The sequence below is a fragment of the Stutzerimonas sp. VN223-3 genome (assembly GCF_045999685.1).
Taxonomy (GTDB): domain Bacteria; phylum Pseudomonadota; class Gammaproteobacteria; order Pseudomonadales; family Pseudomonadaceae; genus Stutzerimonas; species Stutzerimonas stutzeri_AR.
Map to the genome: position 1 here is coordinate 1 of NZ_RBEC01000002.1, position 56,863 is coordinate 56,863.

General features: G+C 59.3%; 57 protein-coding genes and 1 tRNA gene (1 of these 58 cut by a window edge). 39 read left to right on the forward strand and 19 right to left on the reverse strand.

The annotated features are described in order from the left end of the window. Positions 1-111 precede the first annotated feature (111 nt). Entirely contained in the window at positions 112-1,311 is a 1,200-nt protein-coding gene (gene tyrS, locus D7241_RS08810) for a tyrosine--tRNA ligase (RefSeq protein WP_408101218.1), read from the reverse strand. A gap of 173 nt (positions 1,312-1,484) precedes the next feature. On the opposite strand from tyrS, the gene D7241_RS08815 reads away from it, so the two are divergent. Together D7241_RS08815 and D7241_RS08820 are read left to right on the forward strand one after the other, a co-directional pair. Further along, positions 1,485-2,876, forward strand: coding sequence for a peptidoglycan DD-metalloendopeptidase family protein (locus D7241_RS08815; protein ID WP_408101219.1), 1,392 nt, complete (start codon positions 1,485-1,487; stop codon positions 2,874-2,876). A 2-nt stretch (positions 2,877-2,878) separates the two neighbouring features. Then, on the forward strand, positions 2,879-3,970 hold the full coding sequence (locus tag D7241_RS08820; protein WP_408101220.1) for an anhydro-N-acetylmuramic acid kinase: 1,092 nt from the start codon (positions 2,879-2,881) through the stop codon (positions 3,968-3,970). A gap of 73 nt (positions 3,971-4,043) precedes the next feature. Here the strand turns inward: D7241_RS08820 and erpA are convergent, their stop codons facing one another. Together erpA and argC are read right to left on the reverse strand one after the other, a co-directional pair. Then, positions 4,044-4,394, reverse strand: a complete 351-nt coding sequence (erpA, locus tag D7241_RS08825) for an iron-sulfur cluster insertion protein ErpA (RefSeq protein ID WP_014851496.1) — start codon at positions 4,392-4,394, stop codon at positions 4,044-4,046. A gap of 147 nt (positions 4,395-4,541) precedes the next feature. Next, positions 4,542-5,576: an N-acetyl-gamma-glutamyl-phosphate reductase gene (gene argC / locus D7241_RS08830; RefSeq protein ID WP_408101221.1), complete on the reverse strand. Its 1,035-nt coding sequence runs from the start codon at positions 5,574-5,576 to the stop codon at positions 4,542-4,544. A 133-nt stretch (positions 5,577-5,709) separates the two neighbouring features. Between argC and hemJ the strand changes: the two genes are divergently transcribed. The 3 genes from hemJ (at position 5,710) to D7241_RS08845 (ending at position 8,193) form a co-directional block, all read left to right on the forward strand. After that, the gene (gene hemJ / locus D7241_RS08835) at positions 5,710-6,138 is read left to right on the forward strand and encodes a protoporphyrinogen oxidase HemJ (protein ID WP_408101222.1); all 429 of its coding nucleotides are present in this window, start codon (positions 5,710-5,712) and stop codon (positions 6,136-6,138) included. A gap of 22 nt (positions 6,139-6,160) precedes the next feature. Continuing rightward, on the forward strand, positions 6,161-7,129 hold the full coding sequence (locus D7241_RS08840; protein WP_408102302.1) for an NAD(P)H-dependent flavin oxidoreductase: 969 nt from the start codon (positions 6,161-6,163) through the stop codon (positions 7,127-7,129). A gap of 116 nt (positions 7,130-7,245) precedes the next feature. Further along, a complete protein-coding gene (locus D7241_RS08845) occupies positions 7,246-8,193 on the forward strand; it encodes a DUF805 domain-containing protein (protein ID WP_408101223.1) in 948 nt (315 codons plus the stop codon). A 13-nt stretch (positions 8,194-8,206) separates the two neighbouring features. Here the strand turns inward: D7241_RS08845 and D7241_RS08850 are convergent, their stop codons facing one another. Next, a complete protein-coding gene (locus D7241_RS08850; RefSeq protein WP_408101224.1) occupies positions 8,207-9,682 on the reverse strand; it encodes an AAA family ATPase in 1,476 nt (491 codons plus the stop codon). A gap of 79 nt (positions 9,683-9,761) precedes the next feature. Between D7241_RS08850 and D7241_RS08855 the strand changes: the two genes are divergently transcribed. Both D7241_RS08855 and coq7 read left to right on the forward strand, forming a co-directional pair. After that, positions 9,762-10,103: a histidine triad nucleotide-binding protein gene (locus D7241_RS08855; RefSeq protein WP_255980187.1), complete on the forward strand. Its 342-nt coding sequence runs from the start codon at positions 9,762-9,764 to the stop codon at positions 10,101-10,103. Positions 10,104-10,160: 57 nt separating this feature from the next. Further along, a complete protein-coding gene (gene coq7 / locus D7241_RS08860; protein ID WP_408101225.1) occupies positions 10,161-10,808 on the forward strand; it encodes a 2-polyprenyl-3-methyl-6-methoxy-1,4-benzoquinone monooxygenase in 648 nt (215 codons plus the stop codon). Between the two features lie 52 nt (positions 10,809-10,860). Here coq7 and speD read toward each other — a convergent pair whose 3' ends face one another. Continuing rightward, positions 10,861-11,655, reverse strand: coding sequence for an adenosylmethionine decarboxylase (gene speD / locus D7241_RS08865; RefSeq protein WP_255980250.1), 795 nt, complete (start codon positions 11,653-11,655; stop codon positions 10,861-10,863). Between the two features lie 268 nt (positions 11,656-11,923). Further along, positions 11,924-12,346 carry an OsmC family protein gene (locus D7241_RS08870; protein WP_255980183.1) on the reverse strand — a complete coding sequence of 141 codons (423 nt, stop codon included), beginning with the start codon at positions 12,344-12,346 and terminating at the stop codon, positions 11,924-11,926. Between the two features lie 218 nt (positions 12,347-12,564). Between D7241_RS08870 and crp the strand changes: the two genes are divergently transcribed. Next, positions 12,565-13,209, forward strand: a complete 645-nt coding sequence (gene crp, locus D7241_RS08875; RefSeq protein ID WP_255980181.1) for a cAMP-activated global transcriptional regulator CRP — start codon at positions 12,565-12,567, stop codon at positions 13,207-13,209. Between the two features lie 52 nt (positions 13,210-13,261). On the opposite strand, the gene trpC is transcribed toward crp, so the two are convergent. The 7 genes from trpC to gabT all read right to left on the reverse strand — a co-directional run bounded on the left by trpC (position 13,262) and on the right by gabT (position 20,166). Then, positions 13,262-14,095 (reverse strand): indole-3-glycerol phosphate synthase TrpC, encoded by an 834-nt coding sequence (gene trpC, locus D7241_RS08880; RefSeq protein WP_408101226.1) that lies wholly within the window; start codon positions 14,093-14,095, stop codon positions 13,262-13,264. After that, positions 14,092-15,138: an anthranilate phosphoribosyltransferase gene (gene trpD, locus D7241_RS08885; RefSeq protein ID WP_408101227.1), complete on the reverse strand. Its 1,047-nt coding sequence runs from the start codon at positions 15,136-15,138 to the stop codon at positions 14,092-14,094. The genes trpC and trpD overlap by 4 nt, the downstream gene beginning before the upstream one ends. Beyond that, complete coding sequence (locus D7241_RS08890; protein WP_408101228.1) at positions 15,138-15,731, reverse strand: aminodeoxychorismate/anthranilate synthase component II; 594 nt, start codon at positions 15,729-15,731, stop codon at positions 15,138-15,140. Before D7241_RS08890 ends, trpD begins: the two co-directional genes overlap by 1 nt. 2 nt (positions 15,732-15,733) lie before the next feature. Further along, positions 15,734-17,218, reverse strand: coding sequence for an anthranilate synthase component I (gene trpE / locus D7241_RS08895; protein WP_408101229.1), 1,485 nt, complete (start codon positions 17,216-17,218; stop codon positions 15,734-15,736). A gap of 191 nt (positions 17,219-17,409) precedes the next feature. Then, a complete protein-coding gene (locus tag D7241_RS08900) occupies positions 17,410-18,111 on the reverse strand; it encodes a phosphoglycolate phosphatase (protein ID WP_408101230.1) in 702 nt (233 codons plus the stop codon). Beyond that, positions 18,108-18,782 (reverse strand): ribulose-phosphate 3-epimerase, encoded by a 675-nt coding sequence (rpe, locus tag D7241_RS08905; RefSeq protein ID WP_408101231.1) that lies wholly within the window; start codon positions 18,780-18,782, stop codon positions 18,108-18,110. Before rpe ends, D7241_RS08900 begins: the two co-directional genes overlap by 4 nt. 103 nt (positions 18,783-18,885) lie before the next feature. Then, on the reverse strand, positions 18,886-20,166 hold the full coding sequence (gene gabT, locus D7241_RS08910; RefSeq protein WP_408101232.1) for a 4-aminobutyrate--2-oxoglutarate transaminase: 1,281 nt from the start codon (positions 20,164-20,166) through the stop codon (positions 18,886-18,888). Between the two features lie 359 nt (positions 20,167-20,525). Between gabT and D7241_RS08915 the strand changes: the two genes are divergently transcribed. Further along, on the forward strand, positions 20,526-21,548 hold the full coding sequence (locus D7241_RS08915; RefSeq protein WP_408101233.1) for an alpha/beta hydrolase family protein: 1,023 nt from the start codon (positions 20,526-20,528) through the stop codon (positions 21,546-21,548). A gap of 29 nt (positions 21,549-21,577) precedes the next feature. On the opposite strand, the gene D7241_RS08920 is transcribed toward D7241_RS08915, so the two are convergent. Genes D7241_RS08920 through D7241_RS08930 form a run of 3 tightly spaced genes read right to left on the reverse strand, consistent with a single transcriptional unit; the run spans position 21,578 to position 24,039 of the window. Next, positions 21,578-22,348 (reverse strand): DnaJ domain-containing protein, encoded by a 771-nt coding sequence (locus D7241_RS08920; RefSeq protein ID WP_408101234.1) that lies wholly within the window; start codon positions 22,346-22,348, stop codon positions 21,578-21,580. Continuing rightward, positions 22,349-23,020 carry an N-acetylmuramate alpha-1-phosphate uridylyltransferase MurU gene (murU, locus tag D7241_RS08925; protein WP_408101235.1) on the reverse strand — a complete coding sequence of 224 codons (672 nt, stop codon included), beginning with the start codon at positions 23,018-23,020 and terminating at the stop codon, positions 22,349-22,351. Next, complete coding sequence (locus D7241_RS08930; protein WP_408102303.1) at positions 23,017-24,039, reverse strand: aminoglycoside phosphotransferase family protein; 1,023 nt, start codon at positions 24,037-24,039, stop codon at positions 23,017-23,019. The genes murU and D7241_RS08930 overlap by 4 nt, the downstream gene beginning before the upstream one ends. A 130-nt stretch (positions 24,040-24,169) precedes the next feature. Between D7241_RS08930 and D7241_RS08935 the strand changes: the two genes are divergently transcribed. The 11 genes from D7241_RS08935 to D7241_RS08985 all read left to right on the forward strand — a co-directional run bounded on the left by D7241_RS08935 (position 24,170) and on the right by D7241_RS08985 (position 38,388). After that, complete coding sequence (locus D7241_RS08935; RefSeq protein ID WP_408101236.1) at positions 24,170-26,935, forward strand: LPS-assembly protein LptD; 2,766 nt, start codon at positions 24,170-24,172, stop codon at positions 26,933-26,935. Continuing rightward, positions 26,916-28,220 (forward strand): peptidylprolyl isomerase, encoded by a 1,305-nt coding sequence (locus tag D7241_RS08940; protein ID WP_408101237.1) that lies wholly within the window; start codon positions 26,916-26,918, stop codon positions 28,218-28,220. The genes D7241_RS08935 and D7241_RS08940 overlap by 20 nt, the downstream gene beginning before the upstream one ends. A 98-nt stretch (positions 28,221-28,318) precedes the next feature. Continuing rightward, positions 28,319-29,314 carry a 4-hydroxythreonine-4-phosphate dehydrogenase PdxA gene (pdxA, locus tag D7241_RS08945; RefSeq protein WP_408101238.1) on the forward strand — a complete coding sequence of 332 codons (996 nt, stop codon included), beginning with the start codon at positions 28,319-28,321 and terminating at the stop codon, positions 29,312-29,314. 288 nt (positions 29,315-29,602) lie between these two features. After that, positions 29,603-30,397, forward strand: coding sequence for a 16S rRNA (adenine(1518)-N(6)/adenine(1519)-N(6))-dimethyltransferase RsmA (gene rsmA, locus D7241_RS08950; RefSeq protein ID WP_408101239.1), 795 nt, complete (start codon positions 29,603-29,605; stop codon positions 30,395-30,397). A 27-nt stretch (positions 30,398-30,424) separates the two neighbouring features. Continuing rightward, complete coding sequence (gene apaG, locus D7241_RS08955) at positions 30,425-30,808, forward strand: Co2+/Mg2+ efflux protein ApaG (protein WP_255980152.1); 384 nt, start codon at positions 30,425-30,427, stop codon at positions 30,806-30,808. Further along, positions 30,805-31,629: a symmetrical bis(5'-nucleosyl)-tetraphosphatase gene (locus D7241_RS08960; protein ID WP_408101240.1), complete on the forward strand. Its 825-nt coding sequence runs from the start codon at positions 30,805-30,807 to the stop codon at positions 31,627-31,629. Before apaG ends, D7241_RS08960 begins: the two co-directional genes overlap by 4 nt. Continuing rightward, positions 31,622-31,951 (forward strand): thiosulfate sulfurtransferase GlpE, encoded by a 330-nt coding sequence (gene glpE / locus D7241_RS08965; RefSeq protein WP_408101241.1) that lies wholly within the window; start codon positions 31,622-31,624, stop codon positions 31,949-31,951. Before D7241_RS08960 ends, glpE begins: the two co-directional genes overlap by 8 nt. A gap of 266 nt (positions 31,952-32,217) precedes the next feature. Beyond that, positions 32,218-34,140: a PrkA family serine protein kinase gene (locus tag D7241_RS08970; RefSeq protein ID WP_255980146.1), complete on the forward strand. Its 1,923-nt coding sequence runs from the start codon at positions 32,218-32,220 to the stop codon at positions 34,138-34,140. A gap of 80 nt (positions 34,141-34,220) precedes the next feature. After that, positions 34,221-35,492, forward strand: a complete 1,272-nt coding sequence (locus tag D7241_RS08975; RefSeq protein WP_408101242.1) for a YeaH/YhbH family protein — start codon at positions 34,221-34,223, stop codon at positions 35,490-35,492. 10 nt (positions 35,493-35,502) lie between these two features. Beyond that, positions 35,503-37,053, forward strand: coding sequence for a SpoVR family protein (locus D7241_RS08980; protein ID WP_408101243.1), 1,551 nt, complete (start codon positions 35,503-35,505; stop codon positions 37,051-37,053). A 93-nt stretch (positions 37,054-37,146) separates the two neighbouring features. Further along, entirely contained in the window at positions 37,147-38,388 is a 1,242-nt protein-coding gene (locus D7241_RS08985; RefSeq protein ID WP_408101244.1) for a multifunctional CCA addition/repair protein, read from the forward strand. 145 nt (positions 38,389-38,533) lie between these two features. On the opposite strand, the gene folK is transcribed toward D7241_RS08985, so the two are convergent. Continuing rightward, complete coding sequence (gene folK / locus D7241_RS08990; RefSeq protein WP_408101245.1) at positions 38,534-39,070, reverse strand: 2-amino-4-hydroxy-6-hydroxymethyldihydropteridine diphosphokinase; 537 nt, start codon at positions 39,068-39,070, stop codon at positions 38,534-38,536. Further along, positions 39,061-39,414, reverse strand: coding sequence for a dihydroneopterin aldolase (gene folB, locus D7241_RS08995; protein ID WP_408101246.1), 354 nt, complete (start codon positions 39,412-39,414; stop codon positions 39,061-39,063). The genes folK and folB overlap by 10 nt, the downstream gene beginning before the upstream one ends. Positions 39,415-39,489: 75 nt before the next feature. Here folB and plsY point away from each other — a divergent pair, with 75 nt between their 5' ends. Continuing rightward, entirely contained in the window at positions 39,490-40,059 is a 570-nt protein-coding gene (plsY, locus tag D7241_RS09000) for a glycerol-3-phosphate 1-O-acyltransferase PlsY (RefSeq protein ID WP_255980134.1), read from the forward strand. Positions 40,060-40,069: 10 nt separating this feature from the next. Here plsY and tsaD read toward each other — a convergent pair whose 3' ends face one another. Next, positions 40,070-41,095, reverse strand: coding sequence for a tRNA (adenosine(37)-N6)-threonylcarbamoyltransferase complex transferase subunit TsaD (gene tsaD, locus D7241_RS09005; RefSeq protein ID WP_408101247.1), 1,026 nt, complete (start codon positions 41,093-41,095; stop codon positions 40,070-40,072). 196 nt (positions 41,096-41,291) lie between these two features. On the opposite strand from tsaD, the gene rpsU reads away from it, so the two are divergent. The 18 genes from rpsU to D7241_RS09095 form a co-directional block, all read left to right on the forward strand. Continuing rightward, positions 41,292-41,507, forward strand: a complete 216-nt coding sequence (gene rpsU / locus D7241_RS09010) for a 30S ribosomal protein S21 (protein ID WP_003283508.1) — start codon at positions 41,292-41,294, stop codon at positions 41,505-41,507. A 137-nt stretch (positions 41,508-41,644) separates the two neighbouring features. Further along, positions 41,645-43,576: a DNA primase gene (dnaG, locus tag D7241_RS09015; RefSeq protein ID WP_408101248.1), complete on the forward strand. Its 1,932-nt coding sequence runs from the start codon at positions 41,645-41,647 to the stop codon at positions 43,574-43,576. Positions 43,577-43,643: 67 nt separating this feature from the next. Next, entirely contained in the window at positions 43,644-45,500 is a 1,857-nt protein-coding gene (gene rpoD, locus D7241_RS09020) for an RNA polymerase sigma factor RpoD (RefSeq protein WP_408101249.1), read from the forward strand. 119 nt (positions 45,501-45,619) lie between these two features. Then, positions 45,620-45,696 (forward strand) — tRNA-Ile (locus D7241_RS09025). 403 nt (positions 45,697-46,099) lie between these two features. Further along, a complete protein-coding gene (locus D7241_RS09030) occupies positions 46,100-46,804 on the forward strand; it encodes a CatB-related O-acetyltransferase (protein WP_408102304.1) in 705 nt (234 codons plus the stop codon). 129 nt (positions 46,805-46,933) lie between these two features. Further along, positions 46,934-47,365: a thioredoxin TrxC gene (gene trxC / locus D7241_RS09035; protein ID WP_408101250.1), complete on the forward strand. Its 432-nt coding sequence runs from the start codon at positions 46,934-46,936 to the stop codon at positions 47,363-47,365. Between the two features lie 444 nt (positions 47,366-47,809). Then, positions 47,810-48,529, forward strand: a complete 720-nt coding sequence (locus D7241_RS09040) for a beta-ketoacyl synthase chain length factor (protein WP_408102305.1) — start codon at positions 47,810-47,812, stop codon at positions 48,527-48,529. Further along, on the forward strand, positions 48,505-49,314 hold the full coding sequence (locus D7241_RS09045) for a 1-acyl-sn-glycerol-3-phosphate acyltransferase (protein WP_255980122.1): 810 nt from the start codon (positions 48,505-48,507) through the stop codon (positions 49,312-49,314). The genes D7241_RS09040 and D7241_RS09045 overlap by 25 nt, the downstream gene beginning before the upstream one ends. Then, positions 49,295-49,558, forward strand: coding sequence for a phosphopantetheine-binding protein (locus D7241_RS09050; RefSeq protein ID WP_255980120.1), 264 nt, complete (start codon positions 49,295-49,297; stop codon positions 49,556-49,558). The genes D7241_RS09045 and D7241_RS09050 overlap by 20 nt, the downstream gene beginning before the upstream one ends. A 14-nt stretch (positions 49,559-49,572) precedes the next feature. Further along, positions 49,573-49,830, forward strand: a complete 258-nt coding sequence (locus D7241_RS09055) for an acyl carrier protein (RefSeq protein WP_408101251.1) — start codon at positions 49,573-49,575, stop codon at positions 49,828-49,830. 99 nt (positions 49,831-49,929) lie between these two features. Beyond that, positions 49,930-50,508: a hypothetical protein gene (locus D7241_RS09060; protein WP_408101252.1), complete on the forward strand. Its 579-nt coding sequence runs from the start codon at positions 49,930-49,932 to the stop codon at positions 50,506-50,508. Further along, entirely contained in the window at positions 50,505-52,184 is a 1,680-nt protein-coding gene (locus D7241_RS09065; RefSeq protein WP_408101253.1) for an AMP-binding protein, read from the forward strand. The genes D7241_RS09060 and D7241_RS09065 overlap by 4 nt, the downstream gene beginning before the upstream one ends. Continuing rightward, the gene (locus D7241_RS09070; RefSeq protein ID WP_408101254.1) at positions 52,181-53,005 is read left to right on the forward strand and encodes a glycosyltransferase family 2 protein; all 825 of its coding nucleotides are present in this window, start codon (positions 52,181-52,183) and stop codon (positions 53,003-53,005) included. The genes D7241_RS09065 and D7241_RS09070 overlap by 4 nt, the downstream gene beginning before the upstream one ends. Continuing rightward, a complete protein-coding gene (locus D7241_RS09075; RefSeq protein WP_408101255.1) occupies positions 53,002-53,949 on the forward strand; it encodes a glycosyl transferase in 948 nt (315 codons plus the stop codon). The genes D7241_RS09070 and D7241_RS09075 overlap by 4 nt, the downstream gene beginning before the upstream one ends. Then, complete coding sequence (gene hutH, locus D7241_RS09080; protein ID WP_408101256.1) at positions 53,930-55,474, forward strand: histidine ammonia-lyase; 1,545 nt, start codon at positions 53,930-53,932, stop codon at positions 55,472-55,474. The genes D7241_RS09075 and hutH overlap by 20 nt, the downstream gene beginning before the upstream one ends. Further along, positions 55,467-55,892, forward strand: coding sequence for an acyl-CoA thioesterase (locus D7241_RS09085; protein WP_408101257.1), 426 nt, complete (start codon positions 55,467-55,469; stop codon positions 55,890-55,892). Before hutH ends, D7241_RS09085 begins: the two co-directional genes overlap by 8 nt. After that, positions 55,892-56,506, forward strand: a complete 615-nt coding sequence (locus D7241_RS09090) for an outer membrane lipoprotein carrier protein LolA (RefSeq protein ID WP_408101258.1) — start codon at positions 55,892-55,894, stop codon at positions 56,504-56,506. Before D7241_RS09085 ends, D7241_RS09090 begins: the two co-directional genes overlap by 1 nt. After that, on the forward strand, positions 56,490-56,863 hold the 5' end (the start) of the coding sequence (locus D7241_RS09095) for an MMPL family transporter (protein WP_408101259.1). It continues 1,966 nt past the right edge of the window; only the first 374 of its 2,340 coding nucleotides appear in the window; its start codon is at positions 56,490-56,492; the stop codon falls past the right edge of the window. Before D7241_RS09090 ends, D7241_RS09095 begins: the two co-directional genes overlap by 17 nt.

The window sequence follows — 56,863 nt, forward strand, 5'->3', positions numbered from 1 at the left end:
GCCCTAAATAAAGCTAACCACTTGATTTACAAGAGGTTTAACCAAAGACCTGCGCCGGAGAAGGTGCGCATTATAGGCACTCAAAACGACGCGTCAACAGTATTTGGGGATTTATTCCGCGAGCAGCGAAATACGGCCAAAAGCCTTTTTGCCGGCCTGGCAGATATGACTCGATCCAAGCTTGAACATAAAGGTGCGATCCACCACCTCCCCATCCACCCGAACACCACCAGAGCCGAGCAGATCTCGCGCAACCGCGGCATTCTTGACCAGGCCCGCGCGGTTCAACACGGACGCCACCGGCATATCTTCTGAGGAACGCAACTCGATATCGGGAATGTCTTCTGGCAACTCACCTTCCTTCATCCTGTTGCCGGCTGAACGGTGCGCTGCGGCTGCAGCTTCCTCACCGTGAAAGCGAGCGACAATTTCCTCGGCCAGTTTGATCTTGATGTCACGCGGGTTAGCGCCCTGCTGGACATCCGTCTTGAAAGATTCTATTTCTTCCATACTACGAAAGCTGAGCAACTCGAAGTAGCGCCACATCAAGGCGTCAGGGATAGATACCAGCTTGCTATACATGACTCCGGGCACTTCTTGGATGCCTACATAATTCCCGAGCGACTTGGACATCTTCTTGACGCCATCAAGCCCCTCCAAAAGCGGCATGGTCACGACGCACTGTGAAGCCTGCCCATAGGAACGCTGCAGCTCTCGCCCCATCAGCAAATTGAATTTTTGATCGGTTCCGCCCAGTTCGACGTCCGCCTTAAGCGCGACCGAGTCATAGCCCTGGACTAGAGGGTAGAGAAACTCGTGTATTGCAATGGACTGATTGGTTGAATAACGCTTGCTGAAATCGTCGCGCTCAAGCATCCGAGCCACGGTGTACTGCGACGCCAGGCGAATGAAATCTGAAGGCTTCAGCTGGTCCATCCAAGACGAATTGAACGCAACTTCCGTCTTGGTCGGATCGAGAATCTTGAATACCTGACTCTTATAGGTTTCGGCATTCTCTAAAACCTGCTCGCGAGTCAAAGGCGGGCGAGTTGCGCTTTTACCGCTCGGATCGCCAATCATCCCGGTGAAATCGCCTATTAGAAAGATTACCTGATGGCCAAGTTCCTGAAATTGACGAAGCTTATTAATAAGCACCGTATGGCCCAGGTGAAGATCGGGCGCGGTAGGGTCGAAGCCGGCCTTGATTCGCAACGGCAGGCCTCGCTCGAGCTTGGCGACCAACTCCGCCTCGACGAGCACCTCATCAGCGCCCCGCTTGATCACCGATAACTGCTCTTGAACCGACTTCATTGGAGGCCCCACACCGAAAATTAAGGGCGTCAACCTTACAAGATCACCTGAAAAATACAATCTTAGGAGATGTGCTCTGGTAGGCACCGCGCCCATCCAAGGGTTGCCTCAGCGCCGCTTTGGTTATATTTTAGGCAGATATTTTCTCTGTACAAAAAATCACCAGACATCTAATGACCTATTCAAAATCGAAAGCACCTTATTACCCGAAAAGCCATCTCTTGGCTGCAAGCGGGGTAGCTGCGCTTCTGAGCTTGGCGCTTCTGGTGTTCCCATCGCGGGAAGTTGAAGCAAAGAAAACATTTCTCGATCTTCGACTCGATACCTCCGCAGAGCTCGCGTCCATGGATGCCGAGCCGCTTGAAAATGCCAAACCGGATAGTCCATTCGTCCAAATTCCAAACACAGAGCAGCACGATCTCAGCGAAGCTTCATCGCCAGACGCAGCAGTCGAAACAAACCCTCTCTCCAAAGAGGTGGTCGTCGCAAACGGGGATACCCTGTCGACTGTTTTTGCCAAGGTCGGCCTACCGCAATCCGCCGTTCATGATGTTCTGGCGAGTAGTACAGAAGCAAAACAGTTGGCCCGCCTCAAGGTCGGCCAGCGCCTCGAGTTCGAAATGGACGAGCAAGGCGGGTTGACTCGGCTGCGCAGCCCGATAAACAAGCTTGAAACGCTTCAGTTGGAAAAGCTTGGCAGTGGCTATGTCTTCAAGAAAGAGCATCTCAAGCCGGACGTAACCACTGCCTACGCACAAGGACGCATTGACAGTAGCCTGTTCCTAGCAGCAAAGCGCGCAGGGCTCAGCCATAACCTGACGATGGATCTCGCCAACGTATTCGGTTACGACATCGATTTCGCTATGGACATCCGTAAAGGAGACTCTTTCGAGGTCATCTACGAGGAAAAGAGTATTGCTGGCGAAAGGGTAGGAACGGGAAATATTCTCGCCGCTCGATTTACCAATCGAGGCAAGAGCTACACCGCCGTCCGCTATACAAACAAACAAGGCAATAGTAGTTACTACACAGCCGACGGCAATAGTATGCGCAAAGCATTTATCCGCACCCCGGTTGATTTTGCTCGTATCAGCTCTCGGTTTTCCAACGGTCGCAAACATCCCATCTTGAACAAGATTCGTGCGCACAAGGGAGTGGACTATGCAGCTCCACGCGGCACACCTATCAAGAGCGCGGGTGATGGAAAGGTATTGCTTGCAGGACGCAAGGGCGGGTATGGAAATACGGTGGTGATTCAGCATGGCCACCGCTATCGTACCCTTTATGCGCATATGCAGGGTTTCGCCAAAGGTGTGCGTAGCGGTTCAACGGTCAAGCAGGGGCAGATCATTGGCTACATCGGTACGACCGGCCTTTCGACCGGCCCCCATCTGCATTATGAGTTCCAAGTGGACGGAGTACACGTCGACCCTCTCGGCCTGAAGCTGCCCATGGCGGATCCGATTGCCAAGAACGAAAAGCAACGTTTTCTAAAGTTGAGCCAACCGCTAATGGCACGCATGGACGAAGAGCGCGCCACCATGCTGGCGATGCAGAAACAATAGCAATGTCGCTCTATGTCGGAGTCATGTCGGGCACCAGCCTTGACGGCCTGGATTTCGCACTGATAGAGCAGACTGAAAAAACGAAGTTACTCGGCACGCACTATGAGCCGATGCCGTTAAAACTAAAGCAGAGCCTGCTTGAGCTTTGCTCGCCAGGGCCCGACGAACTGGCCCGGGCAGCAATCGCCGAACAGGCCTGGGCTGAATTGGCAAGCACAGGCATTCACAAGTTGCTCATCAAGCTGCAGCTTGCCACCACAGCCATTCGAGCGATAGGAAGCCATGGGCAGACAGTGCGGCATGAGCCGCAACGTGGCTTCACTACCCAGATAGGTCAACCCGCTCTTCTAGCAGAACTGACCTCGATAAGCGTGGTTACTGATTTCCGTCGACGCGACATGGCAGCAGGTGGCCAGGGTGCTCCTCTGGTACCGGCGTTTCATGAAGCGTTGTTCAGCGACGCATCGCGTGTCAGGGCTGTGCTGAATATCGGCGGGTTCAGCAACCTCAGCTTGCTCCACCTGGGCAAATCCACCAGTGGCTTCGATTGCGGCCCAGGCAATGTATTGCTGGACGCCTGGATTCATCGTCACCACGGCCACTCGTACGACCGCAACGGAGACTGGGCAGCCAGCGGCCACGTCGACGCTGAACTTCTCAGGAAACTTCTTAGTGACAAGTTCTTCGCGGCTCAAGGACCGAAAAGTACCGGGCGCGAGCTATTCAATCTGCCGTGGCTGGATGCCCATCTCTCTTCATTTCCCAAAGTTGCTGCTGAAGATGTCCAAGCTACGCTGCTGGAACTGACTGCACGGAGCATTTGTGATTCGCTGCTCCTCAACCAACCGGACACGCAAGACGTGCTGGTTTGCGGTGGCGGCGCACATAACACTGCACTGATGCGAAGGCTGCATGCTCTGCTTCCGGGGCGCGAGGTAACCAGTACCGCCAAGTTTGGCGTAGCGCCCGACTGGATCGAAGCTATGGCGTTCGCCTGGCTCGCACATTGCTGCATCGAAGGAATCGCCGCGAACCGACCGAACGTAACCGGCGCCCGCGGCCTGCGCGTACTGGGCGCGATCTATCCAGCTTGATTTTCGGCTTTCTGCTTACAAACAAAAACACCGTGCCTAAACCTGGCACGGTGTTCTTAGCGGATCGCGGGCGTTAGATGGAAAAGGACTGCCCGCAACCGCAAGTAGTCGTCGCATTCGGATTTTTGATTACGAACCGAGAACCTTCCAAGCCTTCCTGGTAGTCGACTTCAGCGCCAGCCAGATACTGGTAGCTCATCGGGTCGACTACAAGACTCACACCCTCACGCTCAATGATGGTGTCATCTTCAGCCAAGTCCTCATCGAAGGTGAAGCCGTACTGGAAACCAGAGCAGCCGCCGCCCGTGACAAAGACACGCAACTTGAGCCGCGGGTTTCCTTCTTCATCGACCAGACTCTTCACCTTGCTCGCAGCACCCTGACTGAACTGGATAGCGGTGGGCGTGAAGGATTCGACACTCATTTGGTTCTCCTGGCGCGGGAGCGCCCATTACTGCGTTGACGGTGCATTATCGACTTATCCTACAAAATTGGTCAACTATTCATCAGCGACCGATTACAACGAAGTAGGTATGCCTGCGCTCGACCGCGAGAGCCGAGCACCGGCTCATCAAGGCAGCAACGCCGCGTTGCTTAAACCGAGTCGTTCATTCAGACCGAAGACGATATTCATGTTCTGCAAGGCTTGGCCGGACGCTCCTTTGACCAGATTGTCTATGACCGACAGCACCACCACCAGATCGCCGCCTTGTGGACGATGTACAGCGATGCGGCACATGTTGGCGCCACGCACGCTTCGGGTCTCTGGATGACTCCCCGCAGGCATCACGTCGACAAAAGGTTCGTTGGCATAACGCTGTTCATAAAGCGCTTGCAAATCAACGGAAGTGTTCGCGACCGTTGCATAAAGCGTGGCGTGGATACCACGGATCATCGGCGTTAGATGCGGAACGAAGGTCAGTCCCACATCTCCTCTCGCAGCACGACGCAGGCCCTGTGTGATTTCAGGCAGATGACGATGGCCCTTAACGGCGTAAGCCATCATGCTCTCGCCAGCCTCGGTGAATAGGGAGCCGATCTTCGCAGCGCGACCAGCACCGCTGACCCCCGACTTGCAATCGGCAATCAGGCGCGACGCGTCAGCCAGGCCGTTTTCCAGCAACGGCAAGTAGCCGAGCTGAGTAGCGGTCGGATAGCAACCCGGAACGGCGATCAAGCGCGCGTCTTTAATTTGCTCGCGATTGACCTCCGGCAGGCCGTAGACGGCCTCTGGCAGCAAAGCGGGAGCCCCATGCGGCTGGCCGTACCACTTGGCCCACTCGTCTGGGTCCTGCAGGCGAAAATCCGCAGAGAGGTCGATGACCCTAGTGCCCGTGTCAAGCAGCTCCGCCGCAAGCGCATGGGCGACACCGTGTGGAGTCGCGAAAAAAACCACATCGCAAGCGCCAAGCGTGGCGGTGTCCGGCACACTGAAAGCCAGCGCATCATAGTGGCCACGCAGGTTCGGATACATATCCGTCACCTTGACGCCATTTTCGGAGCGGGAGGTGATCACGGCCACTTCGGCCTGGGGATGCTGTGCCAGCAGACGCAGCAACTCGACCCCGGTGTAGCCTGTGCCGCCAACGATTCCGACCTTGACCATGAGCTGCCTCTTACAGTGGAACGATAAAGAGCACCGATGATAAAGGTGCCTGCGCTCAGGGCCAACTACCGAGGTGACGCGCGGAGCTTCAAGCCACTACTATCGACCAACTCCGACCTAAGGAATCCGCTGAATGCTTTATCTATGGCTGAAAGCCCTGCATATCGTTGCGATCGTCTGCTGGTTTGCCGGACTGTTCTATCTGCCGAGGTTGTTCGTTTACCACGCAATGAGCGAAGACCAGGTAAGCCGGGATCGATTTCAAATAATGGAGCGCAAGCTCTATCGCGGAATCATGCTGCCCTCAATGATCGCAACTCTCATTTTCGGGGTAGCTATGGTCACGCTGAATCCTGCACTTTTTAGCACTGGCGGATGGCTGCACGCCAAGCTCGCGCTAGTAGTCCTGCTGATCGGCTATCACCACTTATGCGGTGTACAGCTGAAGCGTTTTGCACGTAACGAGAACACTCGTAGCCATGTTTTCTACCGGTGGTTCAATGAATTCCCGGTGCTGCTATTACTGGCTATTGTCATCCTGGTTGTGGTCAAACCGTTCTGAAAAGCTACCTAAGGAACCTGCCATGTCGCTACCCGCTTTCCTAGAAGATCGCCTGCGCCTGCCTCTGGTAGCCGCGCCAATGTTTCTTGTTTCCAATCCAGCGCTCGTCACTGCGTGTTGCCGGAGTGGTGTGGTGGGTAGCTTTCCAGCGCTGAACCAACGGGAAAGCAGCGGATTCCGCGCCTGGCTGCTGGAAATCAGCGAGCATTTATCTGCGACACCAGGGGCAGCCCCGTTCGCAGTGAATCTGATCGTCCATCACAGTAACCCTCGATTGCAGGCTGACCTTGCCATATGCGTGGAGCAACGCGTGCCGATCGTTATAACCAGTCTCGGCGCTGTGAAGGAGGTCGTAGATGCAGTGCACAGCTACGGCGGTCTGGTCTTTCATGACGTAACCACGCGCCGACATGCGGAGAAAGCAGCCGAAGCAGGGGTAGACGGCCTAATTGCCGTTGCGGCAGGCGCAGGTGGTCACGCCGGCACTTGGAGTCCCTTTGCCTTGATTGCGGAGATCCGTCAGTTTTTCGACAAAACCCTCCTGCTATCAGGTTGCCTCAACCACGGTCACGAGATACTGGCGGCGCAACTGCTGGGGGCCGATCTTGCCTACATGGGAACACGCTTCATCGCCACCAGAGAAAGCCAAGCCTCAGAGGATTATAAGCAGATGCTCCTGCAAGCGCAGGCCGTGGATATCATTCACACCGCGGCAGTGTCGGGCGTACCGGCGAGCTTCATGCGTCAAAGCCTGTTGCAGGCCGGCTACGACGAGGCACGCCTACAAGGCAAAGGCGAAATGAACTACGCAGCGAAACTAAAACCGGTCAGCGATGAGGCCAAGGCGTGGAAGACCGTCTGGTCTGCAGGCCAAGGCGTAGGAGAAATCCGCGACCTGCCGGCTGCCGAAGAGCTGATTGCGCGTCTGGATCGAGAGTACCGCACAGCTCATAGCCAAACGGTTCAACTTTCCCAACGATGGCTAGGGTGATCGTGACGCATCTCGCATTCCGCATAGAGCCAAGTCCAGCTGCTCCGCTGCAACTTGTTAGCGATACAGCCGGGCCGCTAGGCTTGAGCAAATCATCAAGGTAACAGGGATGTTGCATGACTTTCGACCTGTACAAAATCGTCTTCGACGGCGAGCTCGTGCCAGGAATGGCAGCCGACGTTGTCAAAGACAATCTGATTCGGCTGTTCAATAGCGACACCAGGAAAATCGAGCGACTGTTCGGTCATGGCCCGGTGAATATCAAGCGTGACCTAAGCGGTCCTGAGGCCGATAAATATTTACAAGCATTACATCGTGCGGGAGCGAAGGCTCGCAAAGAGCCGGAACAGGTTATTACCCTGGCTCTGCTTGATAACGCACCAGAACGATCGACCGATACACAAGCCGCCGCAGACCAAATGAGCTGTCCAAAATGCGGACATGGCCAAACGGTGAACAACCAATGCGAACGGTGCGGCATCGTTATCGAGAAGTACCTAGCGAGGCAGGCGCAGAATACCCAAGCGATTAACGAACGCATCCACGACGTTGCAGCCCAACCATATGCCCCACCGCGCGCTCAGGTTGGTGAGCCGACACCAGAATATGGCGAGCTAAAGGCGTTCACGATACAAGGCAGGATAGGACGCTTACGCTACCTTGCCTGGTCCATGACGCTGATGGCCGCCGCGCTTGGGTTGCTGATCATTGCCAGCATGGGCTTCGCCATCTCCCCAGTGCTTGGCTCGATTCTCGCCGGATTACTCGGAATCGGCGTTCTGCTCGTCAGCGTGCAAATCAGCATACAACGCTTGCACGATATCGGTTGGACCGGCTGGTTCATGTTGCTCAACTTGGTGCCGGTAGTCGGCACGGTCTTTCCCCTAGCGTTGCTGTTGGTACCGGGTAACAAGGGGGTGAACCGCTTCGGCCCGCCGCAGCCACCCAACAGCCGAGCGGTAAAGATTCTCGCGGCACTCTGGCTGCTCATGCCGGTTATTGGCGTTCTCGTCGCGATCGCAATTCCGGGCTACCAGCAATATGTGGACCGTGCGGCTCTGTGAACTCACGTATTCATCAGGCCAGCACCGTGCGCTCCGAAGCCCAACTGCGCAGATCATCAAGGGCTTCGGCCATTACTACCGAAAGTGGCGAGGTCGCCCGGACGCAATCCAGCAGCATCCGTTGGTCCGGTTCGCGCGACTGCGCCTGACCCGCATAGACTGCTGACACTACGACCTGTTCGATTTCCGCCCCGGAAAACCCATCGCAGGCGCCTGCCAATACATCCAGATCGAAGCTATCGGTATTCAGTTCACGCCGCGCCAGATGAATGCGGAATATTTCGGCGCGGGTTGACTGATCAGGCAAGTCGACGAAGAACAGCTCATCAAAACGCCCTTTTCGTAACAGTTCGGGCGGCAGACGATCGACCGCGTTGGCTGTCGCCACCATGAACACCGGCGCATCACGCTCAGCCATCCAGGTAAGCAAAGTACCCAGCACTCGCTGACTGACACCGCCGTCCATCGCACCGGTGGCGAGCCCCTTTTCCAGTTCGTCCATCCACAATACGCAGGGCGCCATCTGCTCGGCCAGCTTCAGCGCCTCACGCAGGTTGCGCTCCGTTTCGCCAAAGAATTTGTTGTACAGGCAGGCAAAGTCCAACCGCAACAACGGCAGGCCCCAAAGCCCCGCCACCGCCTTGGCAGCCATACTTTTGCCGCCACCCTGGACTCCGACGAGCATTACGCCGCGTGGCATGTCGCGTTTGCTTCCAGCCATAAAGGCGCTCTGACGCTCCCCTAGCCAATGCTTGAAGTTCTGCAACCCTCCGACATCGGCGAACCGCGCCGTTTCGTATTCGAAACCAAGCACGCCATCCATATCAAGGAGCTCAAACTTCCTGCGATTGAGTTCCGGCAAGTCATCCTGGGTAATCGCACCGTCATCGCAGATCAGGCTATGCGCCAGGCTCCGGGCCTCGACATGGCTGAGGCCACGCAAGTTTTTCACTACCTGCTGCAAGGTGCGATTGTCGGTACGCACCCGCGCGCCACGGTTACGCTCACTCCAACGAGTCGCCTCGTCGCGCACGATACTTAGCAGTTCCTCCTCGGATGGCAGGGTCAGGGAGAACCGCGCCGCGTAACGCTGGACCTCGGACGGCAGCTTGAACGTATGGGAGACCAGCACCAGCGTCGGGGCCGAAGCCCCTTCGGCCATGGCAATTTCCTTCAGTAACCGCACCAGTCGCGGCTCGTCGAGGAACGGGTGCAGGTCACAGAAGACGTAAAGATTCGCCAACGGGTCGTGCTTAACGTGCTTCAGCGCGATGTCAGCGGCACAGCTTTCGCCGTTATCCAGCGCTTCTCCACCGAACGCAAAGCGTCTTAGCCCCTCGGTAACTGACCAGACCTGGAGCGCTAGGCCTCGGCTGACCGCCAACCCGGTCAGCGTTTCAAGGACACGCCGTTCGTCCCACGACTCGATAACCACGAGTCGCAGACGTGACTCGAGCACCAGCGCCAAATCACGGATATCGTTCTTCATTTGCTACCTCCCTGTGTAGGCTGACCAGGCTCAAAATGGCCTGTTACACTGTTCAATCGTCCAATTCCGGAGAAGCGCCATGGATTGTCTGTTTTGCAAGATCGTGGCTGGGGATATCCCTGCGCACAAGCTTTATGAAGACGATCAGGTCATCGCCTTCAACGACATCGCACCCCAGGCGCCGGTACATTTCCTCGTCATCCCGAAGAAGCACATAGCCACCCTCCACGACTTGAGTGAGAAGGACGACAAGGCACTCGCCGGCCATATCCTCTTCACGGCGCAGCGTCTCGCCGAGGAACAAGGCTGCCACGATGGCTTTCGCGTCGTCATGAACTGCAACGACCTCGGTGGCCAGACGGTCTATCACATACACATGCATGTGCTCGGCCAGCGTCAGATGCACTGGCCACCGGGCTGATGAGTTACCCAAGCAAGCGCCACTGCCAACAACTGCTCCGAGCCATCTGGAGGCGACATGCCCAACCGACGCGAATATTCACCCGCCGATCGCCTGCTGCTGCAAGCTGATGCCGCGTTAAGAACATTGCTGCCGTTCAGTGGCCAGCCCAATCGCCCGACGCCTGCAGTATTGGAGAACGAGACCGAGCTGAGCGACAGCGATGCGCGTCACGTTGCCGGACTGATGCGGATCAATCATACCGGTGAGGTTTGCGCGCAGGCGTTGTACCAAGGGCAAGCGTTGACAGCACGATTACCGAGAGTGCGACAAGCGATGGAACGTGCCGCCGATGAGGAAGTCGACCACTTGGCCTGGTGCGAACAACGCATCCATCAGCTGGGCAGTCATACCAGCGTCCTTAACCCGCTTTTCTACGGATTGTCGTTTGGCATCGGTGCTTCTGCCGGCCTGATCAGCGACCGGATCAGTCTGGGCTTTGTGGCCGCCACCGAGGATCAGGTCTGCAAGCACCTCGATGAGCATCTAGGGCAGATTCCAGAGGCCGACAAGAAGTCTCGAGCCATTCTCGAGCAGATGCGCAAGGACGAGGCGCAGCATTCAACCGCTGCCCTCGATGCCGGCGGATTAAGCTTTCCAGCGCCGATTAAATTTGGCATGAGCCTGATGGCGAAGGTGATGACCAAAACCACCTATCGCATCTGATTGCAGCAACCAAAAAGGGCGCCATAGGCGCCCTTTTTGGTTGGAATAACAATTAGCCCGGCATGTTGCGCGCGTAGAAGATTTCCAGCATCTCGTGACGCAGACGATCTTCAACCTGCTGACGCTGTTCTGCGGAAAGATTACTGGTAGCGTCACCGAACAGGTAATTCTCCAGCTCGAAGTTCTTCAGCAGCATCTTGGTGTGGAAAAGATTCTCCTGATAAACGTTGACGTCGGTCATCTGATAGGCCGAGCGCGTATCTTCGGAAAGATAGTTCTGAATCGAATTGATCTCGTGATCGATGAAGTGCTTCTTACCTTCTACATCACGAGTAAAACCGCGGACACGATAGTCGACGGTGACGATATCCGAGTCGAATTGATGGATCAGATAATTGAGCGCCTTTAGTGGCGAGATAACACCGCAGGTTGACACGTCGATATCCACACGGAAGGTCGCTATGCCTTCGACGGGGTGAATCTCGGGATAGGTATGAACCGTGATGTGACTCTTATCCAGGTGCGCCAGGATGGTGTCTGGCAGCGGACCTGGCGACTCCTCGATCTGGCTGTCAGTCGGAGTAACCGGCTGCTCCGATATGAGGATGGTTACGCTCGCGCCCTGCGGCTCGTAGTCTTGCCGTGCAATGTTGAGAATGTTTGCACCAATGATGTCCACAACATCGGTCAGAATCTGCGTCAGCCGCTCCGCATCATACTCTTCGTCGATGTACTGTACGTACGCCTGCTGATCTTCCTGCGTTTCGGCATAGCAGATGTCGTAAATGTTGAAGCTCAAGGACTTCGTCAGGTTGTTGAACCCGTGGAGCTTGAGTTTGCTTTTCACCATTGGAAACTCTCTTTGATGCGGCTCACCGCGTGATTGAGCATGCCCGTCAGATCCCAGGTATCTGCGTAGGACGGTATACACCTCTTCGCATTAGCGACTGTGCTGTGCTGTTTTAACGAAACGGCCCCGTTGAAAAACGGGGCGCGCATTATGCAGAGTGAAGGCGGCGGGTGCCAGTGCTCAGAAATATCAATCTAATGAGTCGAAGCCTGCAGCGTTCTCGGCACATATTGAGGAAGGCGTCGAGTTCGCTGTGCTCCGGCAGTCAGCCCAGCTCGACAATCTCATAGTCATGTGTAATTTCAACGCCGGCACGCCCGAGCATGATCGATGCGGAGCAGTATTTCTCGGCGGACAGTTCGACCGCACGCTTGACCTGGGCTTCCTTCAGACCACGCCCCTTGACGACAAAGTGCAGGTGAATCTTGGTGAACACCTTCGGATCTTCACTGGCGCGCTCCGCCTCTAGGAATGCCTCGCAGCTCTCGACCGGCTGACGAGACTTCTTCAGGATGCTCACCACATCGAAGTTGCTGCAGCCACCAAGCCCGAGCAACAGCATTTCCATCGGGCGGACGCCGAGATTACGCCCGCCGTTTTCCGGCGGACCATCCATGACTACGACATGACCGCTGCCCGATTCGCCGAGAAACATCGCTTCTCCGGCCCACTGAATGCGCGCTTTCATCAATAGACTCCGGTACTAAAGGAGCGAAGCTTAGCATGACCGTCGGCACCAACTGGAGGGCAGCAATCCGACGAAACGAATGCCTCAAAGTTGATATTCGTGTCGCAGTTTTGTTGTCGATGCGGACCGGTCTGTTAAGCTCCCTTGGCCTGATAACAGAACTCAGTCATAAATAATAAGAACCTGCCTCTATTGGACACATCTTCCGGGACTACAGCATGGTCGCTATTACACTCACGCCCAAGATCAAAAACATCGACAAACTACTCGCGCATTGCCATCGCCGGCGCTATACCGCCAAGAGCACCATCATTTATGCAGGCGATCGCTGTGAAACTCTGTTCTTCATTGTTAAAGGCTCGGTCACTATCCTGATCGAGGACGATGATGGTCGGGAGATGATCATCGCCTATCTCAACTCGGGAGATTTCTTCGGAGAGATGGGCCTGTTCGAGAAGGAAGGCACCGAAAAGGAGCGTAGCGCCTGGGTACGCGCCAAGACCGAGTGCGAGGTCGCCGAACTGAGCTACGCCAAGTTCCGCGAACTGACGCAGCAGGATCCCGATATTCTTTACGCTCTCGGCAGTCAGATGGCCGAACGTCTGCGCAACACTACGCGCAAGGTCGGTGATCTAGCGTTCCTCGACGTAACCGGCCGCGTTGCTCGCACGTTGCTCGACCTGTGCAAACAACCCGATGCCATGACTCATCCGGATGGCATGCAGATCAAGATCACCCGCCAGGAAATCGGCCGCATCGTCGGTTGTTCGAGGGAAATGGTCGGACGTGTACTCAAGAGCCTGGAATCCCAGGGTCTGGTGCATGTAAAAGGCAAGACGATGGTGGTATTCGGTACGCGTTGAGATCCAGTCAGTACCATTGAAAAGCCGGCGATTTGCCGGCTTTTCAATTCAGTCAGTCCGGATCACCACCCAGACGCGGGCGGGCGCGCCCTGGAAAGAACAAGCGCTGCAGCTCGGCGCCGGGTTGTTCGGCGCGCATGAAGGCCTCCCCAACCAGAAACGCGTACACCTCGTTGATTTCCATCAACTCGACATCAGCGCGATGCAGAATGCCGCTCTCGGTCACCACCACTCGATCATGGGGAATACGCGGCAGCAAATCGAGGGTGGTATCTAGGCTCAGTTCGAAGGTGTGCAAGTTGCGGTTGTTGATTCCAACCAAAGGCGTTTCGAGGCGCAACGCGCGCTCCAGCTCCGCTCCGTCATGCACTTCCACCAATACGTCGAGCCCCTGCGCTTTTGCTACATCGGCCAGCTCGGCCATCTGCGCATCCTCCAGCGCTGCGACAATCAGCAAAATGCAGTCGGCGCCCAGTGCTCGGGCCTCGATCACCTGATAGGGATCGACCATGAAATCCTTACGGATCACCGGCAGCTTGCAGGCAGCACGCGCCTGCTGCAGATACTCATCGGCGCCCTGGAAGAAATCTATGTCGGTCAAGACCGACAGACAGGTCGCGCCGCCAGCCTCGTAGCTTTTGGCAATGTTCGCGGGTACGAAGTCTTCGCGCAGCACACCTTTGCTCGGCGACGCTTTCTTGACCTCGGCGATTACCGCTGGCTGTTTATTGCGAACCTGCTCTTGCAGGCTCTGGGCAAAACCACGGACCGGGTCCGCAGCAGCCGCCAGCCTTTCCAGCTCGGCCAGACTGACACGACCACGACGCTCGGCGACCTCTTCATATTTGCGCGCAATGATTTTCTCCAGAACCGTCGGCACGCTCATTGCGAACTCTCCTGCTTGAACACCACGGTAAAGGAGACTAACTCTTCGAACTTGTCCCGAGCCAGACCGGTGTGCAACGCATCGTGTGCCATTTCGACGCCCTGTTTCAGGCTGCTGGCAACATCGGCCGCATAGAGCGCAGCACCCGCGTTGAGCACGATCATGTCGGCGGCCTTCTGTCCGTTGTCGGTCTTGCGTCGACCCAGCGCATCACGAATCAGCGCCAGCGAACCCTGGGCATCATCGACGTTCAGCCCGATTAGGCTCTGGCTCTTGATGCCAAAATCTTCCGGCTGGACGCTGTATTCGCTGATCTCACCACCGTTCAGCTCGGCAATATAGGTCGGTGCCGCCAGACTTATTTCATCAAGCCCGTCCTGGGCATGCACGACCAGCACATGCTTGCTGCCCAGGCGCGCAAGCACCTCAGCCATTGGCCGGCAGAGTGCCTTGCTGAATACGCCGAGAACCTGATGCTTCACCCCGGCCGGATTGGACATTGGCCCGAGGATATTGAACAGCGTGCGCAACCCAAGTTCGCGCCGCGGACCGGCGGCAAATTTCATCGCGCCATGATGCGCTGGTGCGAACATGAAGCCCACCCCTACAGCATCGACACTGCGCGCCACTTGCTCAGGGGTAAGATCGAGGTAAACACCGGCCGCCTCAAGCAAATCGGCGCTACCGCTCTTGCCCGACACTGCCCGATTGCCGTGTTTAGCGACTTTTCCGCCCGCCGCGGCGACCACAAAGGCTGCAGCAGTCGAGACATTGAAAATGTTCATACCGTCGCCACCGGTACCGCAGGTATCCACTAGACGATAGGTATCGAAATTCACTGGCTCTGCGAGCTCTCGCATTACCTGCACGGCCCCGACGATCTCGTCGATGGTTTCGCTCTTCATACGCATCCCCATAAGGAACGCGCCGATCTGCGCATCGGTGCATTGGCCGGTCATGATCTGGCGCATGACCGCCTTCATTTCATCGGTACTCAGATCCAACTGGCCAACGATGCGGTTGAGGGCTTCCTTGATGTCCATCAGCGCACGCCTCCGGTCTGCTTCAAAAAGTTGGCGAAAAGTTCGTGGCCCTGCTCGGTCATGATGGATTCGGGGTGGAACTGCACACCTTCAACGTTCAATGTCTTGTGCCGCAGGCCCATGATCTCGTCGGCGCTGCCGTCGTCCTTACGCGTCCAGGCCGTCACTTCCAGGCAGTCCGGCAGCGTTTCACGCTTGACCACAAGCGAGTGATAACGAGTGACGATGAGCGGGTTGTTCAACCCGGCGAACACCCCGGCATTTTCGTGCAGCACCGGGCTGGTCTTGCCATGCATGACTTGGCGTGCGCGAACCACATCACCGCCAAAGGCCTGGCCAATGCTCTGGTGCCCAAGACAAACCCCGAGAATCGGCAGCTTGCCAGCGAAATGACGTATCAATTCCAGCGAAACGCCCGCTTCGTTCGGCGTACAGGGGCCGGGCGAAACGACGATGCGTTCGGGATTCAGGGCTTCGATTTCGGCCACACTCAATTCGTCGTTGCGCACCACCTTGACGTCCGCACCAAGCTCGCCGAGATACTGCACGACGTTGTAGGTAAAGGAATCGTAGTTATCGAGCATCAACAGCATGATCAGTTCTCCTGCTGGTCGCGTTCGGCCAGGGCCACCGCGCGAAACATGGCGCGGCGTTTGTTGAGCGTTTCTTCCCACTCTAGTGCCGGCTGCGAATCGGCGACGATGCCGGCGCCGGCCTGGACGTGCAGTTCGCCGTCCTTGATTACCGCGGTGCGGATCGCAATAGCCGTGTCCATATTGCCGTTCCAGGCAAGATAACCGACCGCACCGCCGTAGACGCCGCGCTTCACCGGCTCCAACTCGTCGATGATTTCCATGGCGCGAATTTTCGGCGCACCGGACAAGGTGCCAGCCGGCAAGATCGCGCGCAGTGCATCCATGGCAGTCAGCGGCGCCTTGAGCTGGCCGGTGACGTTAGAAACGATGTGCATGACGTTCGAGTAGCGCTCGATGACCATCTTCTCGGTCAGCCGCACCGAGCCGTTCTCGGCCACCCGACCCACGTCGTTGCGCCCCAGGTCGATCAGCATCAAGTGTTCGGCCAGCTCCTTGGCGTCGCTGAGCAGATCCTGCTCCAGTGCCAGATCGGCTTCCTCGTTGGCGCCGCGCGGGCGAGTGCCGGCGATCGGTCGAACCGTGACCAGCCCTTCTTCGACGCGCACCAGCACTTCCGGCGACGAACCCACCACGTGGAAATCGCCAAAGTTGAAGAAGTACATGTAGGGCGTCGGGTTGAAGCAACGCAGCGCGCGGTAGAGGTCAATCGGGGCCGCTTTGAACGGGATCGACATGCGCTGGGAAATCACCACCTGCATGCAATCGCCAGCGAGGATGTAATCCTTGATGCGGTTGACGGCCTGCTCGTAGTCCTCATGGGTGAAGCTGGAGCGGAACGTCGGTTCGGCACCACCACCGCTTTCAAAATCCAGGCCCAGACGCGGCGTAATCGACTGCCGCAACTTTTCGCGCAGCGCTTGCAGCTTCGCCTGTCCCGCCTCGTAGGCGCCTGGCTGGGACGGGTCGACCAGAACGATGCAGTGCAGCTTACCAGCGAGGTTATCGAACACCACCACCGCATCGGAAACCATCAATAGTATGTCGGGCGTTCCCAGCGGATCGGGGTTGGGACACTGCGCCAGCTTGCGCTCAACATAGCGCACGCTGTCGTAGCCGAAGTAGCCCACCAGACCGCCATTGAAGCGCGGCAGCCTCTCAACCGGCGCCACGCGGTAGCGCTGTTGGAAGGCTTCGACGAAGGCCAGCGGATCCTCGACCTCGCAGTTTTCAGTCTCGACGTCATCGGTGGTGACGCTGATGCGATGATCCTGCACCCGCAGCACGGTGCGGCACGGAAGGCCGATGATCGAGTAGCGCCCCCACTTTTCCCCGCCCTGTACGGACTCGAGCAAATAGGAATTGGGCGCGTCGGCCAGCTTGAGATACAGCGTCAGCGGCGTGTCGAAGTCGGCGAGGGTTTCGAACGACAAGGGGATGCGGTTGTAGCCTTCAGCGGCTAAACGCAGGAATTCTTCGCGGGTCATGTCAGCCTCGTGGTCGGAGGGAGCTACTTGGGTCAGGCATAGCAAACGTACCGGGCAAGCCGGCAGAAGATGTCAGGCGCGCCAGCGCCAACGGGCCAAGGCCTTGATGACATTCATCCATTGTTTGCGGGTGACCACCACGATCTGATCTCGTCTGCGGGATTTTCGGGATGTGCGGAACAGAGGCCACACTAGCGCAGCCCCGAACCCGAAGCAACCAGCTCGCGCAGGTCATCGAGCACCAGAGCAGGCTGCTCGTTTGCGATGGGCTCCCCGTGGTTGTACCCATAGCTGAGCGCGACGCAGGAGACAGCCGCAGCCTTTGCGGCGCGGACGTCGTTGCGCGAGTCGCCGATAAACAACGAGGCGGACGGTTCGACCTCTGCCTGGCCCATTACCCATAACAGCGCCGCCGGGTCGGGTTTCTGCTGGGGCAGCGTGTCGCCACCAACCAGCCACTGGAAATAACCAGCGAGCCCCTTCTCTTCCAGTAGCGGCTCAATAAATTGCGCCGGCTTATTGGTGATGATCGCCAGCTTCACATCTCGTTCACGCAACCAGTCCAGGCATTCCTGCACGCCCCGGTAGACGGTGGTCAGCTCATGGCCGCCAGCATAGGCCTGCATGAACAGCGTCAGCGCCTCGTCGGCTAGCTCATCAGCCACACCGCCGTGCTGCAACTGACCGGCCAATGCGCGACGCACCAGCACCTTCGAGCCATTGCCGACCCAGTCGCGCACATGTTCGATGCCGGCCGGTTCGCGGCCCAGCAGCATCAGCATTTTGTCTACCGCGGCGGCCAGATCCGGTACCGAATCCATCAGGGTGCCGTCCAGGTCGAACATCACCAGGCGCGGCAACTTGCCACCGAAGAGCTGCTCCAGGCGTGTCATGGGCGGGCCAGCGCCAGTTCGGCACGCATCTGATCGATCACCGCCTTGTAATCCGGCTGGTTGAAGATTGCCGAGCCGGCCACGAAGGTATCAGCGCCCGCTGCGGCAATTTCTCGGATGTTCTTGGGATTGACGCCGCCGTCGATCTCCAGACGAATCTCCCGGCCGCTGGCATCGATCAGCGCACGCGCTTCGCGCAACTTGTCCAGCGTGCCGGGGATGAACTTCTGCCCGCCGAAGCCGGGGTTGACGCTCATCAGCAGGATCATATCGACCTTATCCATGACGTACTTCAGCACGTCCAGCGGCGTCGCCGGATTGAACACCAGGCCGGCCTTGGCGCCGCCATCCTTGATCAATTGTAGCGAGCGGTCGATGTGCTCGGAGGCTTCTGGGTGAAAGGTGATGTAGCTGGCGCCGGCTTCGAGGAAATCGCCGATCATGCGGTCCACCGGCTTGACCATCAGGTGCACGTCGATGGGTGCGGTGACGCCGTGCTTGCGCAACGCCGAGCAGACCATCGGGCCGATGGTCAGGTTGGGTACGTAGTGGTTGTCCATCACATCGAAATGGACGATGTCCGCGCCGGCGGCGAGCACGTTGTCTACTTCCTCACCCAGACGGGCGAAATTGGCAGAAAGAATGGAGGGGGCGATGGCGAACGGCTGCATGACGACCTCGGGTAGCGCGGGCGGAATGCCGCGCATTGTACCCGAGGGGTCGACATTGCGGCGCGTCTGACATCCGCTGTGAATGCCGGCGCGCACGGGCGGATCAGGTGAGCTCGTCGAAGCACTCGCCGATGATCGCCAGGCCACGATCGAGCAGGTCGTCTTCAACAGTCAGCGGCACCAGCACTCGCAGTACGTTGGAGTAGGTTCCGCAGGACAACAGGATCAGCCCCTTATCCCGCGCCCGTACAACGATCTGCGAGGTCAACGCCGCAGCTGGTCGTGCATGATCGCCCTCGTCGAACAGTTCGATGGCAACCATCGCACCGAGCCCGCGCACCTCGCCGATTTCCTTGTGCCGCGCCTGCATAGCCTCGAGGCCAGCCGTGAGCTTCTGGGCCACGGTCTTGCAGCGATCGAGCAGCCTCTCTTCGTCGAAGATCTCCATGACCGCCAGCGCAGCGGCACAGGACAGCGGATTACCCGCATAGGTGCCGCCCAGGCCACCCGGAGCAATGGCGTCCATCACTTCAGCCTTGCCGCACACACCGGCAATCGGGAACCCACCGCCGACGGACTTGGCGAAAGTAGTCAGATCGGCAGCCACGCCCATCTGCTCCATGGCGAAGAACGTGCCGGTGCGCCCTGCCCCCGTCTGTACCTCATCGGCAATCAGCAGGATGCCGTGCTGGTCGCAGAGCGCACGCAGGCGGACCATGAACTCCTTCGGCGCAACATTGAAGCCGCCCTCGCCCTGCACCGGTTCGATGATGATCGCCGCGATGTCGCGCGGCTCGGCGTCGTTCTTGAAGATTCGCTCAATGCTGGCAATCGACTCGTCGACGCCGATGCCATGAATCGAACAGGGATACAGCGCGCGGAAGATGCCACCGGGCATCAGGCCCATGCCCGCCGAATACGGCGCAACCTTGCCGGTGAGGCCGAGGGTCATCATGGTGCGCCCATGATAGGCACCGGTGAAGGCAATGACACCGGCGCGGCCAGTGGCGGCACGGGCAATCTTCACCGCGTTCTCCACCGCTTCGGAGCCGGTGGTGACCAGCAGCGTTTTCTTGGCAAAATTACCCGGTACTCGCGCGTTGATCTTCTCGCACAGCTCGACGTAGGGTTCGTAAGCCAGAACCTGGAAGCAGGTGTGGGTCAGCTTGTGCAGCTGCGCCTCTACCGCCTTGATGATTTTCGGATGCAGGTGGCCAGTATTCAGCACAGCGATACCACCGGCGAAGTCGATGAATTCGCGACCTTCGACGTCGACGACGCTGCAGTTCGTCGCGTGGTCGGCAAAGATTGGATGGATCTGACCGACGCCACGGGGAACGGCGGCGACACGGCGTTGCATCAGGGATTCGTTGGTCTTACTCATAAGCTCCTCAGTAGCCGCTCATCGTCGGCTCGGGTCGGAATGGACGTCAGGGAGCAAGCGCGGCAGCATACGATGATCGACTGCCGCACCATCCGGGCGTTCGGATAACAGTAGAACTCTGTGCATTATTTTGCACGCCAAATTTGCGATGCCACCCGATCCAGGCCGGCGGCGGGCAAGCTAACGGGTCAATTTTGACAGGCCAACGCGTGAGGCCATGAAATAGGCACTAACAGACAGCGACCAGGCAGTTAGAAATGCCAACATAAGCCTCTCGAAGCCAGCCGTGACGCCGAACGTATTCGGATGAGTGCCAGCGCGGTCCGTTACCAGTTGCACGACATATCACAGGGAGCCTAATGCCTCGTATTCTCGAACCACTGCAGCTTCTAGTTTTCATGTCCGCGATCGTGTTCGCGTCAGGCAGCAGCGCTGCAGACGAACCTGTCACGCCGGAAACCACGCCGGCCACAACACCAATCGAACGTCCGAAGTTACTGTCGCGCAGCGAAGCCATGGCGGGCGATCTGAAGCGACAGCTGCCAGCCAGCGAAATCGTCAGCTTGCAGGCGGGTGAGAAAGAATTCGTTGCGCTCTGGCGGCCAGCGAATGTCGGCGTACCCAAAGGACTGGTGATTTTGCTACCGGGGGACGGTGAGAGTGCGGATTGGCCACGCGGCATCGGCCCGCTGCGCAGAGGCCTGCCCGATCATGGCTGGCATACCCTGAGCCTCAGCGTGCCGGACGCGCCGCAGATCACACCTGTCGGCACTCTACACTCCCCAGTTGAGCCGGCTGAGCCGTTGAAAGAACAGCCCGAACCGGCGCCAGACGTAACCGATGAAGAAGACGCACCCAACGAGGCGGGCTACCTGCCGGAAGAAACGGCCACCACGCAGAACGAGCCACCACTTGATGAACCCGAGGCGCAAGATTCACCCGAGCCAGATGTTACCGAGCTCAGCCATGCCGACCAGATAGCCGAACGCCTCGATGCTGCCCTGACCTTCGCCCGCTCCAAGCAGCCGAGGAAAATAGCCCTTCTCGGACAAGGCACAGGCGGTTATTGGGCTGCGCGCTATCTCCAGCAGTTGGCGCCAGACGATGTGGCGCATCTGCTATTGATCCAGCCGCATCAGCCAGAGGGGCAGGACGAAACACTCGCAGATCTGGTTCCAGCGCTCAAGTTGGCCACCGGCGACTTCTATTACAAGGACAATACCGGCAACCTCTCGGCGGCCCGCGAGCGGTTGAATGCGAGTCGCCGTATCAAGCATCCGGCTTATGAACAGGTGGGGTTGCAGCCGCTGTTCGGTAACCGAAAGGCCGAACAGGAACAGCTCGTGCGACGGGTACGTGGCTGGCTGGACAGGAAGCGGTAGCGTTTCGCCTGCTCCGCTCGGGGACAGCATTAACGAAAGCCCTTGCGCTCACGAATCAAGGCGTAAGCGTTGTGCAACTCACGGGTGCGTTCGGTAGCCTCGCGGACCTGTAATGGCGTTGCCCCGGCGCCGGCCTGTTTGTCGGGATGATGCTTACTGAGCAGACGGCGATAGGCTCGCTTGATTACCTGCGGCTCGCTGTCGGCGCGCACACCTAGCAAACGCAACGCCTGTTCATAAGCGCCCCCTAGGTTGCTCGGCGCGCCTTGACGTTGTCCGCCACTCTGATCCAACGCCGCGATGGCCGCCGAATCCCAGCCCATCCACTTTCCCCAAAGCATGATCAGCTCGTGCTCGCGAGCATCGATCTGACCCTGCGCCCGTGCCATTCGCCAACAGGCCTGAAGTATGGCCTTGGCTTCGTCGTGCCGACCCCGTAAACGCTGCAGCGGCTCGCGCAAGCCGTCGCCACTGGATTTGCCACGATAGAACGCATCGATGGCCGCACGCTGGGCCGTTGACGCCAACTGTAGTCGACGCATCTCACTACGAGCGGCCTGGATATGCGCTTCGCTGATTCGGCCGCTGCTTTTGGCCAAGCGTCCAAGGAGAAAGAACAGCAATTCGTATCCGTGTATTGCCGGCTTGCCGCCACCAAGGCGGTGACGCAGGCTCGCCCAGGAATCGAGTCCGAGCCGGCGATCGAGTACCTGCCCGAGCAAGGCGCCGAGCAGCGCCCCCGGAATGCTCGCCAGCCACCAGCCAGCCAGCGCGCCCAACAGCGTAATGGGCCAGAACATCTAGCGTCGCGCCTCCAGGAATCGCTCGACTTCGGCCAGCCGCTCGTGGGTGCCGACGTCGATCCATCGCCCGCAGTAGTGCTCGCCGCTCACGAGCCCCTCGGCCATTGCCTGACGCAATAATGGCGCTAGTTTGAATGCACCTGCGCTGCAGCCATCGAACAGGCGCGGGCTCAATATTGCGATGCCGCTATAGGTCAGTTTGGTATTCGACGCGGATACTTCCCTAACCGAGCCATCGACCAACGCGAAATCACCATCGGGGTGATGCGCCGGATTGTTTACTAACACTAGGTGCGCCAACCCGGAGACCGGCTTGTCCAACAAGCTGAAGTCGTAATCGGTCCAGATATCGCCGTTGACCACCAGGAATGGCTGGTCGCCCAGCAACGGCAGCGCCCGATGAATCCCGCCGCCGGTTTCCAGTGGCTCATCTTCCGCCGAATAACGGATGCGCAGGCCGAAGCGATCCCCCTCGCCTAAATACGCCTCGATCTGAGCACCCAGCCAGGCGTGATTGATCACCAGCTCGTTGAAGCCGGCCTCAGCCAAGGCTCGAATGTGATATTCGATCAAAGGCGTGCCGCCCGCCCGTACCAGCGGCTTGGGTGTATGCAGAGTCAAGGGGCGAAGGCGCTCGCCCTTACCTGCAGCGAGAATCATCGCCTTCATGGAGTGGCCTGCGCATGCGGTAAACCCTGCAACAATTGCTGCAGCTCGGCCAGCTCTGGGCGGCGCGCCAGCACCGTCTCGATATAGGTAAAAAAGCGAGGCACATCGGACAGATAACGTGGTTTGCCGTCGCGGTGACAGATCCTGGCGAAGATGCCGATGACCTTCAGGTGCCGCTGCAACCCCATCAGATCACTGGCGCGATGAAACTCGGCGAAGCTGTCCTGAACCGGGATGCCGGCTGCCCGCGCGGATTCCCAATAGCCCTGGAGCCAACCCTGGACACGCTCTTCGGGCCAGCTAAGAAAGGCATCCTTGAACAGAGACGTAACGTCGTAGGTCACCGGTCCGATCACCGCATCCTGGAAGTCCAGCACGCCGGGGTTCGGCTGGCTGAGCATCAGGTTGCGCGGCATGTAGTCGCGATGCACCAGCACGGCGGGCTGGCCGAGCGCCGAGTCGATCAGCAGCCGGCATATCCGCTCCCAGGCCTGCTGCTCGGCAGGGCTGAAACTGTGACCGAGATGGCGCTGTACGTACCACTCTGGAAACAGCTGCAGCTCCCGACGCAGCAGCGCCTCGTCATAGGATGGCAGTGGTATCGGTACCGGCCCTGCCTGGAACGCCAGAAGCGATTGAATCGCGTCGGCGAACAGCTCATCGGCATTAGCCTGGTCGATTACGTCCAGGTAGGTCTGCCGACCCAGATCGCTCAATAACAGAAAGCCACGCTCGAGATCTTCAGCCAGTATCTCCGGCACGTGAACGCCCGCCTCAGCCAGCAGCGCAGCGACCGCAACGAATGGCCGGCAGTTCTCCTGCGGCGGCGGTGCATCCATGAGAATGAAGCTACGCCCCTCCGCCTCCCAGCGAAAATAGCGACGAAAGCTGGCATCGCTGCTGGCCGGGACCAAGGGCGCATCGGGTGCTTCACCCCATCCTCGACGGGCGAAAAGCTCGCTTAGGCGGGGCTTTAGCCAGGCGTTGAGGTCCAGCAGGCGTTGATCGTGTTGCGGCATATCAGGGCTCTCCACGGCGCTAGCCGATAGGCGGGTCATGCTTTATTATCCAGCATCTTTTTCAGACCATCGAGAGGCGTGCGGCCCAGCCCGGCCGATGGCTCGCCGCAAGCACGGACCAAAAAACAAGATGGCAGTCAAATATCCCGCGTTTCGTAAAAAATTCCCCTTACTGGTTACCGGCGGCTTGCTCGCATTGCAACCTGTAGCGACTCCTCTTGTTATCGCAGCCGAACAATTCGCTTGCCAGCCAGGCGCCGGTGGCAGTTGGGATTGCGCCTCCGACATCGATAGTTCCGCCCTGCCCCGCCCGGTGCACCGTGGCAGCGCCGCCGAGAGCGGCAGCACCTCGGCGAAACCGCGCGCGAGCAAAGCCGAACGCCAGGCGGCTACCACCACGTTGGTTACCGAGAGCAAAGGCCGTGCCCTCGCCTCGCGCAGCGAGGACTATAGCCATCTCGATTGGGTGCCGCGCGACCAACTCACCAATGCACAACTGGCCGAGACCGGTCCCTATTGTGCCGGCACCTATGTCGAGCCGAGCCGTCCGGGTCAGTTCGACAATACGCCGATGAGCGAAGCACCGACCTATGTTTCGGCAAAAGCCACCCGCTACGAACAGCAGCAGGAAGTCGCCACGCTGGCGGGCGATGTGGTGCTGCGTCAGGGCAGCATCCAGGCCGAAGCCGACGAGGCGAGTCTGTATCAGCTGGAAAATCGTGGCGAACTGAAGGGCAACGTCCGCCTGCGTGATCGCGGCGCGCTGATGGTCGGCGATCGCGCCGAACTCTTCCTTGATACCGGTGAAGCCCAGGTCGAGAACGCCGAATACGTGATCCACGAAGGCAAGGTCCGCGGCAGCGCGCTGTATGCCAAGCGCACGGAAAACGCCATCATTCGCCTCAAGGACGGGACGTACACTAGCTGCGAGCCGGGCGAGAACAGCTGGCACTTGAAGGGCAACAACGTCACCCTGAATCCCGCTACCGGCTTCGGTTCGGCGACCAACGTGACGCTGCGGGTCAAGGACATTCCGGTGTTCTACACGCCCTATATCCATTTCCCGATTGACGATCGTCGCCAATCCGGCTTCCTTGCGCCCAGCATCAGCTCGTCCAGCGACACCGGGTTATCACTGGTCACGCCGTACTACTTCAACCTGGCGCCGAATTTCGACGCCACGCTCTACCCGAATTACATGACCGATCGCGGCCTGCTGCTCGAAGGCGACTTCCGTTACCTGACCCGGCGTAGCGAAGGTCAGGTCAGCGCGGGCTACCTTGACGACAGCAACGACGATCGCGAGCTGCAATCGGAATACGAAGACCAGCGCTGGATGTACAGCTGGCAGCACCGGACCGGGCTGGATACGCGCTGGCTGGCTGAAGTCGATTACACCGACATCAGCGACCCCTACTATTTCCAGGATCTGGACACCAGCCTGGGCATCGATCAGCCGGATCATCTCGACCAGCGGGGCACGCTTAGCTATCGCGGCGACAATTACACCGCGCGGTTGAACGCACATGCTTACGAGCGTGCCACAGTCACCGATATAACCCCCTACGAGCGTTTGCCACAGTTGACGCTCAACGGAGCGCTGCCGTTCCAACCAGGTGGCCTGCGGTTTGCCTACAACACCGAATTTGTCAGCTTTCAGCGGAGTCTGCGTGATGGATTCTTCCAGAACGAAGACGGTATCGACGAGCGCTGGTATGACGATCGCTTAACTGGACTAAAACGCGCCGAAGGCGAACGCCTTCATTTAGAGCCAGGCGTCAGCTTGCCGCTGAATTGGAGCTGGGGCTTCGTCAAGCCATCATTGAAATACGCCTACACCAAATATGATCTGACGCTGGATAATCGAGGCAAGTTTGGCGCCGGCGGCGTAGGCGATGACTTCAACGATTCCCCGGACCGCAGCGTTCCGATCTTCAGCGTCGACAGCGGTCTCTATTTCGATCGTGACACTCAATGGTTCGGCAAGGACTACCGCCAAACTCTCGAACCGCGGCTGTTCTATCTCTACGTACCGGAAGAAGATCAGGACGACATTCCGATATTCGATACTGGCGAGAGCACCTTCAGCTACTCGTCGCTCTGGCGCGAAAACCGTTTCTCCGGCAAGGACCGTATCGGCGATGCCAACCAGGTGTCGCTGGGCGTGACCAATCGCTGGATCGAGCCAAACGGGCTCGAGCGACAGCGCTTCAGCATCGGTCAGGCTTTCTACTTCCGCGATCGTGAAGTACAGCTGCCGAATCTCGAGGATCGTCCGGGCTCCACTTCGGATGTATCGCCTTATGCCCTTGAATACCTTTTCCGTTTCAATCGCGACTGGCGCTTCACATCCACCTTCAACTGGGATCCGGATGAAGGCAGAACCCGCTCGGGCAGCGCCATGTTCCACTACCAACCGGCAGACAACCCGAGAAAAATCGTCAACGTCGGCTACCGCTATCGCAACGATACAGTCCGCTTCGACCAGGCCACCGGTCAGTGGACCTTTGGCGGGGATTACGGTACTCCGGGCACACCCGAGTACATCGAGGATTACTACAAGATCAACCAGCACGACATCTCCACCATCTGGCCAATCCTGCCGCAGTGGAGCCTGATCGCGCGCTGGCAGCACGACTACAGCCGCAACCGTACGCTAGAAGCCTTCGGCGGCTTCGAGTACGACAGCTGCTGCTGGAAGCTGCGCCTGATCAACCGTTACTGGATCGACTACGACGAAACCAGTCTCAACCCATCGCAGAACGATGAGCCAGACAATGGCATCTTCCTGCAAATCGTCCTCAAGGGACTCGGCGGCGTGTTCGGCAGCTCCACCGAGACATTCCTCGACGAAGGCATACAAGGTTACCGTGAACGTGAAGACCAAGCTTTCTAATTACCTGCGCCCGTTGTTGGGCGCCCTGCTAGTGAGCAGCGCAGCGCTCGCCGCACCGGTTTCGGCCGAAGTCCGTCAACTCGACCGCATCGTCGCCATCGTTGATAACGACGTGATCATGCAGAGCCAGCTGGATCAGCGTATGCGGGAGGTCCAGCAGACCATTGAGAAACGCGGTGCGGAAATGCCGCCAACCGAGGTGATGCAACAGCAGGTACTGGAGCGGTTGATCGCTGAAAATCTGCAACTACAGATCGGTGAGCGTTCCGGTATTCGCATCTCTGACGAAGAGCTCAATCAAGCCATGGGCACTATCGCCCAGCGCAACAATATGACCTTGGACCAGTTTCGCGGTGCACTGGAGCGCGACGGTCTGAGCCTGGAGACCGCGCGCGAGCAGATACGCCGCGAAATGGTCATCAGCCGCGTGCGTCAGCGCCGTATCGCCGAGCGCGTCCAAGTGTCGAACCAGGAAGTCGAAAACTTCCTCGCCTCCGATCTCGGCAAGTTGCAGCTGTCCGAAGAGTATCGACTGGCCAATATTCTGATTCCGGTACCGGAGTCGGCCGACTCGGCGGCCATCCAGGCCGCAGAACAAACCGCAATGGACACCTACAAACAGATCCAGGACGGTGCAGACTTCGCCAGGCTGGCAGTGTCACGCTCAGCCAGTGAAAACGCACTGGAAGGTGGCGATATGGGTTGGCGCAAGGCGGCTCAGCTGCCGCCACCATTCGACACTGAAGTTCGAGACATGGCAGTAGGCGACGTCACTCAGCCGGTGCGTACCCCTCCAGGATTCATCATGCTCAAGGTATTGGACAAGCGCGGCGGCGATACTCAGGTGCGCGACGAGATCCATGTTCGCCACATTCTGATCAAGCCGAGCCAGATCCGCAGCGAAGAAGAAAGCCGCCGACTCGTCCAGCGTCTGCGTGACCGTATTCTGGCTGGTGAAAGCTTTGCCGAACTGGCAAAGAATTTCTCCGAAGACCCCGGTTCGGCGCTCAACGGCGGCGACCTGGACTGGATCGACCCAAGCTCATTGGTACCGGAATTCCGCGAAGTCATGGCCAATACGCCCAGCGGCCAGCTGTCCGAAGCCTTCAAAACTCCTTACGGCTGGCATATCCTCGAAGTGCTGGGGCGTCGCGCCACTGACACTAGCCAGGAATTCCGTGAGCAGCAGGCGCTGACCCTGTTGCGCAACCGCAAGTACGACGAAGAATTGCAAGCCTGGCTGCGCCAGATACGCGACGAGGCATACGTCGAAATTAAGATCTGACATCGGCGGCCGAATTGGCCTTAAACCATGCATCGCCTCTGCGGGCCGGCCATACGGCCGGCCCGTTTCTTTTTTCACCATCCAGACGACTGATAGACATGACCGCCAAACGCTTCGCCCTGACCCCCGGCGAACCCGCCGGTATCGGTCCCGACCTCTGCCTGTTGCTTGCTCGCAACAGTCATCCTCATCCATTGATCGCCATTGCCAGTGCCGACCTATTGAGCGCCCGCGCCGATGAACTGGGCTTGGATATTCACGTAACAACCGTAGCGCCGGAAAACTGGCCCGATAAACCCGCTCCAGCAGGCAGTCTGTACGTTTGGGACACGCCGCTGGGTTCATCGGTTGTGGCCGGGCAGCTCGATGCGTCCAATGCCGGGTACGTACTGGAAACGCTTAGGCGCGCCGGCCGCGGATGCCTCGATGGAAGCTTCGCTGGCATGATCACCGCCCCGGTGCACAAAGGCGTGATCAACCAGGCGGGTATCCCGTTTTCAGGTCATACCGAGTTTCTTGCTGAGCTGACCAACACCGAGCAGGTGGTGATGATGCTTGCTACGCACGGGTTGCGAGTCGCACTGGTAACAACACACCTGCCGCTCAAGGATGTCGCTGCGGCGATTACGGCCGAGCGACTGGAGCGTGTCGCCCGCATCCTGCACACCGATCTGGTCGGCAAATTCGGCATTGCGCTGCCACGCATCCTGGTCTGCGGACTGAACCCTCATGCTGGAGAGGGCGGCCATCTGGGCCGCGAAGAAATCGAGATCATCGAACCAACCCTGCAACGCCTGCGCGACGAGGGTCTGAATCTGATCGGCCCGCTGCCCGCTGATACCCTATTCACGCCCAAACACCTAGACCGTTGCGATGCGGTGCTAGCGATGTATCACGATCAGGGATTACCGGTCCTCAAATACAAAGGGTTCGGCGCAGCGGTCAATGTCACGCTGGGTTTGCCCATTGTGCGCACCTCGGTCGACCACGGCACCGCGCTGGACCTTGCAGGAAGCGGCCGAGTCGATACCGGCAGCCTGCAAGTGGCGCTGGAGACTGCGTATCAGATGGCCGAAAGCCGCCGCACCCAGTAGGGCGGGTTAGCGACGCAGGGACGTCGAAGCCGGCAAGTGCACGGACATCCGGGGTGCGCAACCCGCCGCCGCGAGCAACCGCCCTGACACCGACGATGGGTTACGCAGCTGCCGTCTGGTGCACCTGCGGCATCTGGCCTGCGCTGCTAGCCCATCTACCTTCGCATGGCACTTGTGCATGACTCATGCAGCTAGGCACTGATGTTCGCTGTTAAACTGCGCGTCTTTCCCCTTTGCCTTGTGCTTTGAGCCTGCCGCTTGCAGCCTGAAGCCTGGAGCCGCTTTCCGATGTCTGAATACCAACACCGCGCGCGCAAGCGTTTCGGCCAGAACTTTCTTCACGATGCCGGCGTGATCCACCGCATCCTGCGGTCCATCCACGCCAAACAGGGCGAGCGCATGGTGGAGATCGGGCCCGGCCAAGGCGCCCTGACAGAAGGTCTGCTGGACAGCGGTGCGCACTTGGACGTGGTCGAGCTGGATCTAGACCTGATCCCGATCCTGCAGCACAAATTCGCCGAGCGGGGAAACTTCTCGCTGCATCAAGGCGATGCCCTGAAGTTCGACTTTGCCAAGCTGAGCCAGGCGCCCGGCAGCCTGCGCATCGTCGGCAACTTGCCGTACAACATCTCCACGCCACTGATCTTTCACCTACTCGACCATGCCGCGCTGATCCGAGACATGCATTTCATGCTGCAGAAGGAAGTGGTCGAGCGGCTCGCCGCGCAACCCGGCGGCGGAGATTGGGGACGGCTGTCGATCATGGTGCAGTACCACTGCCGCGTCGAGCACCTGTTCAATGTCGGCCCCGGTGCCTTCAACCCAGCACCCAAGGTGGAGTCGGCTATCGTTCGCCTGGTGCCCCACGAAGTATTGCCCCACCCGGCGCGCGACCACCGTCAGCTCGAAAACGTGGTCCGCCAGGCGTTCAACCAGCGCCGCAAGACCCTGCGCAATACGCTTAAGGGATTGCTGGATGCGGACGCCATCGCCGCGGCCGACGTTGATGGCAGCCTGCGTCCGGAACAGCTGGATCTGGCAGCGTTCGTAAGACTGTCCGACCAACTTTCCGCCCGCGTCTGACGGCGAACCCACGAGTAGGAGCACCTCATGCCTGAAGACCTTCGCTACAGGATCGACGTCGATATCAGCCCGGCATACCTGGCCGACCAATCGCAGCCGGAACAAAACCGTTATGCCTTTGCCTACACGGTAACGATCGAAAACAAAGGCCAGCTCACTGCACAATTGCTCTCACGTCACTGGATCATCACCGACGGCGATGGCCAAGTGCAGGAAGTGCGTGGCGCTGGCGTGGTCGGCGAGCAGCCAGTGCTCGCTCCTGGCCAGCGACATGTCTATACCAGCGGCACGCTGATGGCTTCCCGCGTCGGCACCATGCAGGGCAGCTATCAGATGCTCGCCGAAGATGGGCATCGCTTCGACGCTATGATTGCACCCTTCCGGCTGGCCGTACCCGGAGCCCTGCATTGACTACCTATGCTGTCGGCGACCTGCAAGGTTGCCTCGAACCTCTTCAGCGCCTGTTGCAGCGGGTCGATTTCAGCCCTTCGCGCGACTGCCTGTGGCTCGCAGGGGACCTGGTCAACCGTGGCCCAAAGTCGCTTGAAGCGCTGCGTTTCGTGCGTGATTTGGGCAGTTCGGGCGTCACTGTGCTGGGCAACCATGACCTGCATTTACTGGCCGTTGCGCACGACGTCGGACGCCTGAAAAGAGCCGACACTCTCAAGCCGATCCTCGACGCACCCGACCGTGCGGACTTGATCGACTGGCTGCGTCAACAGAAGCTCGTCCATTACGATGCCGAACGCGAGACGACGATGGTCCATGCCGGTATTCCACCGCAATGGTCATTGACCAAGGCATTGCGGCGCTCCGCTGAAGTCGAAGAAGTACTACGCGATGACGCCATGCTGCAGCCGTTTCTCGAAGGCATGTACGGTAACCAGCCGGCCAAGTGGAACAAGGAATTGCATGGCGTGCCACGGCTGCGCCTGATCACCAATTACTTCACACGCATGCGCTTCTGCAAAGCCGACGGCACACTCGATCTGGAAGCCAAGGAAGGTCTGGACTCCGCACCGCCGGGGTTTGCTCCCTGGTTCAGCCACCCCAACCGCAAGGCCCGAGGTTGCAAGATCATCTTCGGCCATTGGGCCGCACTGGAAGGTCAGTGCGACGAGCCCAACGTCTATGCGCTGGACACCGGCTGTGTGTGGGGTAACGCCATGACCCTGATGAATCTCGACAGCGGCGAATTGCACCGCTGTGACTGTGAGGCAACCCATGACTGATTTCAAACGCATCTCTCCGGAGCAGGCACAGGCGCTGCGCAGCGAAGGCGGCGTGATCGTCGATATTCGCGACGCGCACAGCTACGCCAGTGGCCATATCAAGGGATCGACCCACCTCGACAATCATTCGCTACCCGACTTCATCGCCGCGGCGGACCTTGACCATCCACTTATCGTTACCTGTTATCACGGCCACTCCAGCCAGAGCGCGGCGGCATACCTGATCAATCAGGGCTTCTCCGACGTCTATAGTCTCGATGGCGGCTTCGAGCTCTGGCGCCACAGCTTCCCTCAGGACGTCGAGCAGGGCGATCCTGCATAAATAATATTTTTGCAGATGCCGCGCATTGCGCGGCGTTGCGCCCCCATCCGACGAAACGCAGCGGTAAATGCACCTCTCTTCCCTTGAATTTGTTGAATCCGAACTATCCTTCAGTTCAGGCCATCCAAACAGGTGAAGCCGTTTTCGGCCACCGGGCCTCAGGTTTCGACCATCAGGTGTTCGGGGGAACTCCACAGGCCGATGTCGGCCAGTACCTGAATGCCTGATGACAACACCGGCTCCGAGCATCGTCCGAGGTGAAGTCAATGAGCATTTTCAGCCATTTCCAGCAACGATTCGAAGCAACCCGCCAAGAAGAGTATTCGCTTCAGGAATACCTCGACCTGTGCAAGGAAGACCGGGGTACCTACGCCACCGCCGCTGAACGCCTGCTGATGGCCATAGGCGAGCCACAACTGGTCGACACCTCGACCGACCCGCGATTGTCGCGGATTTTTTCTAACAAGGTTATCCGCCGTTATCCCGCCTTCGAAGATTTTCACGGCATGGAAGACTGCATCGACCAGATCGTCTCGTATTTTCGCCATGCCGCGCAGGGGCTGGAAGAGAAGAAGCAGATCCTCTATCTCCTCGGTCCGGTGGGCGGCGGCAAGTCATCGCTGGCCGAAAAGCTCAAGCAACTGATCGAGAAAGTCCCCTTCTATGCCATCAAGGGCTCGCCGGTATTCGAATCGCCACTGGGCCTATTCAACCCGGCGGAGGACGCGGAGATCCTCGAGGAGGATTACGGCATCCCACGCCGTTATCTCAATTCGATCATGTCTCCCTGGGCAACCAAGCGTCTGCAGGAGTTTGGCGGCGACATCAGCCAATTCCGCGTAGTCAAACTGTATCCCTCGATCCTCAACCAGATCGCCGTGGCCAAGACCGAACCTGGCGACGAGAACAACCAGGACATATCGGCGCTGGTGGGCAAGGTGGATATCCGCAAGCTAGAGGAATTCCCGCAGAACGACCCTGACGCGTACAGCTATTCGGGTGCGTTGTGCCGCGCCAACCAGGGTCTGATGGAATTCGTCGAGATGTTCAAGGCACCGATCAAGGTGCTCCATCCTTTGCTGACCGCAACCCAGGAAGGCAATTACAACAGTACCGAAGGCCTCGGCGCGATTCCGTACAGCGGCATTCTGTTGGCCCACTCCAACGAATCGGAGTGGCATACCTTCCGAAACAACAAGAACAACGAGGCGTTCATCGACCGTATCTACATCGTCAAGGTGCCGTACTGCCTGCGCGTCACCGATGAGATCAAGATTTACGACAAGTTGCTGTTCAACAGTTCGCTGTCCCAAGCGCACTGCGCACCGGACACGTTAAAAATGCTGGCGCAGTTTTCCGTACTCAGCCGTTTGAAGGAGCCGGACAACTCCAATATCTATTCGAAAATGCGTGTTTACGACGGGGAGAATCTCAAGGACACCGATCCCAAAGCCAAGTCGATCCAGGAGTACCGCGACACGGCGGGCGTCGATGAGGGTATGAATGGGCTGTCGACCCGCTTCGCCTTCAAGATCCTGTCCAAGGTCTTCAACTTCGATCCGCATGAGATCGCTGCCAACCCGGTCCACCTGCTTTACGTGCTGGAGCAGCAGATCGAGCAAGAGCAGTTCCCCGCCGAGGTACGCGAACGCTATCTGCGCTTCATCAAGGAATATCTGGCGCCGCGTTACGTCGATTTCATCGGCAAGGAAATCCAGACCGCGTATCTCGAGTCCTACAGCGAGTACGGCCAGAACATTTTCGACCGTTACGTGTTGTACGCAGACTTCTGGATTCAGGATCAGGAATATCGCGACCCGGAAACCGGCGAGATCCTCAATCGCGCCGCCCTCAACGAGGAATTGGAGAAAATCGAGAAGCCGGCCGGCATCAGCAACCCGAAGGATTTCCGCAACGAGATCGTCAATTTCGTGCTTCGTGCCCGCGCCAACAACAATGGTAAAAACCCGTCCTGGCTCAGCTACGAGAAGCTGCGCGTGGTGATCGAGAAGAAAATGTTCTCCAACACCGAAGACCTGCTGCCCGTTATCAGCTTCAACGCCAAGGCCAGCAAGGAAGATCAGAAGAAGCACAACGACTTCGTCGTACGGATGGTCGAACGCGGCTACACCGAAAAGCAGGTGCGCTTGCTTTCGGAATGGTATCTGCGGGTACGTAAATCGCAGTAACGCGGCCCTAAGCTACAGGCGCAAGCGGAGCAATTACCTGCCGCTTGTGGCCTGCGGCCTGCAGCGCCCGGAGGGCATTTATGAGTTACGTAATCGACCGCCGTTTGAATGGTAAGAACAAAAGCACGGTCAATCGCCAGCGCTTCCTGCAGCGATACCGTGGGCACATCAAGAAGGCTGTGGAGGACGCCGTGGGACGTCGCTCCATCACCGACATGGAGCACGGCGAGCAGATCAGCATTCCCGGCCGCGACATTGACGAGCCGATTTTGCACCACGGCCGTGGCGGCCGGCAGACCATCGTGCATCCGGGCAACAAGGAATTCGTCGCTGGCGAGCGCATCCCACGCCCGCAAGGAGGCGGTGGTGGCCAAGGCGCCGGAAAGGCCAGCAATACCGGTGAAGGCGTGGATGATTTCGTCTTCCAGATAACGCAGGAAGAATTTCTCGACTTCATGTTCGAAGACCTCGAACTGCCGAACCTGGTCAAGCGTCACCTTGCCGGTACCGACACCTTCAAAACGGTCCGCGCCGGCATCAGTAATGAGGGCAATCCCTCGCGGATCAACATCATCCGAACCCTGCGTTCGGCTCACGCACGCCGCATCGCTCTCTCAGGCAGCAGCCGCGCCAAGCTGCGGGAAGTGAAGGCAGAACTGGCACGCCTCAAGCTTGAGGAACCAGCCAATTTCAGCGATATCCAGGCCGCCGAGGAGGAAATCCAGCGGCTCAGCGCCCGCATCCATCGCGTCCCTTTTCTCGACACCTTCGATCTCAAGTACAACCTGCTGGTCAAGCATCCCAATCCAAGTTCCAAGGCAGTCATGTTCTGCCTGATGGATGTGTCCGGTTCCATGACCCAGGCAACCAAGGACATCGCCAAGCGCTTCTTTATCCTGCTGTATCTGTTCCTCAAGCGGAACTACGAAAAGATCGACGTGGTGTTCATCCGGCACCATACCAGCGCTAAAGAAGTCGACGAGGAAGAGTTCTTCTACTCACGCGAAACGGGCGGCACTATCGTTTCAAGTGCGTTGAAAATGATGCAGGAAATCATGGCCGATCGTTATCCGGCCAATGAGTGGAACATCTATGCCGCACAGGCGTCGGACGGCGACAACTGGAACGACGACTCACCAGTCTGCCGCGACATTCTGATCAACCAGATCATGCCGTTCGTCCAATACTTCACCTATGTCGAAATCACGCCGCGCGAGCATCAGGCACTGTGGTACGAATACAACCAGGTGGCCGAGGCCTTTGACGAATCGTTCGCCCAGCAACAGTTGGTGACGGCGGGAGACATCTATCCGGTGTTCCGCGAACTCTTCCAGCGGCGCATGGCTAGCTGAGGTATCCAGCATGAAACGACAGCCCATTTCCACCGGTTCGGAATGGACCTTCGAGCTGATCCGGACCTACGACCGCGAGATTGGCCGCATTGCCAAGCGCTACGCGTTGGATACCTACCCCAACCAGATCGAGGTAATCACGGCCGAGCAGATGATGGATGCCTATGCCTCGGTGGGCATGCCGCTCGGCTACCACCATTGGTCCTACGGCAAACATTTCCTCAGCACCGAAAAGTCCTACACCCGCGGCCAGATGGGCCTGGCCTACGAGATCGTGATCAATTCCGATCCCTGCATCGCCTATCTGATGGAAGAGAACACCATCACCATGCAGGCGCTGGTGATTGCCCATGCAAGCTACGGGCACAACAGTTTCTTCAAGGGCAACTACCTGTTCCGCACCTGGACCGATGCCAGCTCGATCATCGACTATCTGGTTTTTGCCAAGCAGTACATCATGCAGTGCGAGGAGCGCCACGGGATCAACGCCGTCGAGGATCTGCTGGACTCCTGCCACGCCTTGATGAACTACGGTGTCGATCGCTACAAACGGCCCTACCCCATCTCCGCCGAAGAGGAGCGGCGCCGGCAGAAGGATCGAGAAGAGCATCTGCAAAAGCAGATCAACGATCTCTGGCGGACCATACCCAAATTTGGCGAAAAGGATGACGAGCGCCAGCGGGATCAACGGTTCCCGGCCGAGCCGCAGGAAAATATTCTCTACTTCATCGAGAAGCACGCCCCGCTGCTGGAGCCCTGGCAACGCGAGGTGGTGCGTATCGTGCGCAAGATCGCGCAGTATTTCTATCCGCAGCGCCAGACCCAGGTAATGAATGAGGGTTGGGCCACGTTCTGGCACTACACGCTGATCAACGACCTCTACGACGAGGGGTTGGTAACCGACGGGTTCATGATGGAGTTCCTACAGTCGCACACCAGCGTGATCTATCAACCTGGGTTCGACAGCCCGTACTACAGCGGCATCAACCCCTACACGCTGGGGTTCGCCATGTATCAGGACATTCGCCGGATCTGCGAGCACCCCACCGACGAAGACAAGCGCTGGTTCCCAGACATTGCCGGCAGCGATTGGCTGACTACCGTTAAATTCGCCATGAACAACTTCAAGGACGAGAGTTTCATTTTGCAATTCCTCTCGCCGAAAGTGATTCGCGACCTCAAGCTATTCAGCATTCTCGACGATGACCGAAAGGATGAACTGCTGGTCCCGGCCATCCACGACGAGAGCGGCTACCACACCATTCGCGAATTGCTCGCGGCGCAGTACAACCTCGGTAATCGTGAGCCCAACGTGCAGGTCTGGAGCGTCGACCGCCGCGGTGATCGCTCGCTCACACTGCGCCACCAGCAACATGACCGCAAACCGCTGGGCGGCTCGACCGAAGAGGTACTCAAGCATTTGTACCGACTCTGGGGCTTCGACGTGCACCTGCAATCGATGCAGGACGACAAGTTGGTCACTACCCACCACATGCCGCCCCGAATCGAGCCAGAAGCCGAAAGCAAATTCCCAGGCATGAATCTGCTAGCAACGCATTGAAGGCTGGGGCTTGCTGCTTCTCCGTCCAGCCTCCAGCGCTCTTATCGGCTTCATCGCCTTTATCCTTTATCCTCCGCCCGAACGGAGGAAGACATGCAGATCTACAAAGTCGGCGGGGCAGTACGTGATCGGTTGCTGGGGCGGCCCGTGACCGAAGTGGATTGGGTCGTTGTGGGCTCCAGTGCAGAAGAAATGCAGGCCAAAGGTTTTCGCCCGGTGGGTGCGGATTTCCCGGTTTTCCTGCATCCGGCTTCCGGCGAGGAATATGCGCTCGCGCGCACCGAGCGCAAAAGCGGTCGCGGTTATGGCGGTTTCACCTTTTATGCCAGCCCTGACGTAACCCTGGAAGAAGACCTGATACGTCGTGACCTGACCATCAATGCCATGGCCGAGGATGAACAGGGCCACCTGATCGATCCCTATGACGGCCAGGCTGATCTCGCCGCGCGAAAACTCAGGCATGTATCCCCCGCTTTCGCCGAGGACCCGTTAAGAGTGTTGCGCGTGGCCCGTTTTGCTGCGCGCTATGCCGAGCTTGGCTTCAGCGTAGCGGAAGAGACTCAAGCTCTGATGCGCCAGCTCGCCGACTCGGGTGAGCTGCAAACGCTGACACCGGAACGCAGCTGGAAGGAGATTTCACGCGCGCTGATGGAGCCTCACCCCGATGTGTTCGTGAAGGTGCTGCGTGACTGCGGCGCATTAAGGGAGCTATTTCCGGACATCAACGCCCTGTTCGACGCCCCGCAAGCGGACGCACATCAATCGAAAAAAACCGATACGGGCGGACATCTGCTCAGCGTGCTGCGCCGATGCGCGATCCACGAGCAACCGCTGGTCGTGCGTTGGGCCTGCCTGCTGCACAATTTGGGTAAGGGCGATACGCCGGATGATAAAGGCTCGCAGGATACTGCCGATGAAAAAAAAGACGTGCAGCTGATCGAGGCCGCCAACGCGCGTTACAAGGTGCCGCGTGATTGTCAGGAGCTTGCCATGCTGGTTGGCGAGTTTCACACCCTTGGTCATCGAGCAATCGAGCTAAGCGCCTCGACGCTCTTCGACCTGCTCCAGCACTTCGATATCTACCGCCGCCCCGAACGCTTCGAACATTTCATTGCCGCCTGTGAAATGGTCGCTCGAGGCTTCCCTGGTCATGAGAAGCGTGACTATCCCCAGGCCAGCTACCTGCGTGGCGCCGCAGAATCCGCACGTGCCGTACCGGTAAAACCATTGATAGAGCAAGGTTACAAAGGTGCAGAACTGGGCGACGCACTCAAACGCGACCGCCTGCAGGCGGTCCGGCTATATCAACAAACTCACCAGAGCACAGCCGACTAATCACAGGTGGGGGGTAGTAGCGAGGCCGCCTACAGTACGTAAATGGATGAAGCAGCAGAACACCGAAACTCCGGTCCCGCGCAGCCCGATCCGCTGCGTAACCCGTCAATGCGGTTGCAAAACCAACAGACTCGAAGCGACCAGACTACGACGCCGGATAGGATTGCATCAGAGCAGCCGGCGTCAATTCCGCGCCGTTCCATCGAAACGGCACAGGCCAGAGCTGTTGATTGATCGTAGAACCCTGCCACAAATCGGCGAAACTTCGCCCCGCGCTCGGATGTCGGACGTCGGGCGCCAGCAGCGCCAGCGGCCAAAGCACGAATGCGTTCTTCAGCGTTTCTGGACGAGGCAGCTCCAGCCCGTGGAAATTACCGACCAGATCGTCATACATCAGCACATCGATATCCAGCGGCAAACCCTTGCGCTCCGGTGCGTAACGGCCGTTGTCCGCCTCGATGAATTTCAGGCGGCGGTCCAACTCCATCAAGGGTAATTCCGTGAATCCGGCGACCACCAGATTGTAGAAATTATCGCCCTTGTAACCCACTGCCAGGCTTTCGAAAACCGGCGAACAGCGCATGTCACCGAGCAGTTGCTCCAGTGCATCGAGACCGGCAACCAGATTCTGTTCGCGCCGGACGTTACTGCCGAGCCCAAGCAGTACGGGAATCAGCGGCATCCGCGTTCGATCTCCACGCCTAGAGCCGAAGCTCGGGTATTGACGCCCGGCTTGGTAACCCGCAGCCGCAGCCAGACGATACCAAATTGGCTCATCAGATCCGCAGCCAGGCGTTCAGCGAAGGTTTCGACCAACTCGAAGCGTGATGATTGGGAGAAACGATCGATGGCAGCGGTCACCTCGGCATAGTCCAAGGCCTTGTCCAGCTCGTCGTTCACCGCGGCGGGACGAATATCCCAGCCTAGTGTCAGATCCAGACGCAGGCACTGCCGAATGCCGCGCTCCCACTCATAGGCGCCAATCAGCGTATCCACTTCCAGCCCTTCGATGAACACTGTATCCACGCAACTCTCTCCCACGACACGACAAGTTCAATGCTCGCCGTTAGACTCAGGAGCTCCCTGCCCCGGATGGATGCCATGTTCTGGCAATTGACACTGCTCGCTTATCTGATCGGTTCACTGTCATTCGCCATTCTACTCAGCCGCCTGGCCGGCGCGCCCGATCCGCGAGCCAGCGGCTCTGGCAATCCCGGCGCCACCAACATGCTGCGGCTGGCCGGCAAACGTCTGGCGATCTGCACGCTGTTCGGCGATCTGCTCAAGGGCTTGCTACCGGTTCTGCTCGCCGAAGCGCTGGGCTTGGCGATTCAGCAGCAAGCCTGGATCGCCTTGGCAGCAGTGCTCGGCCATTTGTATCCGTTGTACTTCCGCTTTAGCGGCGGCAAGGGCGTTGCCACTGCAGCAGGCGCCCTGTTCGGCCTCTACCCTCCTGCCGCGCTGCTCGCACTGAGCATTTGGCTGCTGGTGTTCAAAATAACCCGCACCAGCTCACTTGCCGCGCTCGCCGCGTTGCCGCTCTGCCTACCGTTGCTGGCCTGGCAGCAACCCGGCGCGCTCTGGCCGATGACGTTGCTGGCGAGCCTGATCGTCTGGCGCCACCGCAGTAACCTTCGCGACCTGTTTGCCGGCAAGGAGCGACACTTCTGAGCATAAGCCGCTATATGGCGGCCAGCTTTTCCATCGGCCAGCGCGCCTGAACGGAAATCTCCGGCCCTTCGTGCTGCCCTGCCAATAGCCGCTGACAGCCGGCGTAAGCGATCATCGCGCCATTGTCGGTACAGAAACGCGGCCGCGCGTAGAACACCCGTCCTTTAAGCTCACCGAGCATTGCTTCCAGGCTCTGACGCAACGACAGATTGGCGCTCACACCACCGGCAATCACCAAACTGTTAAGGCCGGTCTGTTTCAAGGCACGTCGGCATTTGATGGTCAGCGTCTCGACGACCGCCTGCTGGAAGGCCAGCGCGATATCGCAGCGGGTTTGCTCGCCATCATCGCCAGCGGCGCGGCATTGTTGCCACGTCGTGAGCGTGGACGTCTTGAGTCCGCTAAAACTGAAATCCAGGCCCGGTCGGTCGGTCATGGGCCGCGGGAATACGAAGCGACCTGGCGTGCCGCGTTCGGCGAGCAAGGCGATCTCTGGGCCGCCGGGATAGCGCAGCCCCATCAGTTTTGCGGTCTTGTCGAATGCCTCACCGGCGGCATCGTCCACCGACTCGCCAAGCAGCTCATAGCGCCCAATACCATCGACCCGAACCAGTTGCGTATGCCCGCCGGACACCAGCAAAGCGACGAAGGGGAACGCCGGCGGCTGCTCTTCAAGCATTGGCGCCAGTAAATGGCCTTCCATATGATGCACGCCGATCGCCGGTACGCCCCAGGCAAAGGCCATCGCTTGCGCGCAGGAGGCCCCGACCAGCAAAGCGCCAACCAGGCCAGGGCCAGCGGTATAGGCAACTGCATCGATCTGGCTCGATTCGCGACCGGCTTCGGACAGCACCTGGCGGATCAGTGGCAACATCCGTTTGACGTGGTCACGTGAGGCAAGCTCGGGCACCACGCCACCATAGACGCGATGCAGATCGATCTGACTGAACAGGGCGTCGGCCAGCAGGCCGTGCTCGCTGTCGTACAGCGCGACGCCGGTCTCGTCGCATGAAGTTTCCAGCCCCAGCACCAGCATGGGTACGACCTTCCAGAGAAACAAATTAAGCCGTGCATATTAATCGCCGCGGCCGGCGACCGACCAGCGCTTTTCGATCAGGGGGCTTTGCATTCCATGCGGCAAGGCGTTAACATCCGCAACCCTTAAAACCAGCGTGCTTGCGATATTTGCCGAAGCGCGTTGTAACCGGTAAACAAGTGAAGGTACGTCCTGGATGCCCAACGTTAAAGTTAAAGAGAACGAACCATTCGACGTAGCTCTGCGTCGCTTCAAGCGTTCTTGCGAAAAAGCCGGTGTTCTGGCTGAAGTCCGCAGCCGTGAGTTCTACGAGAAGCCCACTGCAGAGCGCAAGCGTAAAGCTGCTGCCGCAGTCAAGCGTCACGCCAAGAAAGTGCAGCGCGAACAGCGCCGCAGCGTTCGCCTGTACTGATCCAGTACAGCTGAAGCTGCATCAAGCCCGGCGCACGCCGGGCTTTGCATTTGAAAAGGACTCCGCTTCGCCACCTGGCGAATAGTCGGAGTTTTTTCATTCCGGCCTGAACACTGCGAGCGTATTCTCATACCCCTATGGCCGGCCTGATTCCACAATCCTTCATCGATGATCTGCTGAACCGCTCCGATATAGTCGAAGTGGTGAGCTCGCGCATTCAGCTGAAAAAAGCCGGCAAGAATTACACCGCCTGCTGCCCCTTTCACAAGGAAAAGACCCCATCATTCAGCGTTAGTCCGGATAAACAGTTTTACTACTGTTTCGGCTGCGGTGCTGGGGGCAACGCGCTCGGCTTCGTCATGGATCACGATAGCCTGGAATTTCCCCAGGCCGTCGAGGAACTAGCCAAGCGCGCCGGCATGGAAGTCCCGCGCGAAGAAAGCGGAACGGGCCGCAAGCCACGCCAGCCGGTTGACTCGCCACTCTACCCGCTGCTCGACGCTGCCGCCGAATACTACCGACAGGCACTCAAAGGGCATCCGGCTCGCAAGGCCGCCGTGGAATATCTCAAGGGCCGCGGCCTGTCTGGGGTGATCGCCAGGGATTTCGGCCTCGGCTTCGCGCCGCCCGGTTGGGACAACCTGATGAAACACCTGGGCGGCGACACCCTGCAGCAAAAGGCAATGATCGACGCCGGCCTGCTGATCGAAAACGCCGAAACCGGAAGAAGCTATGACCGCTTTCGTGATCGCGTGATGTTTCCGATCCGCGATAGCCGTGGGCGGATTATCGCCTTTGGCGGGCGCGTACTCGGCGATGACAAGCCGAAGTATTTGAATTCGCCGGAAACACCGGTATTCCACAAAGGTCAGGAGCTGTACGGCCTTTACGAGGCACGCAAAGCCAACCGCGACCTGGACGAAATAATGGTCGTTGAAGGCTACATGGATGTCATCGCGCTAGCCCAGCAAGGCTTACGCAACGCCGTCGCCACCCTCGGCACCGCCACCAGCGACGAGCACCTCAAGCGGCTGTTCCGCATCGTGCCCAGCGTACTGTTCTGTTTCGATGGCGACGCAGCCGGCCGCAAAGCCGCCTGGCGCGCCTTGGAGTCGGCGCTGCCCAACTTGCAAGATGGTCGCCGCGCACGCTTTCTGTTTCTGCCAGAAGGTGAAGATCCGGATAGCCTGGTGCGCGCCGAAGGCACCGATGCCTTCATGGCACGGATACAGCAACAGGCCCAGCCATTGGCCGACTACTTTTTCCAGCAACTCAGCGAAGAAGCCGACCCGCGCTCACTGGAAGGCAAAGCTCATCTGGCCACACTGGCGGCGCCGCTTATCGAAAAGATACCTGGCACCAACCTGCGCGCCCTGATGCGCCAACGCCTCGGTGAAATTACCGGCCTGCACAGCGATGCACTCCAGCATATGGCGGCCGCGAAGCCGAACGCAGGCCCGGAATACGACGACAACACTTACTACGATACGGGCTCCGGGCATGACGACGGTGACTACTACGCACCGCAGGAATCCGCTCAACCGACGCGCAACAGCAAGAAAGAATGGAAGAAAGACTGGAAAAAGCCTGGCCAGCGTCCAGACTTTAAACCACGAGCACCGAGAACACCGACATCAGTCGAGCCACCCGCATTGACCACCCTGCGAACGCTGCTACACCATCCAGAGCTTGCGCAGAAGGTTGAAGATGTCAGTCATTTCGCAGCAGAAGACGACACCTATGCGCAGCTACTCGTCGCACTCCTCGGCACACTTCAGAAAAACCCCAAGCTGCGCAGCCTGCAACTGATCGCGCGCTGGCATGGAACCGACCAAGGGCGTCTTTTACGTGCTCTGGCAGAGAAAGAATGGCTGATCTCTGCCGATAACCTTGAACAACAGTTTTTCGACACCATAACAAGCCTGGCCACCAGACAACGCGAGCGAAACCTCGAGACGTTGTTACGCAAAGCTCGCCAGGGCGAACTCAGCGCAGAGGAGAAAGATCAGCTGCGCAACCTGCTAAATCGAAACTCAGCACCCGCTATATCGACCTCAACTGGCGCGTGAGGTCCTTGCTCGGCTATAATGGTCAGCTTGTTTTCAACCCGCCAGAACCTTCAGTGGATAGGGTTATATGTCCGGAAAAGCGCAACAGCAGTCCCGTCTCAAAGAATTGATCCAGCGTGGCCGTGAGCAGGGTTACCTGACTTACGCCGAGGTCAATGACCACCTACCGGAGGATATTTCCGATCCGGAGCAGGTGGAAGACATCATTCGCATGATCAACGACATGGGTATCAATGTATTCGAGGTCGCCCCCGATGCAGATGCCCTGTTGCTGGCCGAAGCCGATACCGATGAAGCAGCCGCCGAAGAAGCCGCCGCAGCGCTTGCTGCTGTCGAAACCGACATTGGCCGCACCACCGACCCCGTGCGCATGTACATGCGCGAAATGGGCACCGTCGAACTGCTGACCCGCGAAGGCGAAATCGAAATCGCCAAGCGCATCGAGGAAGGCATTCGTGAAGTGATGAGCGCGATCGCCCACTTCCCAGGCACCGTGGACAGCATTCTCGCTGACTACGACCGCGTCACTAGTGAAGGCGGTCGCCTGTCCGACATTCTCAGCGGCTATATCGACCCTGATGATGACGGCGCCGCCGCCCCACAGGAAGTCGAACCCGTCACACCGCAAACAACAGCCGCGAAACCGGCCGATGACGGCAAGGACGACGAGGAAGAGGACGACTCCGATAGCGAAGAAGAGGAAGGCGATGGCGGTCCGGATCCGGAAGTCGCTCGCGTTCGCTTCGGCGCTGTTGCCGAGCAACTGGACGCCGCCAAGAAGGCCCTGAAGAAACACGGACGCGGCAGCCAGCAGGCGACCGAAGCGCTTCAGGAGTTGGCAACGCTGTTCATGCCGATCAAGCTCATCCCCAAGCAATACGATGCGCTGGTCGAACGTGTGCGCGGCGCACTGAGCCAGGTCCGCGCCCAGGAACGCGCCATCATGCAGATCTGCGTGCGTGACGCGCGCATGCCTCGTGCCGATTTCCTGCGCCAGTTTCCGAGCAACGAAACTGACCTGAGCTGGGCCGATCAGTTGGCCGGTGGCAAGAGCAAATATGCCGAAGCCATCGCAGCACGCAAGGATGACATCCAGCGCTGCCAGCAGCAGCTGCTCGCTCTGGAAGAAGAGTGCGTGCTGGCGATTGCCGACATCAAGGACATCAACCGTCGCATGTCCATCGGTGAAGCCAAGGCTCGCCGGGCGAAGAAAGAAATGGTCGAGGCCAACTTGCGCCTGGTTATTTCCATCGCCAAGAAGTACACCAACCGCGGCCTGCAATTTCTCGATCTGATTCAGGAAGGCAACATCGGCCTGATGAAGGCGGTGGATAAGTTCGAATACCGTCGCGGCTATAAGTTCTCGACCTACGCGACTTGGTGGATTCGTCAGGCGATCACTCGCTCCATCGCTGACCAGGCGCGGACCATCCGCATCCCGGTACATATGATCGAGACGATCAACAAGCTCAACCGCATCTCTCGTCAGATGCTGCAGGAAATGGGTCGCGAACCCACGCCTGAAGAGCTAGGCGAGCGCATGGAAATGCCTGAGGACAAGATCCGCAAGGTACTGAAGATCGCCAAAGAGCCGATCTCCATGGAAACCCCGATTGGTGATGACGAAGACTCGCACCTGGGTGACTTCATCGAAGACTCCGCCATGCAATCGCCAATCGACGTAGCGACCGTGGAGAGTCTCAAGGAAGCCACTCGCGAAGTCCTCTCCGGCCTCACCGCACGGGAAGCCAAGGTACTGCGCATGCGCTTCGGCATCGACATGAACACTGACCACACCCTTGAGGAAGTGGGCAAACAGTTCGACGTCACCCGTGAGCGGATCCGTCAGATCGAAGCCAAGGCACTGCGTAAGCTGCGCCATCCGACGAGAAGCGAGCATCTGCGCTCCTTCCTCGACGAGTAAACCACAACCCCCGGCCAACACCGGGGGTTTTGCTTTATAAGGCCAAGCAAAACAACACTGTACGGCCTCCTTCGCTTGGCGCACGCACCACACCACCGGTATAATCCGCCGGCCGCTGAGGGCCTATAGCTCAGTTGGTTAGAGCAGAGGACTCATAATCCTTTGGTCCACGGTTCGAGTCCGTGTGGGCCCACCACCTTCAAAGCCGCGCACTGCGCGGCTTTTCTTCCCCAGCTTTTCACTAGCTTTCACATCATCAACGACGTCGCAGCATCGCGCCACAGAGCTGACTCGGAGAACGTGAGCATGCTCCAGGTGGTGTGCGATTTACTCGACCTTGTGGAAACGATGAACATGCAGCTGGCCGGACATACCCATCAGCCTGGACCGACGCCGAGCCCAGATGATGCGAGCGGGTTCAACGCGAAGGTCAGCACGGCAGCAAACCTTGCGAGCCAGTTGAAGCCGATCACCCGTAACGATTCTGTCGGGACTACATGTAATTTTATAAGATGCTTTGACTATCGTCGCTCGCCGCTACAATCACGGGGTGGCTTGCGACTAGCCAGCACATTAAATGAGTATTTGTTTTGCTTAACATGATCCGTGAGTACCGATGGAAACGCTGGCTAAGTGAACGCGACGTTAAATTAGCAGCGGGCCTGCGTTCTTTAGCATCGACCGCCAAAGTCAGGGTCGAAGAAGGGGTGCGCCTGGGTGACGTCTCAATCAAATCGCACAATCTAAAAATTGGCGCGTACACCTATATTCGTAGCGGTTTGCTGCAGTCAGTGAGCGAGATAGGAAGGTTTTGCTCGATAGGGCAAGACGTAAAGATCGGGTTGGCTGCAGACGGCCATCCTCTCGATTGGCTGACGACCCATCCCGTCCATCACTTTGCAGGCGGGATGGAATACGAAAGCTCGCGGCCAAATGCCCGCATAGGAAACGATGTGTGGGTAGGCGCTGATGCAACCATTCTAGATGGCGTTCAGGTTGGAGATGGAGCCGTTATCGCTACGCGAGCGGTCGTCACCAAGGATGTGCCAGCCTATGCAATAGTCGGCGGGAACCCTGCAAAACTTATACGTTGGCGCTTCGATGATGCTGCACTGAGGCAAGCGCTAGAGGACAGTGCCTGGTGGAATCTATCTATCCAGCAGCTGGGTGATCTGCCTTTTAACGACCCTTATACTTGCGTTTCGCTGATTGGTGAGGCCAAGTCTAAGAGACCGCCTGTGCACCCCCTCTACAAGCAATACAAGGTAAGCCGCACGGGATGTATCGAGCTGTCAGCGTCGTAAGATCGTCTAACACACTCGCACCAGCACCGGCTACGCTTGACGAAGCTGCGACTCCATACGCTATCGACCGCAGCCTTGATATCGGATTACCCGCCTCCACTTAGTCAGCACGCTACCGTGGAGATTTTCATGACTGCTCTCGTCATTCCCTGCGCGCACTGCGCCGGACTCAACCGCATCCCCTCCGACCGATTGGCCGAGGGGCCACGGTGCGGCCGCTGCAAATCCAAGGTGTTGGTCGATACACCCTTCGATGTGAGCCAGGCAAGCTTTGCCAATCAGATCAAGGGCGATCTACCGTTGCTCGTGGACGTATGGGCGAGTTGGTGCGGGCCGTGCAGGAGCTTCGCGCCGATCTTCGAACTGGCCGCGGCACAACTGCGAAGTCGCTGCCGCCTGGCGAAGCTCGACAGCGAGGCCAATCCGCAGCTGTCGACCCAGCTTGGCATCCGTTCCATTCCGAGCCTGATTCTGTTCAAGGACGGACGCGAAATTGCGCGCCAGAGCGGCGCCCTTCCACTGCCGCAGCTGCTGGCATGGCTAAAGCAACAAGGGGTGTGAAGAGCTACATGGAGATCCGGACGGTCACGTAACGAAGCAAGGCTCGGACTGACCACGCGAAAAGCTTCGCCCCGAGGACGGGCCTTCCACAAAAAGCGATCGCTGCCTATCGAGTGCGCGAGCTCGCTCGCGAAAACCGAGAAAGTCGAACGCCCCCCCCCGAACCGCTATCGCTTAGGTAAGCGGAATCTGGTGATGGCAGGCTTCAACGAACCTTCGCCGAGCCGGGCCGCGCACAGAAAAACCTTTAGAAGACCACGCGTTTCGCTTCTGGTTCCTCGGAACAGGCTTGCCTTTTATCCGGATATTTCAAGCAACGTTTGCCTCAGTCCGATCACGATTGGATAATGCCGCCCACTTTCACGGCAAATTTTCCGATAGTCGCTGTACACGGACGTCGACACGCCAATAACAAGGCTCGCGGACGAGCTGGTGAGTTCTAGCGTGATTCAATTCGATATCGATCAATGGCGGGCCTGGGCACCAGGTCTGGCGAGCGCTGATGACTGGGCGATTTGGGCCCGGCATCCGCATAGGCTCGACAGCAGCGAGGGGCAGCCTGACGTTGCCTTTCTGCCGGCCATGCAGCGTCGTCGTTTGAGCCGTCTGGCACGTATGGCATTCGCCGTGGCCACGCCACTGGCTGCAGGTCTGCCGCCGATGCCGTTGGTCTTTGCCTCGCGTCACGGCGATACATCGCGCACCTTTGCCATCCTCAACGACCTCGCGCGCGAAGAGGCGCTATCGCCGACCCAGTTCAGCCTCTCGGTGCACAACGCGGTTATCGGACTTTGGTCAATCCTGCAGAACGACACCAGTGAGATGACCGCGCTCGCGGCAGAAGGCGATGGACTGGAACACGCCGTGCTGGAAGCCGCCCTGCTGATCGCCGAAGGCGCACCTGCTGTACTGGTCGTGGTGACCGAAGACCAACCACCCGCGGCCTATGAGCCGTGGATCAGCGACGTTAGTTTTCCCTACGCCATGGCGCTGCTGCTCAAGCCTGGTCGCGGCTGGCAGCTGAGCCTCGAAGCCGCTGGCGAAGAAGCCATCTCGACACAATGGCCCCATGCGCTGGAACTCGTTCGCGCGCTGCTCAACGGCCAGTCTCGCTGCCAACATCAATGGAAGAGGCGCCGATGGAACTGGCAGCAGACGCACTGAATAGCCGTCCCAACGCCCCCTGGCTGTGGCGCCTGATTGCTACGGGGCTGTCCTTCGCGCTGTTCGGGCTCGGTGGGCTTTGCCTGCGACTGATCGTGTTCCCCCTGCTCGCCTTGTTGCCAGGTGATGCCGCCATACACCGCCGACGTGCGCGTCAGACTGTGAGCCGGCTGTTCTGGCTGTTCGTCCAGTTCATGTACCGCAGCGGCGTGTTGACCTACGAGGTCGAGGGTGCCGAGCGCCTGGGTCGGCCCGGACAATTGGTGATCGCCAACCATCCTTCGCTAATCGACGTAGTCGTGCTCATCGCGCTGATTCGCGACGCCAACTGCGTGGTCAAGCAAGGCCTGTGGGACAATCCGTTCACTCGCGGGCCGATCCGCGCGGCGCAGTACATCAGCAACAATGGCAGCGCCGAGATGCTCGACGAAGCCGCCGACGCACTGCAGCAAGGCCAGACGCTGATCATCTTCCCCGAAGGTACTCGCACCACACCCGGCCAGGCGCCACAGTTTCACCGCGGTGCCGCCGCCATCGCCCTGCGCGGAGCGCGCCTGGTCACGCCGGTAGTTATCAGCGTGACTCCAACCACCTTGACCAAGGCCGAGCCCTGGTACCGCATTCCGGCACGACGTTTCCATTTTCATCTGCGCGTCGGTGAGGATATCGACCCGCAGGTGTTCGCCGCACGGGGAGCGGCGCCCATTGCGTCACGGCGACTCAACGATTATCTGCATCAACACTTTATAAAGGAGCTCGCACTCGATGAGCCAACTACAGCTTGAAATCAAGCAACTGATCATCGACGCCCTTGGTCTGGAAGACCTCGGACCGGACGATATCGCGGTCGATCAGCCACTCTTCGGTGAAGGGCTCGGGCTCGACTCGGTCGACGCCTTGGAATTGGGCCTGGCAATTCAAAAGCGTTTCGGCATCAAGATCGATGCCGACGCCAAGGACACCCGCAAGCATTTCGCCAGTGTCGACAGCCTGGCCGCCTACGTCCGCGCCAATCGCGCCGTCGCCTGAAGGAGGAGCCCAACGTGAACAGTCGTAACGAGATCTTCCTGACCCTGCGCGATGCGCTGGTTGAACTGTTCGAACTCGAACCCGAGCGCATCAGCCTGGAATCCAATCTGTACCAGGACCTGGAAATCGACAGCATCGACGCGGTCGACTTGATCGATCACATCAAGCGCCAGACCGGCAAGAAAATCGCCGCTGAAGAATTCAAATCCGTACGCACCGTGGGTGATGTGGTCGAGGCCGTGCACCGTCTGGTGAATCAAGAAACGGCCTGAGCCGGACATTAACGAACGATGCCAGTCTCGCCCGGTTCGGTTTGCCAAGCGGGTGACGGCTGTGGCTGCGCAACCAAACGGGTCACCGGAACGTACGCGATGCAAGCTCCCGCTCAAACAGGCAAGGCAACTGCCGGCCGGCTGATTGGTTTTGGCCTGGTACTGGTCGGCCTCGCCTATCCGTTCGCGGTGTACTTGGGCAAGGAGCACCTGTCGCCGCGATTGTTCGCACTGTTGCTCGGCGCGCTCTGGCTGGCACGAATACTAAGCGGCAAACAGACCCCGCTGACCCGTGCGATGGCTGCCGCGGCGTTGTTGTTCTGCTTGCTGCTGGGATTGGCTGACAGTAATGCACTGCTGCTGTGGTATCCGGTGCTGATCAATCTGGCGCTGCTCGGTCTGTTCGCCGGCAGTCTTTATTCCGGCATGCCAGTCATCGAGCGCCTGGCACGCTTGAGCGAACCTGAGCTGCCGCCCGCCGCCGTCCGATATACGCGCCAAGTGACTTGGCTGTGGGTGGCATTCTTCATAATTAACGCCAGCATCGCCACAGGCCTTGCGCTCTGGGGGCCGCTGAGCTGGTGGACCCTGTACACCGGGCTGATCGCGTATCTCCTGATGGGTCTACTGTTCGCCGGAGAATGGCTGGTGCGCCAGCGGGTCAGGAACGCTAAATGAACTGGATTGCCCTGGAGCATCTGCTCGACCAGGCCCCGAACAACCGCACGGTAGCGCTGCAACCTACGCTCCAGCATGCCGAGCTGCGCGAGCAGGCGTTGCGTCTGGCGGGTGGTTTACGTGACCGCGGCGTTCGCCGGATCGCGGTTCATCTGGAGGATGCCGCCGAGCTGGCCATCGCCCTGCTGGGCGCCTGGCGCGCCGGCGTAACCGTGCTGCTACCGGCGGATCTGCAGCCGGCCAATCGTGCGCGCCTTGAGGATCAAGTCGAGCTCTGGCTAACGGACCAGAACGGCGACGTCGGGCTCGCCGATCTTTTTGCCGAACCGCTCGCCGGCGCACCGCTGGATCTCGATCAATGCCAGCTGCTGCTCTGCACTTCCGGCTCCAGCGGCGAGCCCAAACTGATCGAAAAACGCCTGCGACAGCTGGCCAATGAAGTGACGACGCTCGAGGAATGCTGGGGCGCCGATCTCGGTAGCGCCTGCATCATCGGCAGCGTCGCAGCGCAGCACATCTATGGGCTGCTGTTCCGCGTGCTTTGGCCGCTCTGTGCCGGGCGCATCTTTCTACGCAGGGCGCTGCCCTTCCCCGAAGATCTGCAGTTGGCCAGCCGTGAGCAGGCTAGCTTCTGCTGGGTGGCCAGCCCGGCATTGCTCAAACGTATGGGTGACAATCTCGATTGGCCGGGATTGCGCAGCGTGCGCCGGGTATTTTCTTCCGGCGGCCCGCTCGACGCCGACGCAGCGGTGCGGCTGCAACAGCGCCTTGGCCAGGCCCCAACGGAAATCTATGGCAGCTCGGAAACCGGCGGTATCGCCTGGCGTCAGGGCGGCAGACTGTGGCAACCCTTCGCCGCCGTCCAACTGAGCCAGGACGAGCAGGGCGCACTGCAGGTGGCTTCGCCCTGCCTGCCGGAGGGGCATATCGAACAGACCGCCGACGCCGCCCGCATCGAGGCCGATGGCCGCTTCGAACTGCTCGGCCGCCTGGATCGCATCGTCAAGCTGGAAGAAAAACGCATCTCGCTGCCGATGCTGGAAAGCGCACTGGCCAACCATCCCTACGTCAACGAAGCGCGGCTCGGAGTAATCAATGACAACCGTGCCTACCTCGGCGCGCTGGTCGCGCTCAGTGACGTCGGCCTGCATACGTTACGCAATGGCGGTCGGCGCGCACTGACCGAAGCGCTACGCAAGCATCTGGCGGCGCATTGCGAGGCACTGGCGCTACCGCGACGCTGGCGCCTGGTCCGACAGCTCCCGTACAACGCGCAGGGCAAATTACCGCAAGCGCAACTCGATGCTCTACTACAGGCGCCCCGTACGAAGCAGCCGGAACGCCTGAGCGCAAGCCAAAGCGATGATCAATGGCAGCTGGAACTGGGCATTCCGCCGGACCTGGCGCATTTCACCGGGCACTTCCCGCAGACGCCGGTCCTGCCTGGAGTCGTACAGATCGATTGGGCCATGGCCCTGGCCCGCGAGCTGATCGAGGATCTTCCGCCGCGCTTCCAAGGCATGGAAGTGCTCAAGTTCCAGCAACTGGCCCGTCCCGGCGACCAGTTGCAGCTCACCCTTCGCTTCGATCGTGAGCGCGGCAAACTGCATTTCGCCTATCGCAACGGTGAAGCGCCCTGCTCGTCCGGACGCATTCTGCTGGGAGATCCCGCATGACCACTCTCACTCCGGCCGCGACGGTCATCAACGAGCCGCGCGAGGCGGTTCTAAACCAACAGTTGGCGCTGGCCATCGACGACGACTGGTTCAAGCCCTGCGTCGTCGTGCCGGTCTACAACCACGAGCGCAGCCTTCCCTCCGTGGTCCAGGCATTGCTCGCCGAAGACCTGCCTTGCGTCCTGGTTGATGACGCGTCTAGCCCTGTCGCCGCCGCGGTTATCGACGAACTGGCGCAACATCCATCGGTACACCTGGTGCGGCACCGCCATAACCAAGGAAAGGGGGCCGCGGTCGCCAACGGCCTGCGCGAAGCGTCTCGCCTGGGCTTCAGCCATGCGCTGCAGATCGACGCCGATGGTCAGCACGACCTTGGCTGTCTGTCGCTGTTTCTCGACCGTGCCAGCCAAGCGCCCGACGCGCTGATTTGCGGTTATCCGCAATACGATTCGAGCGTTCCCAAAGGCCGCCTTTATGCGCGTTATCTGACCCACGTATGGGTCTGGATCAACACGCTCTCGCTGTCGATTCGCGATTCGATGTGTGGCTTTCGCGTCTACCCGCTAAAGCCGACGCTAGCGCTGCTGGACACCACCGAGCTGGGCAAACGGATGGATTTCGACACCGAAATTCTGGTGCGTCTGCATTGGCGCGAGCAGCCGATGGTGTGGCTGCCCACCCGCGTTCACTATCCGGTGGATGGCGTGTCCCATTTCCGCCTGTGGCGCGACAACCTGCTGATTTCCTCGATGCATGCGCGGCTGTTTGGCGGAATGCTCCTGCGTGCCCCCAAACTACTTTGGCGCCGGTGGCTCGGATGAAGGAACAAGCCGCACCCAATTCGCATTGGGCCGTGCATCGCGAGCGCGGCAGCTTTGCGCTGATGAAATTTACAGCGCAGGCCGTGCGCCTGCTCGGCCGGCGTGCAATGGCGCCGCTGCTGCATGTGATCGTGCTGTATTTCTATCTATTCGGCCGCAGCGCCAGACAGAGCGCCTGGGACTATCAACGCAACCTCGCCAGCTGGAGCGGCCGGCGCGAGCTGGCGCCCAGCGCGCGGTCGGTCTATCGCCAGTTCATAGCCTTCGCCGACGCCCTTCTGGACAAGCTCGACGCCTGGGGTGGCCGCCTCGATCTGGATCGACTGGTATTACACGACAACGACAATCTGCACGCCGTTCTGCACGCGCCACGTGGCCAGCTGCTGGTCGGCTCTCACCTGGGCAATCTGGAAATCTGCCGGGCCCTGGCGGAGATGGGCCGCCGGGTGACCATGAACGTGCTGGTCCACACCCGCCACGCCGAGCGCTTCAATCGTCTGCTGGACGAATCCGGGGCGAACAATCTGCGCCTGATCCAAGTCAGCGAACTGGACCCAGCAACCATGCTTATGTTGTCCCAGCGCTTGGACGCCGGCGAATGGCTGGCCATCGCCGGCGATCGCGTACCGCTGCACGGCGGGCGGATCGCCAACGCTGACTTTCTCGGCCAGCCGGCAGCCTTTCCGCAGGGCCCATGGTTGCTGGCCGGCCTGCTGCAGTGCTCAGCTAACCTGCTGTTCTGCCTGAAACATGGCGAACGTTTTCACGTCTATCTGGAGCCCTTCGCCGAACGCATCCAGTGGCGGCGCAGCGAGCGCGACGCGGTGATACAGCAGTGGGTGCAACGTTACGCCGATCGCCTGGCGGCGCGCTGTCTGGACGCACCGATGCAGTGGTTCAATTTCTATCCTTTTTGGAATACCCATGAACAACGCCGCAACTGAGCCCGTAATCTTCGGCGAAAACCACCTGCGCATCGAAGATGTGCTGGCCGTCGCCCAAGGCCGTGCCGCCGCTCGGCTACAAGCTGACAGCACCTTCCGCGAGCGCATCGCTCGCGGCGCGCAGTTTCTCGACACGCTGCTGGATCGCGAAGGCGTGATTTACGGCGTGACCACCGGCTATGGCGATTCCTGCGTGGTAGCGGTGCCGCTGCATCAAGTCGAGGCGCTGCCACAGCATCTGTTCACCTTTCATGGCTGCGGCCTCGGCAAGCTGCTCGATGCCGAAGCTACCCGAGCGGTGTTGGCGGCCCGCTTACGCTCGCTGACCCATGGCATGTCGGGCGTGCGCATCGAACTGCTCGATCGTATGCAGGCTTTTCTCGAACAAGACATTCTCCCGCTGATTCCAGAGGAAGGTTCGGTGGGCGCCAGCGGTGACCTGACCCCGCTTTCCTATGTGGCCGCCGCGCTGGCGGGTGAACGCGAAGTCATGTTCCGCGGTGAGCGTCGTAGCGCCGCCGAGGTGCATCGCCAGCTCGGCTGGACACCGCTGACGCTACGGCCCAAGGAAGCCTTGGCGCTGATGAACGGCACCGCGGTAATGACCGGGCTGGCCTGCCTGGCCTTTGCCCGCGCCGATTACTTGCTGAAACTCGCCACCCGCATCACCGCGTTCAACGTGGTTGCGCTGGAAGGCAATCCCGAACATTTCGACGAGCGCCTGTTCGCCGCCAAGCCGCATCCTGGTCAGATGCAGGTCGCCGCCTGGATTCGCCAGGATCTGGCCATCGAGGCACCAACCGCGCCGTTGCATCGCCTGCAGGATCGTTACTCGCTGCGCTGTGCACCACACGTACTCGGCGTGTTGGCTGACAGCCTGGGCCTGCTGCGCCAGTTCATCGAGACCGAACTCAACAGCGCCAACGACAACCCGATCATCGATGCGGACAACGAGCGTGTACTGCACGGCGGGCACTTCTACGGCGGCCATATCGCCTTCGCCATGGACAGCCTGAAGAATCTTGTCGCCAACGTCGCCGACCTGCTCGACCGCCAGCTCGCGCTGCTGGTCGATACACGTTACAACCACGGCCTGCCGAGCAATTTGTCCGGCGCGCCGGCTGCCACGGCGATGATCAACCACGGCTTCAAGGCCGTGCAGATCGGCACCAGCGCCTGGGCCGCCGAGGCGTTGAAAAACAGCATGCCGGCCAGCGTTTTCTCCCGCTCCACCGAATGTCACAACCAGGACAAGGTGAGCATGGGCACCATTGCCGCGCGCGATGCACTGCGCAGCCTGGAACTGACTGAACAGGTCGCGGCCGCCACGCTGATAGCGGCCAACCAGGGCGTCTGGCTGCGCCAGCGGAGCGAGGGTGCACGCCCGTTGCCGACTCCGTTACAAGCGATGCACGTTGAACTAGGCGAGGATTTCCCACCGCTGATCGAGGATCGCGCATTGGAGAGCGAGCTGCGCCTGTGTTTGCAACGCATCCGCGCGCAACACTGGGGGCTTTATGCGTAAGGGCGGCGTTCTGCAGGCAGAAGTCGAGGTGCTGGTGCCGTTCTTCGACGTCGACTCCATGGATGTGGTCTGGCACGGCCATTACGTGAAGTACTTCGAGGTGGCACGTTGCGCCCTGCTCGATCACATCGGCCACAACTACACTCAGATGCGCGACGCCGGCTATGCCTGGCCGATCATCGACGTCCAGCTGCGCTACATGCGTGGCGCCCGCTTCAATCAGCGCATCGTCGTCCGTGCCGATCTGGTGGAGTGGGAGAACCGCCTGAAGATCAACTACCTGATCAGTGACGCCGACACCGGTGAGCGCATGACCCGCGGCAGCACCGTGCAGGTGGCCGTGGAGATCGCCAGTCGCGAAATGCTGCTGGCGTCGCCCAAGGTATTCGTCGAAGCCGTCGAGCGGGCACTATCGTGATGCGGCTGCTCGACCGTCCCGTCGTACACATCCTGTTGGTGCTGAGCCTCCTGCTAATGGCAGGGAGCGCCCACGCCTTTGATCTGGCGCAACTCAGTCGTCAATTGAATGAGCCTGCCGTGGTCCGCGGCAATTTCATCCAGGAAAAGTACCTGCGGGCGCTGCCCTTGCCGCTTACCAGCCGCGGCACCTTCGTGCTGGCTCGTGATCGCGGCCTGCTGTGGTTCCTGCAGGAGCCGTTGCAGCAGGATTATCGAATCAGCGACTCGGGCATCGCCCGGCGCGGACCCAGCGGCTGGCAAAAAACCGACCAACAGGGCGCCACCGCTCGCCAGAACGACTTGTTCCTCGCCGTACTGCAAGGCGACACAACCGCATTGCAGCGCGATTTCGAGCTGGAACTGAGCGGAACAGCGGAGGCCTGGCAGCTGATGCTGACACCACGCTCGCATTTGCTTGGGCAGATATTCAGCGCCATTCTCATTCGCGGCGGCGCAACGGTCGAGCGAATCGAACTTCTCGAAACCCAGAACGACAGCACCGTGCTGCTGCTGAACGACAACCAGATCGACGATCAGTTGAGCCCCACCGAACTTCATGACTTCGCCGACTGACAAAGCGCTCAGGCTGCCGTCCTGGCTTTCCTCGCTGTTTCTTCTGGCACTTCTCGGGCTGGTGGGGCTGACCGCCTGGCAATGGCGCAACGGCTCGCCGGTCAGCGCCAACCTGCTGCAGCTATTGCCCAGCGGCACTCCGGGCGCACTGGAGCAACTCGCCGAGCAGCGTATGCAGGAGCCGCTGAACCGCGACCTGATGCTGCTGATTCACCACAGCGATGAAGAAGTGGCCGTTGGGCTGGCCGAAGAGATTGCCGACAGCCTCCGCGCCAGCGGGCTGTTCGCGCAGGTTCGCCGCTCGGTGCAGGCCGACTTGCCAGCGGTGCGTCAGCAGCTACTGGACCAACGACTGGC

Coding starts and splice junctions, on each gene's coding strand:
- pdxA (WP_408101238.1), top strand. CDS start 28,319: ATGACCGCCAAACGCTTCGCCCTGACCCCCGGCGAACCCGCCGGTATC.
- D7241_RS09090 (WP_408101258.1), top strand. CDS start 55,892: ATGCGGCTGCTCGACCGTCCCGTCGTACACATCCTGTTGGTGCTGAGC.
- murU (WP_408101235.1), bottom strand. CDS start 23,020: ATGAAGGCGATGATTCTCGCTGCAGGTAAGGGCGAGCGCCTTCGCCCC.
- D7241_RS09065 (WP_408101253.1), top strand. CDS start 50,505: ATGAACTGGATTGCCCTGGAGCATCTGCTCGACCAGGCCCCGAACAAC.
- folK (WP_408101245.1), bottom strand. CDS start 39,070: ATGCCGCTGATTCCCGTACTGCTTGGGCTCGGCAGTAACGTCCGGCGC.
- D7241_RS09045 (WP_255980122.1), top strand. CDS start 48,505: ATGGAACTGGCAGCAGACGCACTGAATAGCCGTCCCAACGCCCCCTGG.
- D7241_RS09085 (WP_408101257.1), top strand. CDS start 55,467: ATGCGTAAGGGCGGCGTTCTGCAGGCAGAAGTCGAGGTGCTGGTGCCG.
- D7241_RS08975 (WP_408101242.1), top strand. CDS start 34,221: ATGAGTTACGTAATCGACCGCCGTTTGAATGGTAAGAACAAAAGCACG.
- glpE (WP_408101241.1), top strand. CDS start 31,622: ATGACTGATTTCAAACGCATCTCTCCGGAGCAGGCACAGGCGCTGCGC.
- D7241_RS09075 (WP_408101255.1), top strand. CDS start 53,002: ATGAAGGAACAAGCCGCACCCAATTCGCATTGGGCCGTGCATCGCGAG.
- D7241_RS09030 (WP_408102304.1), top strand. CDS start 46,100: ATGATCCGTGAGTACCGATGGAAACGCTGGCTAAGTGAACGCGACGTT.
- rsmA (WP_408101239.1), top strand. CDS start 29,603: ATGTCTGAATACCAACACCGCGCGCGCAAGCGTTTCGGCCAGAACTTT.
- hemJ (WP_408101222.1), top strand. CDS start 5,710: ATGCTTTATCTATGGCTGAAAGCCCTGCATATCGTTGCGATCGTCTGC.
- hutH (WP_408101256.1), top strand. CDS start 53,930: ATGAACAACGCCGCAACTGAGCCCGTAATCTTCGGCGAAAACCACCTG.
- tyrS (WP_408101218.1), bottom strand. CDS start 1,311: ATGAAGTCGGTTCAAGAGCAGTTATCGGTGATCAAGCGGGGCGCTGAT.
- D7241_RS08935 (WP_408101236.1), top strand. CDS start 24,170: ATGGCAGTCAAATATCCCGCGTTTCGTAAAAAATTCCCCTTACTGGTT.
- trpC (WP_408101226.1), bottom strand. CDS start 14,095: ATGAGCGTGCCGACGGTTCTGGAGAAAATCATTGCGCGCAAATATGAA.
- D7241_RS08855 (WP_255980187.1), top strand. CDS start 9,762: ATGGATTGTCTGTTTTGCAAGATCGTGGCTGGGGATATCCCTGCGCAC.
- D7241_RS08985 (WP_408101244.1), top strand. CDS start 37,147: ATGCAGATCTACAAAGTCGGCGGGGCAGTACGTGATCGGTTGCTGGGG.
- D7241_RS08845 (WP_408101223.1), top strand. CDS start 7,246: ATGACTTTCGACCTGTACAAAATCGTCTTCGACGGCGAGCTCGTGCCA.
- argC (WP_408101221.1), bottom strand. CDS start 5,576: ATGGTCAAGGTCGGAATCGTTGGCGGCACAGGCTACACCGGGGTCGAG.
- D7241_RS08840 (WP_408102302.1), top strand. CDS start 6,161: ATGTCGCTACCCGCTTTCCTAGAAGATCGCCTGCGCCTGCCTCTGGTA.
- crp (WP_255980181.1), top strand. CDS start 12,565: ATGGTCGCTATTACACTCACGCCCAAGATCAAAAACATCGACAAACTA.
- D7241_RS08920 (WP_408101234.1), bottom strand. CDS start 22,348: ATGTTCTGGCCCATTACGCTGTTGGGCGCGCTGGCTGGCTGGTGGCTG.
- plsY (WP_255980134.1), top strand. CDS start 39,490: ATGTTCTGGCAATTGACACTGCTCGCTTATCTGATCGGTTCACTGTCA.
- erpA (WP_014851496.1), bottom strand. CDS start 4,394: ATGAGTGTCGAATCCTTCACGCCCACCGCTATCCAGTTCAGTCAGGGT.
- dnaG (WP_408101248.1), top strand. CDS start 41,645: ATGGCCGGCCTGATTCCACAATCCTTCATCGATGATCTGCTGAACCGC.
- D7241_RS09070 (WP_408101254.1), top strand. CDS start 52,181: ATGACCACTCTCACTCCGGCCGCGACGGTCATCAACGAGCCGCGCGAG.
- D7241_RS08890 (WP_408101228.1), bottom strand. CDS start 15,731: ATGCTGTTGATGCTCGATAACTACGATTCCTTTACCTACAACGTCGTG.
- D7241_RS08850 (WP_408101224.1), bottom strand. CDS start 9,682: ATGAAGAACGATATCCGTGATTTGGCGCTGGTGCTCGAGTCACGTCTG.
- D7241_RS08900 (WP_408101230.1), bottom strand. CDS start 18,111: ATGACACGCCTGGAGCAGCTCTTCGGTGGCAAGTTGCCGCGCCTGGTG.
- D7241_RS08980 (WP_408101243.1), top strand. CDS start 35,503: ATGAAACGACAGCCCATTTCCACCGGTTCGGAATGGACCTTCGAGCTG.
- gabT (WP_408101232.1), bottom strand. CDS start 20,166: ATGAGTAAGACCAACGAATCCCTGATGCAACGCCGTGTCGCCGCCGTT.
- rpe (WP_408101231.1), bottom strand. CDS start 18,782: ATGCAGCCGTTCGCCATCGCCCCCTCCATTCTTTCTGCCAATTTCGCC.
- D7241_RS08870 (WP_255980183.1), bottom strand. CDS start 12,346: ATGAAAGCGCGCATTCAGTGGGCCGGAGAAGCGATGTTTCTCGGCGAA.
- rpoD (WP_408101249.1), top strand. CDS start 43,644: ATGTCCGGAAAAGCGCAACAGCAGTCCCGTCTCAAAGAATTGATCCAG.
- D7241_RS08930 (WP_408102303.1), bottom strand. CDS start 24,039: ATGCCGCAACACGATCAACGCCTGCTGGACCTCAACGCCTGGCTAAAG.
- apaG (WP_255980152.1), top strand. CDS start 30,425: ATGCCTGAAGACCTTCGCTACAGGATCGACGTCGATATCAGCCCGGCA.
- trxC (WP_408101250.1), top strand. CDS start 46,934: ATGACTGCTCTCGTCATTCCCTGCGCGCACTGCGCCGGACTCAACCGC.
- D7241_RS08815 (WP_408101219.1), top strand. CDS start 1,485: ATGACCTATTCAAAATCGAAAGCACCTTATTACCCGAAAAGCCATCTC.
- rpsU (WP_003283508.1), top strand. CDS start 41,292: ATGCCCAACGTTAAAGTTAAAGAGAACGAACCATTCGACGTAGCTCTG.
- D7241_RS09050 (WP_255980120.1), top strand. CDS start 49,295: ATGAGCCAACTACAGCTTGAAATCAAGCAACTGATCATCGACGCCCTT.
- trpD (WP_408101227.1), bottom strand. CDS start 15,138: ATGGACATCAAGGAAGCCCTCAACCGCATCGTTGGCCAGTTGGATCTG.
- tsaD (WP_408101247.1), bottom strand. CDS start 41,095: ATGCTGGTGCTGGGGCTGGAAACTTCATGCGACGAGACCGGCGTCGCG.
- D7241_RS08970 (WP_255980146.1), top strand. CDS start 32,218: ATGAGCATTTTCAGCCATTTCCAGCAACGATTCGAAGCAACCCGCCAA.
- D7241_RS08820 (WP_408101220.1), top strand. CDS start 2,879: ATGTCGCTCTATGTCGGAGTCATGTCGGGCACCAGCCTTGACGGCCTG.
- trpE (WP_408101229.1), bottom strand. CDS start 17,218: ATGACCCGCGAAGAATTCCTGCGTTTAGCCGCTGAAGGCTACAACCGC.
- D7241_RS08915 (WP_408101233.1), top strand. CDS start 20,526: ATGCCTCGTATTCTCGAACCACTGCAGCTTCTAGTTTTCATGTCCGCG.
- coq7 (WP_408101225.1), top strand. CDS start 10,161: ATGCCCAACCGACGCGAATATTCACCCGCCGATCGCCTGCTGCTGCAA.
- D7241_RS09060 (WP_408101252.1), top strand. CDS start 49,930: ATGCAAGCTCCCGCTCAAACAGGCAAGGCAACTGCCGGCCGGCTGATT.